Origin of the sequence: Streptantibioticus cattleyicolor NRRL 8057 = DSM 46488 (genome assembly GCF_000240165.1) — a bacterium.
Lineage (GTDB): Bacteria > Actinomycetota > Actinomycetes > Streptomycetales > Streptomycetaceae > Streptantibioticus > Streptantibioticus cattleyicolor.
In genome coordinates, this window is the sequence record NC_017585.1 from 899,185 (window position 1) to 953,792 (window position 54,608).

The window sequence follows — 54,608 nt, forward strand, 5'->3', positions numbered from 1 at the left end:
ACGGCTGCTACACCCGCTATCTGTCGATGTACCTGCGGCAACGCCACGACATCGGCTACACCGCCTTCTACGAACGGCTCCAGCAGTACTTCGGCGCCCGCCCCGACACCGTGCTCGGCTCGATCTACCTGCGGATGCGCAAGCTGTACCACGACTACATCGACATCCCCGAACTGCCGCTGGCCAACCTGGTCGCCAGCCAGCCCGACATGGCCGCCGACCTCGCCCGGTACGGCAAGCGGCGCGGCTGGACCATCGACAACTGGGGCTGGCTGCGGATCGCCAACGACTTCGAACGCACCTACACCGAACTGCGTGACTTCGTGGCCGCCCTCGGCGTGGACGACACCAGCGACCCCGACCTCGCCGAGGTCTTCCGGTTCCAGCAGGACGTGATGCTGCGCCCCGACTACGACCCGGCGGCCGGCCGCACCACCGAGTACACCGCCGACTGGCCCGGCTACTTCACCACCGGCGAGCTGCGCAGGCGCCCGGTCCGGATGCGCCTGGCCGACCAGCGCTTCGGCGCCAACGGCCGCTACACCCCGGTACCCGGCGACCTCAAGGCGTTCGCCCGCGCCGCCATCGGCCCCAGCTACCCGGTCTCCCGCATCGGCCACTACCGGCACCGGTTCGAAGCCGCCGAGGTCACCTCGCCGGCCGAGCCCGTCCTGACCGAGCAGCGGTGAGCGCACCGGCGCACGGCTCCCCGGCGCGCGGCGCGAGCACCGTGGCGCTGGCCGTACTGGCCAGCGCCTGCGGGCTGTTCGCGCTCATGCAACTGGCCGTGACGATGCTGCTCACCCAGTTGCGGCACGGCTTCGGCGTCGGCGCGGCGGACACCGGCTGGGTGGTCTCCGGCCACCTGCTGGTGGCGTGCGTGGCCACCCCGGTGGTGGGGCGCCTGGGCGACCTGTACGGCAGGCGCCGGGTACTGCTGGCGGTGCTCGCCGTCTTCGCGGCCGGCGGCGCGGTGGCCGCGAGCGCCGACACCTTCGGGCTGCTGCTGGCCGCTCGGCTGGTGATGGGCGTGGCCGGCGGCCTCTTCCCGCTCGCGGTCGGCCTGGTGCGGGAGGGGTTCCCGGCGGGTGCGCTGGCCGGCCCGTTCGGGGTGCTCTCCGCGTCGTTCGGGGTCGGCGGCGGCGCCGGCATCATGCTGGCCGGGGTGGTGGAGGGCGACCCGGACGGCTACCGCTGGGTGTTCGCCACCGGCGCGGCGCTGGCCGCGCTGCTGCTGCTCATCGGCGCGGCGGTGCTCCCGGAGACCCCGCGCCGGGCCGGCCAGCGCCTCGACGCCCCCGGGCTCACCCTGCTCGCCGTCAGCAGCGCCCTGGTGCTGCTGGCGCTGGGCAGATACGGGCGCGACGGGATCGGCTCGGTCACCGGCAGTACGCTGCTGGCCGGCGCCGTGGTGAGCGGGGCCGCGCTGCTCGCCTGGGAACGGCGCACCACCACGCCGATGATGGACCTGCGGCTGATGAGCCGCCGGCCGATCTGGACACTCAACGCGGTCAGCCTCCTCACCGGCCTGGTGATGTTCGTGACCGGGACGTTCCCGCCGGCCATCGCCGAGGCTCCGCGCTCGGCCGGCGGCCTCGGGGTGGCCGGGCTCGGTGTGATCGTGGTGATGATGCCGATGGAGATCGGCACGCTGGGCGGCGGGCTGCTGTCCGGACGGCTGGGCCGCGTGCTGCCGCCCCGGGCCGTGATGGTCACCGGCACCGTGCTCTTCGCCGCCTCCGCCGTGGTCTTCGCCTTCCTGCCGGTCAGCATGGCCTCCCTCGCCCTGGGCACGCTGCTCAACGGCGCGGCCACCGGTGTCCTCGGCGGCGCGATGACCGAGCTGATCACCCTGGCCTCGCCGGGCGGCACCACCGGGGTGGTGGTCGGCACCAACAGCCTGCTGCGCAGCCTCGGCGGCTCCTTCGGCGTCCAGGCCGGCTCCATGGTGCTCGCCGCCGGCACCACCGGCGACCATCCGAGCCCCGCCGCCTACACGCTCGTCTTCGCCGGCACCGCGGTGCTCGGCGCGCTCGGGATCTGCGCCGGTTCCGCCTTCCCCCGCGCCGCCCGCTCGAACGGGCACACCACCGGCACCAACCCCCCACCGCGGGCACGGTTGACCGGCTGACGTGACGGGAAGGTTACGGACCCGACAACTGTGCGAGCGCTTCCCCCCTCCTCGCCCACCGCCCGAAGCCGGCACCACAGCGCACAGGAGCAGCGAATGTTCGATCTGAGACGTTCGGATGTAGCACTGTTGCAAGCCGTAGCCGACCACGGAAGTCTGCACGCCGCACAACGCCAGGGCTGGGTCACCCAGTCGTCCGCCAGCCGCCGCCTCACCCGGCTGGAACGCCGGCTGCGTACCGTCCTGGTCTCCCGGGGCTCCACCGGCGCCCGGCTCACCGACGAGGGCCACGCCCTGCTGCACGCCGGCCAACGCCTGCTCGGCGCCATCGACTTCGCCATGGCCAACGCCGCCGACACCGACGAACCCGGCCCGCGACTGCGCGTCCTGCAGATGGCCGTCTCCACCGAATACACCTGCGAGGCCGGTGAGGAGCCGGCGGTCGGCTTCCCCGACGTCGTCTTCGACCTGGTGCCCGCCGCCCGCCAGGACGTGTGGTCGCGCTTCGACCGCTACGCCGTGGACGCCGCCTGCGGTTGGGCCCGCTCCACCCCGGCGCTGCGACGCTACGGCGCCGACGTGCGCCTGGTCGTCGAGGAGCCGCAATGGGTGGCGGTGCCCCGCGGCCATCCCCTCGCCGGCCGCGGCGCCCTCGGCCTGGAGGACCTCGCCGAGGCCGAATGGGTCGCCATCGTGGGCGAGTCCACCCACGAGGACCTGGCCCGTGCCTTCGCCCGGCACGGGCTCACCCCACGCGTCGGCTGCACCGTCCACTCCCGCAGCGCCGCCGCCGACCTGGTGGCACGCGGCTACGGCTTCGCCCTGGTCTCCCCGCTGTGCGCGGCCCCGGTCGAGGACGCCGGGTACGCGCTGCGCCCGCTGCGCCAGCAGGTCGTGCGCCGCCTCTTCCTCGCCACCGATCCGCTGCTGCTGCCCGAGGCGCTCGCCCGTGACCTGTGTACCGGGCTGCAGCGGCGCTACGTCCAGCACGCTGCCGAACGCAACCCCGGCTATCTGCGCTCCACCACCTTCCCGTTACCCGCCGCTGACCTGTCGGCGCCGCCGCCTGGCCGGTCCGCCGCCACCGAGCCCGACGGCCCCCGCGACCCGCTGCCGTTCCTGGTCTGCGAACGCCACTGGACGGCCGAGGGCCCCTCCTCGCTGGTCGAGGCGGAACACCTCTACCTGCTGCGGGTCATCGAACGCACCGGCAGCCTCAACCGCGCCGCGTCCGACCTGCTGATCACCCAACCCGCCCTCACCCGGCGCATCCACCGCCTGGAACAGGTCTGCGGACGCACCCTGGTGCACAGCGCACCCCGCGGCACCTGCCTTTCCCCCATGGCCCGCCGGCTGCTGCACTGCACCGAGGCCGCCGAGGACCGGCTCGACACCCTCGTCGCCGCGCTGCGCCGGGCCGCGGCGAGCACCACGCCACCCCTGCCCCGTCAACGCCCGGCCGGCAGCGGCGAGACGTCGAAGAACCGGGCCAGCTCCCTGCTGCTCTCCTCCACCGAGGTGTGCTGAACGGCGGTCATCCCCACCGCCGCCGCGGCCCGCACGTTGCGTCCCAGATCGTCCAGGAAGACACACCGCCGCGGCGCCACCCCGAGCCGCCGCGCGGTGTACCGGTAGATCTCCGGCTCCGGCTTGCGCATCCCCACCTCGCAGGAGATGACCACCTCGTCGAAGAGGCCGTCCCAGCCGGTGCGGTCGTAGGTGTGGCCCCAGGAGTTGGAGAGCAACGCCACCGCCGCCCCCGAGGCGCGCACCCGGCGCACCAGCTCCACCATGGCGCCGGCCATGGTGAACGGCTGGAACATGCGCTGGATCAGCCCCTCGGCGGGCGGCCCGGTGCCGTCCGGGCGGCGCAGCGACTCCGCCAGCGTCACCTCCAGCTCGGCCACCGGCACCTCACCGCGCTCCACCCGGTGGAAGACGGAGGCCGCCGCGCCACCGGGCGCACCCGGACCGAGGTGCCGGGCCAGCAACGCGTGGAAGGCGTCGGCGTCCACCCCGTCCCGCGCGGCCCACTCGGCGATCCCGGCGTAGAACGGCTGGGTCAGCACACCGCCCCAGTCGACCAGCAGGGCGCCCGCCGGACTGGACGCTGCACACACCATCGGCACACCCCGGTTGTCGCCGCCCGGTTCCCGGGTCGGTCCTTGTCCCCACATGACGGGTCATCAGCGTAAGTGAGACCGGCCCGGACGGCAGCGCCGCGCGCTATGCCTTTTTGGCCGACCCCCGACTCATCTGCGGGCGGCGCGTTGCCTCCCCCTCGGCCGCCACCGGATAGTTGTGGCGATCAGGGATCTACCAAGGCAGCACGGCTGGCCTTGTGTTCTCCGGAAGAGGTGGAACCCATGCCGGTGACCCAGTCGATCCAGGCCCTGTCCGACGAACTGCGGCGCGACGGTGTCGTGGCGCTGGACGACCTGGTGCCCGAATCCGTACTCGAGGTGATGCGCCGCGGCTGCGCCGAACTGATCGGCCGCACCGAGCGGATGCGCATCAGCACCGAGGAATGGCAGCTGGAGGCCGAGGGGGAGGGCGGCGGATGGGCCGCCCGGGCGGCCGGCAAGGAGTGCATACCCGGCAAGGTGCGCATCATCGGCCGCGCCCACGAACACTCCGCCGACCTCGCCGCCGTCCCCGACCTCGTCGGCCTCAACGAGAAGCTGATCGAACCGCTGCACGGCCTGCCCGGTGACTTCTACGACTGCTTCCTGTGGGCCAAGCCCTCCCGGGTCGGCTCCCAGAAACCCTGGCACCAGGACGCCATCTTCCTGGCCGACGAGTGGCACGAGAAGTACGTGGACGTCTACACCATCTGGATCGCGGTGGACGACGCCCGCGAGGACAACGGCTGCCTGCGCTTCCTGCCCGGCTCCCACCGGGAACGCAAACTCTACGAACCGGACGGCATCGACCCCGGCGACATCTTCGCCTCACCGCGCGAACCGTCCCTGGACATCGCACGCATCTGGCCCGGCCTCACCCCGGTCACCCTGCCCCGCAAGGCCGGCTCGGCGCTGCTGTTCAACGGCTACGTCGCCCACACCTCGGCGCCCAACACCACCGAGGACGACCGGCGTGCCGTCTCCTACTGCTATTCGCTGCCCCGCCACCCCGCCGGGCCGGAGAGCGGACGGTGAGCCCACGGCGGCTGGTCCCGATACGCCCCGCAGACCATCTGCCCGCCCTGGTCCGGCTGGCCGCCGACCGCGACCGCGCCGCGCTCGGCCGGGTGGAGGTCGGTGCCACCTGGATCGCCGGCCGGCTGGCCGCCCCGGGGCTCGACCCGGAACACGACACCGCGCTGCTCACCGGCTCCGACGGACAGGTGGCCGGCGCGGTGTGGCTCAGCCGCTCCTCGGGGCGCTCCGCCTGGGACGCCGAACTCCTGCTCGCCCCGCACGCCACCCCCGACGACGCCGCCTCACTGCTCGACTTCGCCCACCGCCGCTGCCGGACCATCGCGGCCGGGCGGCCCGAAGGCGAGGTGTGTCTGTCGTGTTTCGTGTCGGAACGGGAGACCGCGCTGCGGATCGCGCTCAGCGCCTACGGGTTCGCCGCCCCGCGTCCGTACCTGCGGATGTCGGTGCCGCTGGGCGGGGCGACGGCGGGGGAGCCCCCGGTGCCCGGGGCGGTGGTGCGGGTGCCGGAGGGTGAGGCGGGGCTGCGGGCCTTCCACGCGGTGAAGAACCGTGCCTTCTCCGCCGAGGAGGCCGGCATGGAGCCGGACGGCTTCGAGGAGTGGCTGCGCTGGACCGGCGCCGACCCGGGGGCCGATCCGTCCCAGCGCGCGCTGCTCGAACTCGACGGCGAGCCGGTGGGGTTCGCCAACGTCACCGACCGCATGGCGCAGACCCGGGGCGCCGCCTACCTGCGGCAGATCGGCGTGCTGCCGCGGATGCGCGGTCGGCGCCTCGGTGCCTTCCTGCTGCGGTCGGTGATGGCCGCGGCCCGGGCCCGCGGCCGTGGCGAGATGGTGCTCACCGTGGACACCGGCAACCGGGCCGGGCTCGCCCTGTACCGGGCGACCGGGTGGCGCGAGGAGTCGCGGTTCTACGACTACGCGTACCGGGTGACCGCGACCCCCGCGCCCGCCGGGGAGGTCAGCTCCGCCCGATGACGCGGCGCATCCGCACCTGGGCCTCGCCGGCCGCGAAGGCTCTGCGGTGCGACTCCTTCGCCTCGCGGCGGATCCGCTCCAGCCCGGCCACGAAAGGCGCGTTGACCCGCGGACGGGTGGACTGCACGGCCTCGGCGGTGTAGCCGGAGATGGTCCGGGCCAGCTCCAGGGCCCGGTCCAGCAGCCGGGGCGAGGCCACCGTCTCGTGCAGCAGCCCGTCCGCCAGCGCCCGTTCGGCCGGCCACTCGTCGCAGGTCAGCAGCATGCGCTGCATCACGGTGCGGCCGGCCGCGGCCTCCAGCATGAAACCGCCGAAGTTGCAGGCGATGCCCACCCGGAACTCCGGCATCACCAGCCGTGCCTGCTCACTGCCGAGCCGGTAGTCACAACACAACGAGATCTGCAACCCGACACCGATGGCATAACCGTCGATGGCGGCGATCACCGGCTTGGAGATTGCCGCCACCGTGGTGTACAGGTCGGTGATGTCGTCGATCCACGCGTTGACCTCGTCCCCGCCGGTGAACTCCGACACCTCGTGGAAGTCGCCCCCCACCCCGAACGACCGCCCGGCGCCGCCGTACAGCACCACGCACCTGACCTTCTCGTCCGCGTCCAACTCCCGCATCAACGCGGTGAGTTCGCGCATCCGCGCGCGGCTGAACGGGTTCTGCTCGTGCGCCCCCGAGAACTCCGCCAGGGCGATCCCGTCGCCGAGCCGCGAGCACTCGATGGACTCCTGCGCCGCGAACCGGTCCTCGTCCTGATCCTCGAACCGGTCCTGCCGCGACTCCTGCTTCACTGGGACATCCACGGTCGTGCCTCTTTTCCGTGAGAGGGTTCTCCGCTCGCCGGCGGCCGCGCCCATCGCGCCGATTCGCCGTTCCGTCCGCTCCGCCGGGGACCAACTGCCGTGCGCCCGGCGCCAGTCGTGTCGTGTCGTCGAAGGGCCGCTGTCCGCGCCGGTGCCCGGGTGCTGTGTTCTGAGCAGAGCCTAGGTAGCGTGCACAGGGCAGTCAACGCTGATCACGCGCATATTCCCGGCCGACGCCCGAGGTCCCGCCCGGAATCCGGCGGGCCGGTACGCCGCCCGGGGCGGCCGGCGGCGGGTCGCGTCGGTCACCAGCCGGGTTTGAGCACCACGCGGCCGACAGCCGTGGTGTTGTGTTCCAGGAACTCGTGGGCGGCGCCGGCCCGGGACAGCGGGAAGCGGGCGGCGATCGGGGTGGCCGGCAGGCTGCCGTCGCCCAGCAGGGCGAGCACCCGCAGCGCGTCCCGGTGGCGGGCGCCGCGGATGCCGTACACGGTGATCTCCAGCCGGGTGAGGTCACCGGTGGTCACCGGGAGCGGGCCGGGCGGACGCTGGGTGGCGGCCGGGCACAGCCGGCCGCCGAGGCGCAGCGAGTCGACGGCCAGCCGCAGCAGCGCGGCGCTGCCGGTGAAGTCCACCGCGTGGTCCACGCCTTCCCCGCCGGTGAGCGCGCGCACCGCCTCGCACGCCTGCCGCGGATCACCGGCGACCACCACCTCGTCCGCGCCGGCCGTCCGCAACGCCCGCTCCTTGGCCCGGTAGCGGGTCATCGCGATCACCCGCACCCCGGTCAGCCGGGCCAGTCGCAGCGCCGCCAGCCCCATCGCCCCGGTGGCGCCGCACACCAGCAGCGTCTCGCCGAGCGCCACCCGCAACCGGTCGCGCAGTACGCGGTGGCAGGTCGCGTACGGCCACAGCGTCACGGCGGCCTGTTCGAGGTCGACGCCGGACGGCAAGGGCAGCCACATGTCCTGATGGCAGATCAGGTAGCGTGCGTAGCCGCCCGGCGCCTGGTGGCCGGGGAGGGCGATGCCGGTGGAGAGGTTTCCCAGGCCGCGTACGGTCTCCGGGGCGCGCGGGTTCTCCGGGTGGACGACGGCGACCACCCGGTCTCCGGGGCGGAAGCGGCCGGCCGCCTCCGGCCCGGTGGCGAGCACCGTCCCCGCCGCCTCGCGGCCGAGTTGCAGCGGCAGCCGGTACCGTTCCCGGCCGGGCAGCCGCGCACCCGGCGGCAGTCCGCGCCGGTACTTCACGTCCCAGCCGGAGACCGAGGCGGTGTCGACGGCGACCAGGACGTCGGCCGGGCCGAGCGGCGGCAACGGCAGCCGTTCGTGGACGAGCACCTCCGGCCCGCCGTGCCGGTGGATCCGCACCGCCCAGGTCTCGGTGGGAAGCGTCACGCCGTCACCCGCCTCGGTAGCCCTCGTCCCCCGTCCCGGTATGCCCGCCGCCGGTACCCGGTCAGCGGTACGGGTCCGGTGGTGTGGTGGTGTTCGGGGCGGCGGCGGGGGCGAACGCCGGGCCGGGCGGCGCCGCACGGATCCGTGACGCGCCGCACGCGCCGGGCCTACCGGGTAGCTGACGCTACGTCAGCTCTCGACCGCCATCCGGATGCCCAGCAGCACCAGCACGCCCCCCGACACCTGCTCCAGCCGGCGCCGCACGCCCGCCCGGGAGATCACCCTCTTCATCCGGCCGACGAACCACACGTACATCCCGTAGTACCCGACCTCGAAGAGCGCCTGGAACGCGGCGAGCGCGGTGATCACCGGCAGCTTGGGCGCACCGGCCGGGACGAACTGCGGCAGGAAGGACATGGCGAAGACGGCCGCCTTGGGGTTGGCGAGGTTGAGCAGCAGCCCGGACCGGTAGATCTTCCAGCCGGAACGGGGCACCACCGCCGCCTCGTCGTCGGCGGCGGAGGGCCGTGCCTCGCCGCGCCGCGCGGCCCGCAGCGTCTGCACGCCGTACCACACCAGCACCACCGCCCCGCCGATCCGCATCACGTCGTACGCCGTGCGGGAGGCGGCCAGCAGCGCGGTCAGCCCGAGCGCCGCCACCACGCCCCAGGTGAGCACCCCGGTCTCGTTGCCCAGAACGGTCAGGAAACCGGCCCGTCTGCTGTGCAGCGACTGGCGGATGATGAGCATCGTGCTGGGACCGGGCGCGGCGGCGATCAGCACGCAGGCGCCGAGGAACGCGAGTGCGGTGGTGAGCATGGGCTCCATCGTGGGGCGCGCGAGCGCACGGTGTCCACGGGATTGCCGCCACCCGCGCCCCCGGCCGCCCCGCGTGCGCGGGGAACGCGGCGATATGGTGACCAGGGGCGCGTGGCAAGCGCTTTCCCGGCGCCGGCCGTCACCGGCGAACCGGCCGTGGCCGACCGTGCCCGGCCCCGTGGCGAGGAGGACGATGGCCCGGCTGACCAGGGCGGAGACCCAGGAACGCAACCGCGACAAGGTGTTGGACGCCGCCCGCGAGGAGTTCGCCGAACGCGGCTACCGGGACGCCAGGATCGACGCCATCGCCGAGCGCGCCGGGCTCACCCGTGGTGCGGTCTACTCCAACTTCCCCGGCAAGCGGGCGCTCTACTTCGCCGTGCTGGCCGCGCTTGCCGAACGCGTGCCGGAGGGACCACCGCCGCGACCGGTGCGCTCCGGCGGCGACGCCCTGGCCGCGTTCGCCCGGGCCTGGGTCTCGCGGCTGCCGCCCGCCGGGGACGACGGCCCCGGCCCGGCCCGGCTCGCCATGGACCTGATGCCCGAGGTGATCACCGACGCCGCCACCCGCCGGCCCTTCGCCCAGCTGCTGAAGCTCGACGCGATCCTGCTCGGCCTCGCGCTGGAACGGCTGGAGCCCGCCGGACGCCCCGCCCGCCGCATGGTCCGCGTCGCCGAGGCCGTCCTCACCGCACTGCACGGCACCGCCCAACTGGCCGCCGCCGCGCCCGGTTTCCTCGACCCGCTCGACGCCGTACGGGTCTGCGAGCGCCTGGCCGGCCTGCCACTGGACGACGACCCGCCGCCCGCGCCCGGCCTGCCGCCCGTCCACCACGTCGACGAACCGTGGTCCCCGCCGCCCGCGACCGACGCGGTCACCGGCGACCCCCTCCCGGCGGACGGCGAACCGGACCAGGTGGTCACCGTCCTCGGACTGCACCGGCTGGAGGCCGCCGAGGATGCGGTACGCGCCGCGCCGCCGGACACCCCGGTCACCGCCGTACTCGTCACCGCCGACCCCGGCGAACTCGGCGCCCTCGCCCGGCTGTCCGTCGCCGAACTCTGCGGCTGCCTGCGCCAGGCCTTCCCGGCGTCGGCCCGGCCCCCGCTCCGCGTGGTCCACGACCCCTCCGGCGCCTTCGCCGCCGCGGCCGGCGTCCCCGCCGTCGACGACCGCACCGAAACCGCGATCCGCCTGGCCTCCGCCCGCGTCACCGCCCGGGCCCAAGGCCCCGGCGCCGCCCGGGCGGTGGCCGCCACGCCCCGGCGCGGCTGAGGCACGTCGCGTCCGGGCGGCATCATGAAACCCCCTTGCATGAACGGCGGTTACCGGCCACCGCGCGCCGACCGGGACGCGGCCCGGGTGCGTATAGCGTGGCGGGAGCAGTTGCTACCGAGAGGACACGATGGACCTGCGGATGTCGGGGAAGACCGCTGTGGTGACCGGTGCGAGCCGGGGGATCGGGCTGGCGGTGGTACGGACGCTGACCGGCGAGGGGGTCCGGGTGGTGGGCGCCGCGCGGACCGTCACCGCGGAGTTGAAGGACGCCGGCGCGGTTCCGGTGGCGGTCGACCTCAGCACCCCCGAGGGCTGCGCGGAGCTGGTCCAGCGTGCCCTGGCCGAACTGGGCGGGATCGACCTGCTGGTCAACAACGCCGGTGGCGGCGACCACTTCACGGCGGCCGGGTTCCTCACCGCCGACGACGAGATCTGGGAACGCTCCTGGGCGCTCAACTTCTTCGCCCCGGTACGCCTGATCCGGGCCGCCCTGCCCTCCCTGATCGAGCGGCGCGGCGCGATCGTCAACGTCTCCTCGATCGGCGCCCGCAACGCCACCGGGCCGATCGACTACGCCACCGCCAAGGCCGCGCTCAACACCCTGGGCAAGGCGCTCGCCGCCGAGTTCGGGCCGCGCGGGGTCCGGGTCAACACCGTCTCGCCGGGGCCCACCCGCACCCCGGTGTGGGAGGACCCGGACGGCTACGGCGCCCAGCAGGCCGCCCTCGGCGGCCAGGAGCTGGCCGACTACGTGGCCCGAGTGCCCGCCCGCTCCGGCCAGTTGACCGGCCGGCTGGTCGAACCGGGCGAGGTGGCCGACCTGATCGCCTTCCTCGGGTCCGACCTGGCGGCCAGCGTCCACGGCGCCGACTACGTGATCGACGGCGGCGCGCTCAAGACCGTCTGAGGGATGTGCCCGGTGTCAGGCGCCGGGGTGCCAGTTGAGCAGCATCAGGGTGTCGTCGCTGCCGCGCGGGGTGAGGACGTTGATCCGCACCATGCCGCGTTCCCCGGTGCTGCCGTGGACGAACGGACGCAGGTCGCCGTCGGTGTGCGGGTAGGGCGGCAGACGGCCCTGGTAGATGGGGCCGATCTCGGGGTCGGCCGCCAGGTCGGCGTGGAGCCGGGCGAGGGTGGCGTTGTCCGGCCGGGCGACGTACGCGGCCCGTACCACCGGCAGCGCGCGCGGCGCCCACACCTGCCAGAAGTCCGGCAGCCAGGCGTGGCGCCGGCCGCCCTCGGGGGGCCGGCGCACCGACCGTTCCAGCAGCACCCAGCGGATGAAGTTGAAGTCGTCGGGGATGCCGTTGAAGAGCGCTTCGGCCGCCGCGTTGTACATCTTCGGCCTGAGCAGGTTCCACCCGGCGTCCTGGAAGTACGCCGGCCCCTGGTACAGGTCGAGCACCTCCCGGTAGCCGCCGGGGAGCCCGGCCGCCGGGTAACCGGGCTTGGGCCGGCAGGCGTACACGCACAGGAACTCGTACTGACGAGGCGTCAGGTCCAGTAGCTCGGCGACCTTGAACAGCCGGTCCACCGGGGCGTTGTCCACCTGGCCGCGCTCCAGGTCCGCGTACCACGAGCCGTCCCGCAGGCCGAGCAGGCGGCCCATCTCGACCAGGGTGAGCCCGGGGGCGTGGCGGCCCCGGCCGGGGAGCCGCCGTGGCACCTCGACGGGGTAGCGGGCCTCGAAGGAGGACCGGTCGACGCTGTCGCGCTTCTCGCGCAGGAAGGACAGCTTCTGGCGCCGCTCCTCGGCGGTGAGGTCTCCGCGTCCGTGCTCCACGACGGGGCCGGAAGGTTGCGCGTCGGTCATGTCTCCATCCAGAACAGAAACCGGCGGGCCGGTTGGTGAAAGGTGAATAATAGGGATCGGACGTCCGTGGAAATCGCTTCTCTCCCCAACCCCCGCCACAACGGCCACAATCGGTGCCCGTACCAGGTCGAGCCGGGGGAGTCCGGCCTGGTCACCGACGGCGGCGACAGCACGGCGCCACGTCCGTGACGGGGGCCGGCGCCAGGTCGCGCCCCGGCCACCTCCTCCGTGACCGTCCGTGACCCGTCACCGTCCGATCGGCTTCGACAAGGCGTACCGCACATGATTCCACGTTCGTTCCCCGCCCTCGGCGACCGCGGCGGCGGAGCGCGGCACCGGCCGGCCGACCGCCGCCCCGACCGCGCCGCCCCGCCCGGCGGGCCGTCGGCCGGCCACCCGCTCCCGGCGTTCCTGCGCGCCCGCCGACTGCGCTCAGGACTCAGCCAGGAAGGGCTGGCCTGGCGGCTGGACGTCAGCACACGCACGGTCAGCAACTGGGAACGCGGACAGCACGGCGTGGACCCGCGCCGCGTCGCCGACCTCGCCGCCGCCCTCGCCCTCACCCGCGAGGAGGAGCGGGAACTGGCCGGGCTGGCCGGTTCCCGTACCCCCGCCGCCCGCCCGGCCCCCGCCCCCGAGACCCCGCACCCCGGCGACCCGGCCGGCTTCGCCCGCGAATGGCACCGCGGCTTCCGGGACGTCGGGATGCCCGCCTACCTGCGCGACCCCGCCTGGCGGCTGCTGGCCTGCAACGCCGCCTACACCCGGCTCTTCTCCGGCGTCGCCCGGGTGCCCGAGGCCATACCCCGGGAGAACCTGGCCCGATTCATCTGCCTCCACCCCGACGCCCCGCGGCTGCTGGCCGACTGGTACGAGGGGTGGCTGGTGCCGCTGCTGTGCGAGATCTCCGACGACCTGCGCGCCGCCCCGCCGCGCTCACCGCTGTACGCCCTGCTCAAGGCGGTGCTCGCGCGGCCGGAGATCGCCCGTGCCTGGCGCACCGAGGTGCCCGCCCGGGCCGCCGCGCGGATCCGTTCCGCCGCCGCGCCCGAACCCGCCGCACCCCGGCACATCGTCCACCCCGACCCCGCCGTCGGACGGGCCGCGGTACACGTCAGCTCGATGGTCCCGCAGGGACTCGACGGCCACCGCAGCGTCTTCTGGCGGCTGCAAAGCCTGGAGGCACCGTGACGGCGCCGGTCACCTGGGCCGGGCCTCGGGGGAGGTGTCGAGATGCGGCAGCAGTCCGGCCACCGCGATCGCCGGCAGCAGGTTCTTCCACAGCGCCGAGACCCGTTCCAGCAGGTCGAGGCGGTTGTTGTGGGCCTGGGAGAGCACCTGGATACCGGTGAATGCCCCGACGATCAGCGGCGTCAGCTCCTCCGGGTCGGCGGTGGGCAGCAACTCCCCGTTGGCCTCCGCCTCCCGCAGCAGCCGACAGACCACCTCGTGCGAGCTGACGTACGGCGTCGCGTCCGGCTTGCGGTACGACGCCTGCTCCACGGCGAGCCGCACCGCGCCGCGCAGCAGCGAGTCGTGCTGGAGCCGGCGCGCGTACGACATCGTCAGGTCGATGGTGGCCTGGAGGCGGACGCGGTGGTCGGGCGGCACCAGGAACTGGTCCTGCGAGGCGATCACGGCGTCCGCGATCGCCTCCTTGGACGGGAAGTGGAAGTAGAGCGCGCCCCGGGTCACCCCGCTGCGCGCGATGATCTCGGTCGTCGTCGCCGCGTCGTACCCCAGCTCGTCGAAGACCGCGCCGGCCGCCTCCACGATCAGAAGGCGGGTCTTCAACGCCCGCTCCTGCTGCGCCATCTCGACTCCCGCCGTTGTTTCCGGCCTGCCGCTGTCCACCACTTCCCACCCCCGCCCCCCCCCACGGATCGCTCCGGAGTCAGCTCCCCACCACGCCTCCCCCGGGAGTTCGGTCGTGCTCCGAGGTGGATCACCGCAGGTGGCGGGGCCTGATTCAGAAGATAGTACAACTTAGGCAATACCCATCGCCCTGGACCAGGACGCCCTTCCAGCCATCCCCCTCAGCGGCACTCGTCGGCGATCCTCTCCACCACCCGGGTGTTCCACCCCGGCGCGCGGTAACGCCCGAACGCCGGCACGCACACGTAGTCGTCGCCCACCCCCACGTAATGCCCCACCCGGATCCGCACCGCGTGCGCCGCGCAATTGTCGTAGCCCACACCCCGCCGCGGACCCGACAACCCCCCGCACCGCGCACCGGACGCCGCCGGTGCCCCCGGCGCCGTCCAGGCGGGAACCACCACCACGGTCACACACGCGGCCAGCGCGGTCCCAGCGAGCAACCGGGCGAGCAGATGCATGACGTCCTCCTCCGGGACACGGCACAGATATGGCGTGATACCACGCCGAACATACGCATCCCGGCGTCCCGGGCACACGGGTCCCACGGCCCTTCCGTGTCCCAGGCCCCGGCCGCGTCCGTAGCCGGGCAAGTGCCTCCGCCGGCCGCCGGCCCCGCGCCGCTACGCTGACGACACCATCACCGTTGCGGATCGCCTCGTTCCGTCGCCGGTCAACTGGCACCGTTGGCCCCGCGCCCCGCGCCGCTACGCTGACCACCACCGACCCACGACGGCGGAGGAACGATGACGGACCACACCTACCTCAGCGACCTGCCGCTCGCCGGTGACCTCGTCGCCACCGGCTACGAGGGGTGGTCGCCCGAACTCCGTGCCGAGTTCGAGGCCCACGCCCACGACGGACACGTCGGCTCCCGCCTGCTCAGCGAAAACGCCCGCGTACGCGTATGGGAGATCCGCCTCGCCCCCGGCGACCGCTGGCACGCCCACCGCCACGTCCTCGACTACTTCTGGACCGCCATCACCCCCGGCCGCAGCCGCCAACACACCCACGACGGCACCACCCGCGACGTCTCCTACCACGCCGGCGAAACCCGCCACTTCACCTTCGGCCCCGGCGAATTCCTCCTCCACGACATCGAGAACACGGGTGAGACGGAGCTGATCTTCACCACGGTTGAACACTTGGACAGTGCGAACGCCCCGTTGCGGCTTGAGCTTCGCTGAGCGGTTTCGTGCCGTCACGCGGTCGCGCACCAGGTACGCGACGCCGCGGTGGCACGCCCGGTGGCGGTGCGGGCCTTCCCCGCGAGGTGCGGGGCCGGTTCGAGTGGCGGGGGTTCGGTTGGGCCTTCGCCGACTTGCGCGGTTGGTGCGCTGTGTTCGCGGGGACGACCCACCCGCCGTAGACCTTGCCGAACCCCACACCCGGAACACCCCCGCGCTCGCGGGACGACAGCGCGGCGACGCCGATCGCCCCGGCCGTCCACGGAACACCCCGCGCTCGCAGGGACGACGCCTGCCGGTAGTCGTCCGTAGCCCCGTGTACCGGAACACCCCCGCGCTCGCGGGGACGATAGGCGGAGGACCACCTGCGCTCCGCCGCGGAGAGGAACACCCCCGCGCTCGCGGGGACGATGCCAAAACCCGCAGTCTGCGGACCTGGCGCAAAGGAACACCCCCGCGCTCGCGGGGACGATACTTGCTGACCTGCGACTCTACTCCAGGCACCGCCCAATCTCATTCAGTTGGAAAAACGGACCGATCTCGGCGCGCAGGGCCTCTGCTGCCTGCATGACCGTTCACCGGGCGCGAACGGCTCCGCCGGTTAGCGTAGTTCAGGGGGCAATGGCCAGACGTTAGCCAGGACACCAGGCCTTCGAGGCGACTATGGGCGCCTTCGTGGCAGCCTGCCTGAGTTCCACCGGAAAGCAACCCCGACGAGGGGGCCTGCTGTCCTCCGCCCGACACCCCGTCCGCCGCCTCACAACGAGCCGCGCTGGTGCCGTCCACGGGAGAAGTGGAAGCCCCATGCCGATGCACCTGAGCACCCCCCGGCTCGCGCCCAGCCGTTCAGCCGCGAAGGGAGCGGCGGCGGAGCCTCGCGGCGCGCGGGGCTGCCGCGGTGGTGGACGGTCATGCTGATCACTCCTGGCTCGCTGGACGGATCGTTGTGGGATTGGCGAGGTGTCCGCTCGGCGGCAATGGCAGGTTCCCGTGCGGCTGCTCGCTCGCGTCGGCGGTGAGCAGGCACCAGGTCGTGGAACCGGATCGTCCCCAGGCGTCCGCCAGCGCGGCCACGATGGCCAGGCCACGCCCGTCTTCGTCGAGCAGACCGGCGGAACGCGGACAGGCAGGAGGCGAAGGCGCGCCATCGTCAACGTCGATTCGCACGGCGCCCGGCCAGCAGGACAGGCTGACACGGATCCGGGCGCCGTAGCTGTGCTTGAGCGCGTTGGTGACCAGTTCGGTCGAGGCAAGGAGAACGTCGTTGGTCAGGTCGTCGCACGTTCCCCAGTGCCTCAGTTTTGCCCTGCAGATCCTGCGGATCACGCCAGGACGCCGCCGGTCGTGCTGGTCCAGTTCCGCGTTGGAAGAGTGCCTCTCGATTGTCAGATCGAAGCAACGGTCCGGCGGTGCGATGGCAAGGAACGGCTCCATTTGAACGGCGTTGTGTTGCGCGACGGTCATGGCCCAGTCCTTCGGGGTGGCATGTCCGGCTCTTCGGCCTGGAAGCGTTGGAGCCGGCTCTCTGTGACGGAGCTGCAATGCGCCCAGAGACGGGCTTGCTCCGACAGGTTACCAGTCAATGACGATCGGTGATCGGGTAACAGGAAAAGACCGGTGCCGCGTGCTGAGCGACAACCGGAAAACTTTACGCGTTCATTGCCATCGGCCTGGTGCGGTGCGTGGCAGGACCGCTACGTTCGGCTCATGGAGGGCAACGCCATCCTTCGGCGACGAATGAAGAAACTTGGCCTCACCCAGGACGAGTTGGCCGATCAAATGAACAGCGCCCTGGCGGACATAGCAGGGAGGCCGGGCGACTTCACGGCCCGCACCATCCACAACCTGATGAGCGGCAGAACGAAGCGCCCCATCGGACGCACTCGCGTTGCGCTGGAGAAGGTTTTCGGTTGCCCTGTCGAGGACTTGGGGTTCAGGCCACATCGCAACGAGGAGGACTCCATGCGGCGTCGTAACTTCATAGCAAGGGCAGCCGGTACCGCTGTGACCGCAGCTGGTGTCGCCGCGCCGAAGCGGATCGGTCATGCCGACGTTGCCCGGTTGGAGGCGAAGTTCGCCGCCATCGTCGCGGACGACCACCAGTACGGCGGCCGAGTCAGCATCGAGACTCGGGCCTCAGCGCTGGCCGGCGAAGCGCTTTCACTCCTCCAACGAGGCTCCGCGTCGCAAAAGGTACGCGAACGCCTCTACGCGTGTGCCGCTTCCTTCACGTCGAGCGCGCTGTGGGCCGCGATCGACGGCCGCCGTTTCAACGACGCACAACGCTACCTGGACCGCGTCGCCAACCTCGCTTCCATGTCCGGTGACTCGGCCATCCAGTTCCGCATCTGGTCCCACGCCGGCACCCTTTACCGGCACCTTGGACGACCCGTGGATGCGCTCACCGCCAACGATGTCGCCCGCAGACTGGCCATCACCCGCCGCGACCCTCTGTTCGCCTCCTTGGGACTCGCCCGGCAGGCTGCCATCCACGGCTTGGCCGGAGATGCCATCGCTGTCCAACGGTCGATCGACAAAGCTCGGCAAGCCTTCTCACGAGCCCAACCGGACGCGGACCGACCGGCATGGATGACAGCCTTCTTCGACCAAGCAGAGATCGAAAGCCTGGCGTTGACCGCCCATCTGTCGCTGGGCAACTTCGCGCAGGCCGAGGCCCACGCCCACCGGGGTATCGCGCTGCTCAGGCCACACATGCGGCGCAGCCGGGCCATCGCCACCGCGCGGCTCGCCCACGCCCAACTCGGGCAGGGCGACCTTGGCCCCGCCTTGGCGACGGCCATGACCGTCGCCAACGGGGAAACCAGCTCCCACCCCCGCATCGCGTCGATGCTCGACGAGTTCGGGGCCAAGATGCGCCTTGCCGCACCACACAGCAAGACCGCGAGCTGTGGGAGCAGTACGTGCGCGACACTCGAAAGGACAACGCCTGATGAAGACGGCGGGTATCGAGATCCGGCACTTCCCCGACGTGGAGCCGGTCTGGGACACGCTCATCGGCATCTACGCCGAGGTCCGGGCCGATCGACTGCACGACCCGCACTACTCCGTCGAGCGTTTCGGGGAGCGTCTCGCCCGTCACGCCTCCGAGCCCGGATGGGAAGCCGCCGTCGGCTATGACGGGGACGAGCCGATCGGCTACGCCTACGCCAACACGATCGAGCAGGGGGACCGTTGGTGGAAGCGTGTCCAGTGCCCTGTCCCGGACGCGGTCCTGTGCGCCCCGACGCTGGCGTTGAAGGAGATCATGGTCCGGGTCGGGTGGCGCAAAACCGGTGCCTCCCGACGTATCCACGACGACCTGCTCGCCCAGCGCACGGAGCCGCAGGTGTCGCTCATGGTCAACCCCCAGGCCGGGGACGGGAAGGTGCACGCGCTCTATGAGACGTGGGGGTACACGGACGTGGGGCCGAGCCGGCCGTCGCTGGATTCCCCCGTCTTGATGGTGATGGTCCGAGAACGGGCGATGTGAACAACTCGCCCCGCTGACAACCACGTTCCGCGCTTGCGGGGCCACCGCCGTGATGCCCGACGGAACAGCGGCACGCCCGTGCGACCTCATCCCACCCCCGGCACCCTGACGAAACGGCCACCGCCCGGGCCGGACAGCCGGCCGGGCGGGAGCTTGCGGCCGAAGGCCGCCAACAGCAGGTCCTGGGCGTTGCCGGTGACGGGGGTGCCGGTGCCGAAGGTCCAGTCGAGGTCGTCGGCCTGGAGGCGGATGCCGTGGAGGGGGGCGCCGAAGAAGCGAGCGCTGGTGCGGGTGACACCGGCGAGCAGGACGCGCAGCCGTTCTTCGGGGATGCGGCGGTCCAGGCCGAGGGCGGTGGTGATGTCGAGGCCGTGGACGACGTCGTGGCCGAGGGCGTTCTCGTAGCCGCCGACCGGGGGTTTCCAGGGGTGGTGGGCGTTGTCCGCCATGGCGTCGGCCAGTTCGCCGGGGGTGAGGGCGGTGGCGTCCGCGCGGGCCAGCCGGTCGGCCATGGCGTTGACGCGGCCGGCGCTCTTGACCAGTTCCCACAGCACCTTGCGGGTGGGGTGGCGGAACCCCGTGCTCATGTGGGCCGCCACCTCCCGTACCCGCCAGCCCGTGCACAGGGACGGGGCTTCCCACTGCTCGGGGCGCAGTGCGTGCAACACCGCTGCCAGTTCCCGGCGTTCGGCGGCGATCAGTGCCTTGACGTGATCGGTGGTGTGGGCCATGGTTCCAGCTTCCCCACCGGTCGCACCGTACGTCCAAGAACGGCGTTGTCTCGCTGTCAGAAGGAGTCGTTGTCGCGCGGGCTCACAGCGCGGACAGGTCCATCGCGCGGGCCATCGCCCGGTAGCCGGCGTCGTTGGGGTGTAGGTGGTCGCCGCTGTCGTAGCGGGGGTCGAGGCGTTCGGGGTGGTGGGGGTCGGCGAGGGCCTTGGCGAAGTCGACGTAGGCGTCGTACTCGCCGGAGGTGCGGACCCACTGGTCGAAGGCGAGGCTCACCGCGGCGGCGCGGGTGCCGTAGTGGTCGGAGCCGCCGAAGGGCAGCAGGGTGGCGCCGACCACGCGGATGCCGCGGGCCCGGGCCTGGCGGATCAACTCGCGGTGGCCGTCAATGAGTTGGGCGGCGGTGACGACGGGGGCGGGTTTGTAGGTGGGCTTGTCGGTCTCGCTGTAGCCGATGTCGTCGACGCCTTCGAGGATCACCACGGTACGCACGCCGGGCAGGTCGAGGGCGTCGCGGGTGAAGCGGGCGGAGCTGCGCTGGCCGTACCAGGCCGAGTCGTTGAGGACGAGGTTGCCGCCGATGCCGGCGTTGAGCACCGGGCGGGGCCGGCCGGTGGTGGCGAGGCGTTCGGCGAGCGCGTCGGACCAGCGGTGGTCGCGGTCGGGGGTGGACTTGAAGCCGTCGGTGATGGAGTCCCCGAAGAGCACGATGCCGCCGGTGCGGCCCGGTCGCACCGGCCGGTCGCCGCCGGAGACGTCCACGCCGGACAGGTAGTACCACGACTGCGTGGTGCGGCGGAACGCGGTGTCGGCGACGTCCGCGGTGTGGTCGCCGTCGGCGGCGTAGCTGGTGGCCATGGACTGGGCGTGGAAGGTGGCCGGGCCGGTGGTGCCGTCGAGGTGGAGCGTGACGGTGACGGGTTCGAAGGCGCGCAGCGGGAGCCCGGCGGGGTCGCTGGTGAGCTGTCCGTACGCCGGCACGGTGGCGGCGCGGGAGCCGCCGAAGGTGAGTTGCCGTACCGTCCCGGCGCGCAGCCGGGCGCCGTGGTCGCGGCGGGCGACGGTGGCTCCGGCGATGTGCAGCGGTGAGGTGCCGTAGGCGTTGGACAGCCGGATGCGCAGCCGGCTGCCGCCGGTGGTGACCCGTACCACCTGGCGCAGCGTCTGGCCGGAGAAGCCGGCCTCGGACCAGTTGGGGGTGAAGCCGGTGCTGGGGCGCTGCGGGGCGGCGGACCAGGCGGCGTTCCAGACGGGGGCGGGGGGCGATTGCGCGGCCCGGGCCCCGGCGACCGCGAGCGCGGCGGTCAGGACGAGCGCCGCGGCGGCGCCGACGGACTTGGCAGGCATGGCGGATTCCCCTGGTGAGACGGGCGGGAACGGAAACGTGTTGGCGCGGTGCCATTCTGTCCCCGGTCCGCCGCGACGACCGGCGCCATACGGCGACAAGGTGCGACAATCCTTCGTAAGGGCGATATCACCGCACATGTTTTCGCGGGCCGCCCATCCTGGCTGTCTGTTTTGGGCAGTTTGGGTAGATATATGGGGGTTTACGGGTGACACGGCTTGTCGCGGGACCGTGCAGTATTACCTACATGATGAAAATCCGTACGCGCATTGGCGCCTGGCTCGGGCGCAGATATATGGCGAACCTTCGCAAAAAGGGCTTCGATCTGTCGAAGGCGCTGCCGGAGTCGACGCTGATGCCGTTGCGCCGTGACGGGCTCGACCCGGTGCCCGACCTCGGCGCGATGCGCCGCAAGGCGCCGGTGACCAAGCTCAAGGTGCCGCTGGGCGTGAACGTGTGGCTGGTGACCGGTTACGAGGAGGCCAAGGCGGTCCTCGGGGACGCCGGCAGCTTCAGCAACGACTTCACCAACCTCATCGGCACCGGCGTCACCTCCGGCACCAGCCCCGGGGGCCTGGGGTTCGCCGACCCGCCGGACCACACCCGGCTGCGGCGGCTGCTGACCCCGGAGTTCACCATGCGGCGGCTGAGCCGGCTCACCCCGCGCATCCACACCATCGTCGAGGAACGGCTCGCCGAGATGGCCGCCGCGACCGGCCCGGTCGACCTCGTCGAAGCCTTCGCCATGCCCATCCCCTCCCTGGTGATCTGCGAACTCCTCGGTGTGCCCTACGAGGACCGGGAGGAGTTCCAGCGCCTGGGCACCAGCCGCTTCGACGTCTTCTCCGGCGCCGACGCCTCCTTCGGCGCGATATCGGAGTCCCTCTCCTACCTGCGCGACATCGTCAAGAAGGAACGGGAGAACCCCGGCGACGGGCTGCTGGGGATGCTGGTGCGCGAGCACGGCGACGCCATCGACGACGAGGAGCTGGCCGGGCTCGCCGACGGCGTGCTCACCGGCGGCCTGGAGACCACCGCCAGCATGCTGGCGCTGGGCACCCTGCTGATGCTCCAGGACCGGCAGCACTTCACCGCGCTCCTCGCCGACGACGCCGCGATCGACCCGTTCGTCGACGAGCTGCTGCGTTACCTCACCGTCGTCCAGGTGGCCTTCCCGCGCTTCGCCCGCCGGGACCTGGAGATCGGCGGCCAGGCCATCGGCAGCGGTGACATCGTGCTGTGCTCGCTGTCCGGCGCCGACCGCGACGAACACCTCGGGCCGCACATGGAGGAGTTCGACCCCACCCGCCCGGCGGCCGGCTCCCACCTGGCCTTCGGGCACGGCATCCACCGCTGCATCGGCGCGGAACTGGCGAAGATGGAACTGCGTGCCGCCTACCCGGCGTTGGTACGCCGCTTCCCGGAGATGACGCTGGCGGTGCCGGCCGAGGAACTCCGCTTCCGCAAGTACTCCGTCGTCTTCGGCATGGAGTCCCTCCCGGTCAACCTCGGATGACCGACCGGCGCCGCCCGCACGTCGTCGCGGGGGCGACGTGACCGGCAGGCCGGACGGCGGTCAGCGCAGACCCGCCGCGTCCAGCAGATGACCGGCCACCGCCCGCGCGCCGGCGTCGCCGCCGAGCACGGTGTAGTGGTTGGTGTCCGGGATCCGATGGGTCGCCACCCGGTCCGGCTCGAGCGCGGCGGTGGCCAGCCGTTCCTCGTCGTACAGGCCCTGCGGTTCGTCCAGCAGCCCGCGCTCGGCCCACAGCAGCCGGGCCGGGTGCGGCAGCTCGCGGATCGCGGAACGGACCCGCGGGTCGCCGAATACCCCGGCGCCGTCCTCGCGCACCGCGTCCAGCACGCACGACGAGGTCAACTCGGGCTCGGCGCCGGTCAGATCGCGCTGGAGGTAGGCGTCCGTCCACGGTGACCACCGGCCGCCGAACGCGGGGTGGACCCGCCAGTAGTCGCGGTAGGCGTCCCGGTCCGGGAAGGTCATGCGCAGCCTGCGCATCGCCGGGCCGATGACCGCCTCCAGCAGTTCGTCGGTGCCGAGCCCGGCCGGTGCGGGGAAGGCGAGCCCGCCGTCGACCAGCACCACGGAGGCGAAGCGCCCGGGGTGGCGGACGGCGGTGAGGGCGGCGACGAAGGCGCCCATCGAGTGGCCGGCGAGCACCGCCGACTCCAGGCCCAGCGCCTCGGCGACCGCCGCCACGTCCTCGGCGTGCGCCCCGATCCCGTACGGCCCCGGCAGCGCCCGGCTGCCCGCCCGGCCGCGCAGATCCGGCGCCACCACGGTGACCCGCCCGGCCAGATGGTCGGCGACCCGCGACCACGCCAGCGCGTTCGCCGTGATTCCGTGCAGCGCCAGCACCACCGGCGCCCCCGGCTCCCTCGCGGCCCGCCGCAGCACCGTCAACTCCCCTCCGCGCACGGGGACGTTCAACTCCGCGTAGTCCCGCGCGGACGACCACGGCACGGACGGCGGGACATTGGTGTCACTGCGGCTCATGGCCGGTGGTCTCCTCGGCTGGGGTACGGGTGCGTGCCGGTACCGTACAAGCCCGTCCGCCGCCGGGGCAGGCCCCGTACGGCAACGGCGGACGGGGGACAGCCCCACCTTCCACCGGCCGGGAGGCCCCATCGATCGCGGGGGCCGGGGTGCGACACGCTCGGGGGTGTCGTCACCACAGCCCCGGCCGAGCCGGCCGTACCGCCGCGAGGAGTCGCCGTGTCCGATCGTCGGAGTCCGTCCGCCCGTACCGGTTCCCCGTCCGCGCCGAAGCGGCGGCGGGCCGGGGTGACGATCGCCGCGGTGGTGGTGCTCGGCACGGTCGTCGGGACCGGTCTGCCGGGCCGTGTCGACGCGGGGCTGAGCGCCCCGGCGCACGCGGCCGCTCCCCGGGACGCCGTGCGGCGCGGCGTGACGGCCCTGGTCCCCGCCGTGCTCGCCGCCGTCCGGGGCGGCCATTCGTCCTGACGTGGCGTCAGCTCAGTTCGGCGTCCCGGCGTATCCGGCGCGACGGGGAGAACGCGTACAGGTCCAGGATGCCCGCCGGGTCGGCGAGGCCGGGGCCGCCCGCCTCGACCCAGGCGGTGATGTCGCCCACCGCGTCCGGGTCGTTGACCAGGCCGAGCCAGACCGGGCGTCCGCCGGCCGCGCGTCCGGCCGCCGAGGGCTGCACCACGATGACGTTGGCGTGTTCGCAGGCGTCCAGGCAGGTGACCGGGCGCACCGTGGCGGTGCCGGACAACGCCCGCCGCAGCTCGGCGAGTTGGGCCGCGTGGTCGACGCCGGGGACCTTGCCGGTGCCGCAGCAGCAGCCGCGGCAGACGGTCACGGTGCAGCGGGCCGGCCCGGCGGCGCGGGCTTCCCCGCGATCCCGGCGGCTCATGACGCCCGCCCCGTCGCGGCGCGGCGCCACGCGGAATCGGCCAGCAGCCGCAGTCCGTTGAGGCCGACGATCACCGTGGAGCCCTCGTGCCCGGCGACACCGAGCGGCAGCGGCAGGGTGCCGACCAGGTCCCAGACGACCAGGCCGGTGATGAAGACCGCGGCCACCACCAGGTTCTGCGTCACCAGCGAGCGGGCCCGGCGGGAGAGGGCCACCACCGCGGGCACGGTGGCCAGTTCGTCGCGGACCACGACGGCGTCCGCGGTCTGGAGCGCCAGGTCCGAGCCGGCCCGGCCCATCGCCACGCCGGTGTGGGCGGCGGCCAGCGCGGGGGCGTCGTTGACACCGTCGCCCACCACCAGCACCCTGCGCCCGGCCCGTTCCAACTCCCGTACCACCGCCACCTTCTGCTCCGGCAGCAGTCCGGCGCGGATGTCGGTGATGCCGGTGCGGCGGCCGAGCGGCACCGCGGCACCCGCGTGGTCCCCGGTGACCAGCACCGGCGGGTGGCCGGTCAGGGCGGTGAGCGCGGCGACCGCCTCGGGGGCCTGGTCGCGCAGCCGGTCGGCGATGCCGAGCACCCCGGACGGCACCCCGTCCACCTCGACCACGACCACGGTGCGCCCCTTCCCGGCCAGCTCCTCGGCCACCACGGTAGCCGGGCCGTCCGCCGCGGCCGGCAGGCGGGTCGGGCTGCCCACGGCGACCCGGCGGCCGTCGACGGTGGCGGTGACGCCGGTGCCGGGGGCCGAGGCGAAGTCGGTGACGGGCGGCGGGCGCAGGCCCCGGGCAGCGGCGGCGGCCACCACGGCGCGGGCCAGCGGATGCTCGCTGGGGTGCTCGGCGGCGGCGGCCACGGTGAGCAACTCGTCCTCGGTCAGGCCCGCGCCGGGCACCGGGCGGACGTCGGTGACCTGGGGTGTCCCCTCGGTCAGCGTGCCGGTCTTGTCCAGCGCCACCTGGTCCACCTGGCCGAGGCGTTCCATCACCACCGCCGACTTCACCAGCACCCCGTGGCGTCCGGCGTTGGCGATCGCGGAGAGCAGCGGCGGCATGGTGGCCAGCACCACGGCGCACGGCGAGGCGACGATCATGAACGTCATCGCCCGCAGCAGCGTGGGCTGCAACGCCGCGCCGAAGCACAGCGGCACCGCGAAGAGCGCCAGCGTGGCCGCCACCATGCCGATCGAGTAGCGCTGCTCGACCTTCTCGATGAACAGCTGGGTCGGCGCCAGGGTGCCGGAGGCCTCCTCCACCATGGCCACGATCCGGGCGATCACCGAGTCGGCCGGGTCGCGTTCGACTTTGACGCGCAGCGCGCCGGTGCCGTTGAGGGTGCCCGCGAAGACCTCGTCCCCGGCGGACTTGGCCACCGGCAGCGGTTCGCCGGTGATGGTGGCCTGGTCGACCTCGCTCGCCCCGTCCAGTACCCGGCCGTCGGCGCCGATCCGCTCGCCGGGGCGGACCAGGACGACGTCGCCGACGGCGAGTTCGGCCGAGGGGACGGTCTCCTCGGCGCCGTCGTCGGTGATCCGGGTGGCGGTGGCCGGCGCGAGGTCGAGCAGTCCGCGTACCGAGTCCGCCGTGCGGGCGGTGGCCAGCGCCTCCAGGGCGCCGGAGGTGGCGAAGATGACGATCAGCAGCGCCCCGTCCAGCACCTGCCCGATCGCCGCCGCGCCGAGGGCGGCGACCACCATCAGCAGGTCCACGTCGAGGGTCTTCTGCCGCAGCGCGGTCAGCCCCGCCCACCCCGGCTCCCACCCGCCGGCCGCGTACACCAGCGCGTACAGCGTTCCGCACGCCCACGCCGGGGCACCCAGCGCCTGCGCCGCCAGCGCGATCAGGAAGAACGCCAGCGCCAGCGCCGCCCACCGGGCCTCGGGCAGCGCCAGGATCCGGGTACGCCGCGCGGGCGGCGGGGCGGCAGGGTCGCCACCGGCGCGCGGCGCCGGGCGGGTGAGGGTGGAGGACATCGCGGCGGGTTCCTTCGCAACGCGGGGGCTCGGTGGGTACCGGACCACCATACAGGAACGCATGAACACTCATTCATGTGTTCATCTCCGGTCGGTACCATGGTGGCCATGGGTCATGGAGCCGCCGCCACCGCAAGCAACGCCGTGCCACGCGCGCGCCTGGACGCCGCCGACGCGGCCAAGGTGGCCACCACCCTCCAGGCCCTGGCCACCCCGTCCCGGCTGCTGATCCTGGCCCGGCTGCGGGAGGGCCCGCTGCCCGCCACCGAACTCGCCGCCGAGGTCGGCATGGAGCAGTCCGCCTGCTCACACCAACTCCGCCTGCTGCGCAACCTCGGCCTGGTCACCGGCACCCGGCAGGGCCGCTCGGTGGTCTACGCGCTCTACGACAACCACGTCGCGGAACTCCTCGACCAGGCGCTCTACCACGTCGAACACCTGCGGCTCGGGCTCACCGACGGCCCGGTGGACGAGGACGCCGCCGCGGGGTGAACACCTCCCGGCGCCGGGCGTAACTCCGCGCGCCGCACGGCCAGTTGACGCCATGTCCTGCCCGGCCCCGCCCGACGGGGTTACCCTCGGTCTGAGTCGAGGGAGCGGAAGGGGGCGGGGCGAGTGCTGGACGAGGCGTTCACCGCGCTTGCCGCGGCCGGTGGCACGGCGGTGGTGACGGCCGTGGGAACGGACACCTGGGGCGGGATGCGGCAGGCCGTCGCGCGCTGGTTCGGGCGCGGCGACACGGTACGGGAACGGGCGGAGGCGGAGCGGCTGGAGCAGACCGCCGCGCTGCTGCGGGCCACCGAGGGGACGGCCGGCGCCGAGCAGGAGCGCACCCGCCAGTCCGCCTGGTGGCAGTCGCGCATCGAGAGCGCGCTGGAGGAACTGGACGAGGCGGAACGCGCCTGGGCCGCTGTACGGCTGCGCGCGGTCCTCACCGAGCACGCCCGCCCGGACGGCACCGCCACCCGGCCGCGGTCGGCCTGACCGCTCGGGCGAACCCCCGGACCACCCGCGTGAACTGCGGCTTTGCGGTCCCCGCGACACCGGGGGCGGCCTCGCGGTCGGCTACCCTGTGGGCATGGCTGGATCCGGTGACGTACCCGCGGCGGGGCTGCGGGAGCGCAAGAAGGCCGAGACCCGGCAGGCGCTGCGGAAGGCCGCGGCGCGGTTGTTCCGCGAACAGGGCTTCGCGCGGACGACGGTCGCCGACATCGTCGAGGCGGCCGGGGTCTCCCCGCGCACGTTCTTCCGCTACTTCGCCAGCAAGGAAGACCTGCTGCTCCCCGATCTGGCGGAGTTCTTCGACCGGCTCGAAGCCGAACTGGCCGGCCGGCCGCGCGCCGAACCGCCGCTGCCCGCGTTGCGCGAGGCGATGCTCGCGGTGCTCCAGGACGGGCCGCGGTCCACGCTCGTGGCCCTCGTCCATCCGCTGGAGGGCACCGAGGAGGCGGTCACCGACCGGCTGGTGCACGCCTTCATGCGGCGTGAGGAGCGCTTCGCCGAACTCCTCGCCGACCGGGTGCCGCCCGGCCCCGACGCCGATCTGCGGGCCTCGGTGGCCGCGATGGCGGCGCTGTCGGCGACCCGGGCGGTGATCCGCACGGTGCGGCAGCGCCGTCGTACCGCCGAGGTGCCGGTGGGCGCGGTGGCCAGGCTGCTGCCGACGGCGTTCGCGGTGCTCGCCGAACCCGGCGCCCAGGCGTGACGCGCCGGCGCCCACCGGCGGCGGTCACCAGGTGACCGGCAGCGCGTGCAGCCCGTAGATGATCATGTCGTCCCGGAACGGGAGTTCCGCGGTGGGCACGGCGGTACGCAACGTGGGGAAGCGGGCGAAGAGCGAGCCGAGGGTGATCTGGAGCTCGGCGCGGGCGAGTTGCTGACCCAGGCACTGGTGGGGACCGAACCCGAAGGCCAGATGTGGGGCGGGGGAGCGGGTGATGTCGAGCCGGTCCGGATCCGCCAGGCCCATCAGCGGATCGCGGTTGGCGGACGGCAGCGCGGCCACCACCATCTCCCCGGCCCGGATCGTCCGGCCGCCCAGCGTCACCTCCTCGGTCGCCACCCTCGCCAGCCCGAACTGAATGATCGTCAGGTAACGCAGCAGCTCCTCCACCGCCCGGTCGGCCAGCTCCGGCCGGGCCCGCCAGGCGGCCAGCTGGTCGGGGTGGTCGAGCAGGGTCAGCGCGCCCAGCGAGATCATGTTGGCGGTGGTCTCGTGGCCGGCGATGAGCAGCAACGCGCCGAGGATGGTGAGCGCGTGATCGGTCAGCGGCGAGTCCGGGTCGGCGTCGGCCTCCGCGATGAGGGCGCTGATCAGGTCGTCCCCCGGGTCGCGGCGCTTGGCGGCCACCAGGTCGGTCATGAAGGCGGCGAGCGCCGCCCGGTCCTGCGCGGACTGCTCCGGCGAGATGTCGACGGCCAGGAGCCGTCCGGCCAGCCCCTGGAAGGCGCCGCGGTCGGCGTAGGAGACTCCGAGCAGTTCGCAGATGACCAGTGAGGTCACCGGCAGCGCGAGCGCGGCCACCAGGTCCACCGGCCCGCCGTCGCGTTCCATGGCGTCCAGGTGGTCGTCGGTGATCCGCTGGATGCGCGGACGCAGCCGGGTGACCTGCTTGACGGTGAACGCGCGCATCACCGGCCGCCGGTACGTGCGGTGCTCCGGCTCGTCCAGCCGCAGTAGCGCGCCCGGCGGCGGCTCGGGCAGGGCGGCCGGGACCGGACGCACCTGCGGCGCCGTGGTGCCCTGCCGCGAGCTGAACCTCGGGTCGGCCAGCATCGCCCGCACGTCCTGGTAGCGGGTGACCAGCCAGCCCGTTCCGCCGCCGGGGAACGAGATCCGGCTGACCGGGGCCTCCTCGCGCAGCCGCGCGTACTCGGGGGCGGGGTCGTACGGGCACCGGCGCACGCGCGGCATCCCGGGCGGGGCGGCGGGGTCGGTCCGGTCAACCATGGCTTCCTCCAAGGGCGTTGGCGGCGACGGCCCCGGAACGCGGGGCGCCGGACCGCCGGTGGACGGACGCGAAAAGTGGCACGACTGCCACGATAGTGAAGGCGGCGGGGGTGTCAAAGGGGGTGGGGCGCGGAGCCGCGTGGGCGGGTTGGCGCCATGGTGGCGCATGGTGGAGCCGTGTTTGCCCGTGGCCTGTCGGGTGGTTGACGTGCGCGGACGCCGCCTTGGTGCCGCGGGCCGAAAAAACGCTCCGCGTGTGGCGCCATACATGTGCCATGATGGTGCCATGGATCTCACCCCGTACGTCGACAACCTCCGGCACGAGATCGCGGTCGCCGCGGACTCGGGCGGCGAGGAAGCCCGCGCCCTGGCCGAACGCCTCGCCGCGCCGCTGGAGTCGTCCGCCCGGCTCACCCTGCTGAGCGCGCTGTCGGCGGCCATGGCGGAGGTCACCCGGGACCTGGCGCCCGGCTCCGTCGAGGTGCGGCTGCGCGGCCTCGACCCGGAGTTCGTGGTGGTCCCGCCGCCGCCCCCGGAGGCGTACGAGGCGGACTGGGGGTACGACAGCGCGTCCGCGCACACCGCGCCCCCGCCCCCTCCGGCCGACGGTGACGAGGGCGGCACGGCCCGGATCAACTTCCGTCTCCCCGCCCACCTCAAGGCCCGGGTCGAGGACGCCGCCGGACGCGAGGGCCTGTCGGTCAACGCCTGGCTGGTACGCGCCGCCTCCGCCGCCCTGGAACCCGGCGGCGGACGCCCCGCCGGCCGCGCCCGCCGCCACGGCGGCCAGGGCTACACCGGCTGGGTGCGCTGATGCCGCCGACCTCCCCCCGCAGCCCCTCACCCGACAGGACAGCCATGCCCGAGTTCGCCACCCCCGAACGGCGAGCCACGTCCATGACCGTTCCGCCCGCCATCACCCGGACCACCGGGTTACCACCCGCCGACACACCTCCGGAGACCGCCATGACGTCCTGCCCCGTCGACCACGCCGCACAGTCCGAGCCCGTCACCCTGCCGCTGGAGCGGCCGGCCGGCTGCCCGTTCGACCCGCCCGCCGAGCTGGGACGGTTGCGCGAACAGCACCCGCTGACCCCGATGACCTACCCGGACGGCCACGTCGGATGGCTCGCCACCGGACACGCCGTCATCCGCGCGATCCTGGCCGACCCGCGCTTCAGCTCCCGCTACGAGATACTGCACTACCCGTTCCCCGGCGGGCCCACCAGTGAGCTGCCACCGGCACCGGTCGGCGACCTCACCGGCCTCGACGCCCCCGAACACACCCGCTACCGGCGGCTGCTCACCGGCAAGTTCACCGTCCGCCGCATGCGCCTGCTCACCGAACGCGTCGAGGAGATCGTCACCGAGCACCTGGACGCGATGGAACGCTCCGGCGGACCGCTCGACCTGGTGGCCGCCTACGCCCAGCCGGTGCCCGCGCTGATGATCTGCGAGCTGCTCGGCGTGCCCTACTCCGACCGCGACCTCTTCCAGCGGCACGTGGCGACCGTCAACGACCAGAACGCCACCATGGCGGACCAGGGCGCCGCCATCACCGCGATCCACGAGTACGTCCACACCCTGGTCGTCGCCAAGCGGGCCCGGCCCACCGACGACCTGCTCGGCGACCTCACCCGGGAGACCGAGCTGAGCGACGGCGAACTCGCCGGCATCGGCACCTTCCTGCTCGGCGCCGGCCTCGACACCACCGCCAACATGCTCTCCCTGGGCGCCTTCGCGCTGCTGAGCGACCCCGCACAACTCGCGGCGCTGCGGGCCGAACCCGAACTGGCCGACCCGGCCGTCGAGGAACTGATGCGTTACCTCAGCATCGCCCACACCGGCGCCCGCACCGCGCTGGAGGACGTCGAACTGGCCGGACGCCTCATCAAGGCCGGCGACACCGTCACCCTCTCCGTGCAGGCCGCCAACCGAGACCCGGAACGCTTCCCCGACCCCGACACCCTCGACCTGCGCCGCAAGGCCACCGGCCACCTCGGCTTCGGCCACGGCATCCACCAGTGCCTGGGCCAGCAACTCGCCCGCGTCGAGATGCGGGTGGCCATACCCGCCCTCTTCCGCCGCTTCCCCACGCTGCGGCTCGCCGTGCCGGCCGAGGAGGTTCCGCTGCGCACCGACTCCTCCATCTACGGGGTGCACCGGCTTCCGGTCACCTGGGAGCGGGGGTGAGACCGTTGGAACTCGCCGTCGACCGTGAACGCTGCTGCGGCGCGGGCATGTGCGCGCTGACCGCGCCGGAGATCTTCGACCAGGACCCGGAGGACGGCCTGGTGGTGCTGGTGACGCCCCGCCCGCCGGCCCGGCTGCGCGGTGCCGCCCGGGAGGCCGCCGCGCTCTGCCCGGCCGGCGCCGTCACCGTCCGCGAGCCCGGCTGACCCTCCCGGTGCGCTCAGGACAGCGCGGCCCGCAGCGCGCCGACCCGCTGGACGGCGGCGTCGAAGGCGACGGGGTCGAGCCGCCCGCCGGTGTACGCGGCGGCGAGCGCGGTCACGGCCGCGTCGCACTGGCCGGTGTCGCGGGCGGAACACAGCAGCAGATCCATCCCCGCGTCGGCCGCGAGCACGGCACGCCGCCCGGTGTCGTACCCGCCGGGGAGGGCGCCGGCTTCCAGGGCGTCGGTGACGGTGACCCCGGTGAAGCCGAGCCGGCCGCGCAACTCCCCCTGGACCACGGTGGAGGAGAGCCCGGCCGGCCACCGCGGATCGAGCGCCGGGTAGACCGCCCAGGAGACCATGACCAGCCGGACCTGGGCGCCGATGGCGGCGGCGTACGGCGCCTCGTCCACCGTACGCAGCTCGGACCGGCTCAGGGTGAGCGTGACCGGTCCGGTGTCGGTGTCCTGGGCGCGGGTGGCGGCGCCGAGGCCGGGGAAGTGCTTGGCGGTGGCGGCCACCCCGGTGGCCTGCTGCGCCGTGACGAAGGCGGCGGCGCACTCGGCCACCACGGCGGGGTCGTCGCTGTACGAACGCTGGTACTCGTCGATGAAGTCACCGGGCTCGCGGAAGACGTCGAGCACGGGCGCGAGGTTGACGTTCATGCCGACGCCGGCGAGGTTGCGCCCGGCACCGGTTCCGGCGTTCGCGGCCTGCCCCGCCGGGTCGGCGGACTGCCCGATCCGCTTCTCGGAGGGCACCGGTGCGCCCGGCAGCCGCCGGACCTCGCCGCCCTCCTGGTCGGTCATGAGCAACAGCGGTGCTCCGACCGGTCCGGCGGCGTTGGCCTGCCGCAACTGACCGATGACGGAGGCTATTTGGGCCTCGTCGGAGATGTTCTCGCCGAAGAAGACGACCCCGGCGCACTCGCCCGCCGAGATCGCCCGCAGCAGTGAGGCGGGCGGGGTGGGGCCGGGGTAGGAGTAGACGACCCGTTGGCCGGCCCGCTGGCGTGGCGACAACACGGCGGTCCCGGTCAATCCCCGTACCGCCGCCCGCGCCCGCCCTCCGCCGGTCACCGCTCCGGCCGCCAGCGCCCCCGCCGCCGTGAGCACCCCGCGCCGGGGCCACATTCCGTTCCGCGTCGCGTCCACGTCCCACCGCCCCATCGCGTCGGCAATCGTGTGCATGACAATAACGCGCCGACCGTACGCCTCCGTCCCCCGTACCGGAAGGCCGCGTTCCCACCGCCGTTGGTCCACACCGCCGCCCGGCCGGTCCGACCGGCGGCGACGCCCGACGCCGACGGCGACTTTCACCGCGGAAAATCCGGGGCGACGGCGCCGGGGACCGGGCTACCGTGCCGTGATGACACACGTCCGCGAGATGACCGAGGCCGACGTCGACGCGGTATCGGCGATCCGTGTTGGCGGTTGGCGCCACGCCTACGCCGGGATCGTCCCCGCGTCCTACCTCGCCGCCATGTCCGTCGAGGAGGACGCGCTACGCCGCCGCGCGCTGCTCCGCCGCCCCGACCGCCCCGGGACCGACCTCGTCGCGGTAGGCGCCGACGGGACGGTGACCGGCTGGGCCTGCGTCGGCTCCTACCGCGGCGGTCCCCCCGGCCCCGACGCCGGCGAGCTCTACGCGCTCTACGTCCGCCCCGACCTCATGGGCACCGGCATCGGCCGCACCCTTCTCGCCACGGCCGAGTCCCGCGCGGCCGACCAGGGCCACGGCACCCTGCTGCTCTGGGTACTCGCCGACAACACCCGGGCCCGCCACTTCTACGAAACCGCCGGCTACACGGCGGACGGAGCCGTCCAGCACGACGACTACGGCCCGACAGAACTCCCCGAACTCCGCTACCACCGCCCCCTCCACCCCGCGCCCGCCGCGCCGGCCACGGGGGCGGTGAACCCCGGAAACGGGTGAGGCCGAGCGCGGGCGTGGTCGACGCGTGGGACCGCCCTCGCGGCCCGACCCTGGGCGCGGCAGCGGATGTGGTGGGGGAGGGGGGATGGTCAGGGCTGCCGGTGGGAGTGCGGGAGTGTGCGTGTTCGGTGGGGCGGGGGTGGTTGGGGGTGCCTGGGGCGTGCGGCGGGGCCGGGTTGCCGGGGTCGGCGCCGGGGCGGTTGGGGGTGCCCCGGGCTTCGGAGGGCCGCGCTGTGAGGGGCGGGCGCGCGGGAGGTTGGGGCGTTGGGGGTGCCCCGGGTGTGCGGCAGGCCTCGGGGCGTGAGGTGGAGGTGGAGCGCCGAGGTGCTTGGTCGCCGGGGGCGAGTGGAGGTCGACGGGTTGCGTTGCCGGGGGCGGATGCGTGGGTGGTCGGGGCGCCTCCGGATGGGTAGTGGCGGGAGGTTGGGGGCGCCCCTCAATGTCGAGCGGGTCTCGGCAGGCGGCCGGGTGGAGGTGGACGGGGCCGCGCGGTCGGGGTCGGCGCGTCGGGCCGATCCCGCGGTCCGGGCGAACTGCCGTCGGCTCGAAGCGCGGTAGAGCGAGCGGTTCGGCCGTCGGCGCGGCAGTGCACGTGGTGGGGAGGCGGACGGCCCGGGCTGCGGGTGAGAGCGCCGAGCGATGGTGCACGTCTGGTGGGAGCGCGGGTGGTCGGGGGCGTTCCCGGATGCGTGGCGGGCCGCGCTGTCAGGGGCAGCGGCCGGGCGTCGGGGGCTCTCACATGTCCGGTGGGCCACGCAACACGGCGTGGGCTCCGGCTGCGCGCCCGGGCCGGGCGGCTGGGTTTCCGGGCGCGGCCGCGTCGTTGGCGACGACGCTTCGTCTCCGACACGGGCCGTTGCGGTGGCCTCCGTGACCGGGCGCTGGGTGGCTCAGGGGGTGTGTGGGGGGTGCGTCGGCTTGGAGGGAGGGTGGAGGGCGGTGATGCCGGCGAGGACGAGGTCGAGGCCGGCGAGGAATTGTTCGCGGTCGTCGTGGTCGCGTAGTTGGCCGGCGACGGCCCGGGCGAAGGGGTAGTCGTCGGGGTCGAGTTCTTCCCAGGCCGTCGCGACGTCGTCGAGGAACTCGGCGCGGTCTTTCGGGGGGCCGTCGGCGCGGGAGTTGGCGGCGTTCTGACCGGCCGCGCCGAGGACGTAGTGGACCAGCGCCGAGGTCGCCGTGAACCAGCCGTCCTCAGGCACGCCGAGCGCGCGGACGCGTCGGCCGATGCTGTCGAAGATCCGCGGGGTCACCGAGCCCCAGGGGCTGCGGGAGAGTTGCGTGGCGAGTTGGGTGGCGAGCCACGGGTGGTCGTCGATCGCCTCGAACAGGCCGAGGGCGACGGCGCGGATCTCGTCAGGCGGGGAGTCCGCGGGCGCGGCGGGCGTCGTAGGCGCGACCGGTTCGACGGCCAGCGCGGCGCCGACCACGGCTTCGGTGGCGGCGCCGAGCAGCTCGTCCTTGTTGGCCACATGCCAGTAGATCGCCCCGGTCCCGGTGGCGAGCCGCTCGGTCAGTGCCCGGAACGTCAGCCCGCTCTCACCGACCGTGTCGAGCAGTTCGACGGCGGCCTCGACGATGCGCTCGCGGGAGAGCGCCTCTGTGCGCCGCTGTGATCGGCGCGTCCGCGTTGCCATGCCGACATCTTGACATAACTGGAGCGTCGTTCCAGCATGGAGCGACGTTCCAGAATGGAGCGCCGTTCCAACATGGAACGGCATGCCAGGCAGGCGTGCCGAAGCTCACCGGGCCGCCTCGATCCCCAAGGAGCCGCAGCGATGCGCACCCCTGTCACGATCATCGGCGCCGGACTCGGCGGCCTCACGCTCGCCCGCGTCCTGCACGTCAACGGCATAGCGGCCACCGTCTATGAGGCGGAACCCTCGCCGACGGCGCGTTCGCAGGGCGGGATGCTCGACATCCACGACTACAACGGGCAGATCGCCCTCCAGGCGGCCGGCCTGAGGGACGAGTTCCGCGACATCATCCTGGAGGGCCGCCAGGCGATGCGGATCCTCGACCCGGCCGGGAACGTCCTGTTCGACAAGGCCGACGACGGCACGGGGGGACGCCCCGAGGTGCAGCGCGGCGAGCTGCGGGAGATCCTGCTCGGCTCGCTGCCGGCCGGCACCGTCCGGTGGGGGCGCAAGGTCACCGGTGTCCGCCCGCTCGGCGGGGGCCGCCACGAGGTGGCGTTCGCCGACGGCGCCACCGTCACCACGGCCCTGCTGGTCGGCGCGGACGGCGCCTGGTCACGGGTGCGCCCGCTGCTTTCCGAGGCCACGCCCGAGTACACCGGCACGTCGTTCGTCGAGACCTACCTGTTCGACGCCGACGCCCAGCACCCGGCCACCGCCAAGGCGATCGGCGGCGGGTCGATGCTCGCGCTCGCCCCGGGCAAGGGGATCCAGGCCCACCGGGAGAGCGGCGGGACCCTCCACACCTACGTGGCGCTGCGCAGGTCGCAGGGGTGGTTCGCGGACGTCGACTTCACCGCGCCCGCCGAGGCCGCCGCACGGATCGCGCGGGAATTCGACGGCTGGACGCCGGAGTTGACCGCGCTGATCACCGACGGCGACACCGCGCCGATCCTGCGCCCGCTGTACGCCCTGCCGACCGGGCACCGCTGGGACCGCGTGCCGGGCGTCACCCTGCTCGGCGACGCCGCCCACCTCGCGGCCCCCAACGGCGAGGGCGCCAACCTCGCCATGCTCGACGGGGCCGAACTCGCCACGGCCCTCGCCGCGCACCCCGGCGACGCCGAGGCCGCGCTCACCGCGTACGAGCAGGCCATGTTCACCCGCGGCACCGAGGCCGCCGACGCCGACCGCATCCAAGAGCTGATGTTCGGCGACGACGCACCGCACGGCCTGGTCGCCGAGTTCGCCGGCGACCGGTAGGCGCCGGGGGCCCGTCCCGGCCACCGGCCCGTGGTGCCGATAGAATACGGACCGTTGGTCCGGTTGAGTGGAACGGATCGGCACCCGTTTCCGACCGGAGGGATGCGAAGGGCGATGGCTGAACGCAAGGCGCGCTCCGACGCCGAACGCAACCGGCAGGCCGTGATCGCCGCCGCCGACGAGCTGTTCGCGCGCGGTGGCGGTCCGCGAGGTGTCTCCATGGACGACGTGGCCGCGGCGGCCGGGGTCGGCAAGGGCACGCTCTTCCGTGGCTTCGGCGACCGCACCGGACTGATCCTCGCGGTGGTCGAGGCGCGGATCGAGCCGCTGCGGCAAGCCGTGGAGAACGGCCCGCCGCCACTGGGCCCGGACACCCCGCCCCGGGAACGGGTGCCCGCCGTGCTCGACGCCATCCTCCGCTTCAAGTTCGACAACCGTCAGCTGTCGCTCGCGCTGGAGGAGGCCGGCCGCGGCAGCCCCTACCAGGCCGGCCACTACGCCTGGTGGCACCGCACGCTCCGGGACGCCCTGCGCCGCCTCCCGGACGCCACCGACGCCGACAGCGACTTCACCGCCCACGCGCTGCTCGCCGCCGTCCGCGCCGACCTCGTGGAACACCTCGCCGCCAAGCTGACGCTGAATCAGGTGGCAGCGCGACTCGCAGAGTTCACCGCCCGCCTGCTGGACGCCCCCCGGCGCTAGGTGTGCCGTCCGGCTGCGCCGGGCATCCTGCCGGGCGCGGCTCGACGTGTGGGAGAGTCGGATGCCGTTGCCCACGTCGGCCGTACGCGGCCGGGCCCTGGTGGTCGAGAGGATCAGGAGTCGTGCCGTGCCCGAGGAGATCACGTTGCGTCCGGTGACCGCCGGGGACCTCGACCTGTTCGAGCGCGAGTTCAGCGGGCCGGAGGGGACCGGCGAGTACCAGTGGTTCGGCTTCGGTTCACCGGCCGGGCTGCGTCGGCAGTTCGCGGAGAACGGCCTGCTCGGCCCCGACGGCGGCGTGCTCGCCGTCGCGGAGGCGGGCCGGACGGTCGGCAGGGTCGAGTGGTTCGCCGGCACCTGGGGGCGCCCTGCCACCTCGACCTGCTGGACCCTGGGGATCGGCCTGGTGCCGGCCGTGCGTGGCCGTGGCATAGGCACCCTGGCCCAACGCCTGCTGGCGGGGTACCTCTTCGACCACACCCGGGCCGAACGGCTCCAAGCCTGGACGGACTTCGCCAACCTCGCCGAGCAGCGCGCGCTGGAGAAGGCGGGCTTCGTCAGGGAGGGCGTGCTGCGCTCCGCGCAATGGCGTGGCGGACGGTGGCACGATCAGGTGATCTTCTCCATGCTCCGCGCGGAGCGGCCCGGCGGCCGACCGGCCCGAGCGCGGGACGGTACGGGCCCGGCACCGCCGATCCGCCGCCCCCGGCATGGGAGTTGAGCCGGCGCCCCGCGACCTGCCCCGCCGGACTCCGCCCGGCCCGGCCCAACAGCCGCATCGGCCAAGGCCTGCCCCGTCACAACGCCCGGCACGGCGCCTTGCGCTGCACCCACACCGGACGGCGCTCCTCACCGGGCAAGCCCTGGCTGACGCGGCACTAGGATCGGCGCATCGCCGTCCGGCCCTACCGGTGGCCGGGCCGAGCCGGGGAGCACGCCATGCTTGAGGCATTCGCCGACGTGACCACGCCGCTGCTGGCCGACGCCTGCGTACGGCTGGGGGTGCCACTGCGCGCCGCGCCGCCCGGGATCGCGGCGGTGGTACGCGGACGCCGCGTCGCCGGACGGGCGCTGCCGGTACGCCACTACGGCAGCGTGGACGTCTTCCTGGAGGCGTTCGGGGCGGCCCGGCCGGGCGACGTCCTGGTGATCGACAACCGTGGCCGGACGGACGAGGCGTGCATCGGCGACCTGGCGGTGCTGGAGGCCCGCGCTGCCGGGGTGGCCGGGGTCGTGGTCTGGGGGCTGTACCGCGACACCCCGGAGCTGGTGGAGATCGGGCTGCCGGTGTTCGGGTACGGAAGCTACCCGCCCGGTCCGGCGCGGGTGCTGCCGCGTGAGCCGGAGGCGCTGGTCTCGGCGCGTTTCGGGGAACACACCGTGACCGGTGACGACGTCGTCTTCGGGGACGACGACGGCGTGCTCTTCGTCCCCGGGGACCGGGCCGGGGAGGTGCTGGCGACGGCGGAACGCATCGCCCGTACCGAACGCGACCAGGCCGCCAGGATCCGGGCCGGCGAAACCCTGCGCCGGCAGACCGCCTTCGACGACTACCTCGCCCGCCGGGCCGCCGACCCGTCCTACACCTTCCGGCAGCACCTGCGGCGGGTCGGCGGCGCCATCGAGGAGTGACCGGCCCCACCCGCCGTCGACCCGCCGCGGCAGTACGCCACGCGGCCCCGTGGCGACCGTCGTCAACACCGGGTCGCCGTCGGAACGGTGTTCGGCGCACCATCGGCTCGTCGTGCGACGACTTACAGCCGCTGGGACGTGGTTCCCGCGCGGGTGGCGTCCTCGCCCCAGCTCGCCAGCAGCCGCAGCGACTCGGCGGAGGGCGAACCCGGCTCGGCGTGGTAGAGGATCAGGGCCTGGTCGGGGTCGTCCGGGAGCCGGAAGGTCTCGAAGGACAGGGTGAGGTCGCCCACCAGGGGGTGGCGCAGCCGTTTGACGCCGTGGCCCTTCTCCTTCACGTCGTGCGTGGCCCACAGCCGCCGGAAGTCCTCGCTCTTCACCGACAGTTCCCCGACGAGCGCGGACAGTTGCGGGTCGTCGGGGTGGCACCCGGCGTCCATCCGCAGGAAGCTGACGACGTCGTACGCCTTGGTCTCCCACTCCAGGAAGATGTCGCGGAAGCCGGGGCGCAGGAAGACCAGCCGCGCCCAGTTGCGGTCCCGGGGCGGCAGCGCGCCCCAGTCGCCGAAGACGGCCGAGGCCATCCGGTTCCAGGCGAGCACGTCCGCGCGGCGGCCCATCACGTAGGCGGGCACGCCCTCCAGCGAGTCGAGGAGCTGCCGCAGCGCGGGGCGGACCTGCTGCGGCCGGGCCGGTGTCTTCTTGCGGTGCTGAGCGGGGTTGGTCAGGTGGAACAGATGGGCGCGCTCGGCGCCGCTGAGCCGCAGCGCGCGGGCGATGGCGTCGAGCACCTCGGCGGAGACGTTGCGTCCGTTGCCCTGTTCCAGCCGGGTGTAGTACGCCACCGAGATCCCGGCCAGTTGTGCCAGCTCCTCGCGGCGCAGCCCCGGCACCCGCCGGTGCCGGGAGGAACCGGGCAGCCCGACGTCCTCGGGCTTGAGCCGGGCCCGGCGGGTGCGCAGGAACTCGCTCAGCTCGGCCCGCCGGTCCAGCGGCGCACCGGCCTGGCCGAAGGGTTCGGGCGTGACGTCGGGCTCCACGTTCATACTCTCCAGTATCCCTGGGCGCCGCTGGACGTACGCGGGCCGAGGGTAAGCCTGCCAGTGGTAGGCACACTGGTCGTAGGCAAAGCAGTGATCTTGTCGTGCCCGGGGAGTGGAGGCAGGCTGGCACGGTGCCCGGCACAGCAGGAAGCCGGCACGACAGTCCCCTCCGAGGAGAACCCACCGCATGACCACCGCCGCCGCCTACGCCGCGCCGTCCGCCAAGGCACCGCTGGAGCGCACCACCGTCGAGCGCCGCCCGGTCGGCGAGTACGACGTCCGGATCGACATCAAGTACGCGGGCATCTGCCACTCCGACATCCACCAGGCCCACGACGGCTGGGGCGGGAGCCAGTTCCCGATGGTCCCCGGCCACGAGATCGCCGGCGTGGTCGCCGAGGTCGGCGCCAAGGTCACCAAGTACGCGGTGGGCGACCGGGTCGGCGTCGGCTGCTTCGTCGACTCGTGCCGCGAGTGCGAGTACTGCCTCCAGGGCCTGGAGCAGTACTGCGTCGAGGGCAACACCCAGACCTACAACGACCGTGACCGCAACGGCGAGCCCACCTACGGCGGCTACTCCAGCCACATCGTGGTGGACGAGAACTACGTGCTGCGCATCCCGGACGGCCTCTCGCTGGACGTGGCCGCACCGCTGCTGTGCGCCGGCATCACCACCTACTCGCCGCTGAAGCACTGGAACGCCGGCCCCGGCAAGAAGGTCGCCGTGATCGGCCTCGGCGGCCTGGGCCACATGGCCGTCAAGATCGCGCACGCGCTCGGTGCCGAGGTCACCGTGCTCAGCCAGTCGCTGCGCAAGAAGGACGACGGGCTGCGGCTCGGCGCCGACCACTACTACGCCACCAGCGACCCGAAGACCTTCGAGGAACTGGCCGGCACCTTCGACCTGATCCTCTCCACGGTCTCCGCTCCGCTGGACTTCGGCGGCTACCTCGCGCTGCTGAAGACGGACGGCGCGCTGGTCAACGTGGGCGCCCCGGAGGAGCCGGTGTCGCTCAACCTCTTCTCCCTCATCGGCGGCCGCAAGACGCTCGCCGGTTCGCTCATCGGCGGCATCGCCGAGACCCAGGAGATGCTGGACTTCTGCGCCGAGCACGGCCTCGGCGCCGAGATAGAGCTGATCTCCGCCGACCGGATCAACGAGGCGTACGAGCGGGTGCTCGCCAGCGACGTCCGCTACCGGTTCGTGATCGACACCTCCACCATCTGACCGGCTCCGGCCAGGACACCGCACCGCCCGGTCCGGGACGCCTTCGCGCGCCCCGGGCCGGGCGGTGCCGCGTTCAGCGGCCCAGGGCGTGCAGCACCGCGTCGGCCATGGCGCGTTCCCCGGTGGCGTCCGGGTGCAGCGGCAGGGCGGGGGAGGCGGGCAGCAGCCCCTCGATCCACGGATCGGCCGAGCAGGTGTCGTGCCCGGTGGTCGCCGCCATGGTGTCGGCGTAGACGGCTCCGCCGGCACCGGCGGTCTGCGCGACCATGGTGTCGAGCCGGTCCAGGACGGACCGCAGATATCTCAAGTCGCCCCCGGTGACCGGGAGTTTGCCCAGACACGACGAGGGCTCCGCGGGGAGCACCGCGGGGTAGCCGGCGACCACCACGGTGGCCCGGGGCGCCTGGAGGTGGATGAGCCGCAGGGCATCGGCGAGTCGCGGGGCCGCCGCGTCGACACGTCGCGTGAGCGTGTCGCCGTAGGCGTCCTGGCAGGGGGTGCCCAGCGGGTCGGTGACGGCGAGCGCGGAGCAGGCGGCCACCACGTCGGCGAAGCCCAAGTCGGAGGTGCCGAGGTCGTTGCCGCCGACGGTGAGGGAGACCAAGGTGGCGTCCGGGGCGACGGCGGCCAGTTGCGGCCCGTTGACCACCGCGCCGCCGTCGGTCTGCGCCGAGGTCAGCGCGGCCACCTTGGCACCCGCACAGGTCACGTCGGTGTACGCGGGCGACCGCAGGCCGCCCGCCACCAGCGTGCCGTAGTCGTGGTCGGAACGCAGGCACATCCCGGCGGTAAGCGCCGGGATGCCGGCGCCGGCCGCGTAGGAGTCACCCAGCGCGACGTACCTGCCGGTGACGAAGGCGGTCCCGGACGCCTCGGCGGCCTGGGCGGGGGCCGGGACCCCGGTCAGCGCGCCGGCCAGCAGGGCGGCGCCGACGAGTGCGGCGGCGGCCTTGCGGCGGCGGCCGGTCCGGCCGGTCCGCGCGGTCCTCGTGCTGTCGGCTGCGGCTGTGGGCACGGTTCCTCCCGAGGGGGATCGAGGGGGAGTGGACGTCGAAACCGGCCGGTAACGTTCCCGGTATCCTCCCGGGCCCCCGGCGGGCGGACCATGTGCCGGCGCACAGCGGTGGCCGGGTGCGCGTTGTCCTCCGGCACAACACCGCCACGGGCCGCCAACCCGTCGGTAACCTGCCGGACATGACCCGTGCCCCCGCCCCTCCGGCCGAGATCGCCCCGGTGGCCGCCGCGCTGCTGGACCGCGCGGCCGAGCTGGGCTGCCGGATGGCCCGCCGGATCCGCGCCGAGGTGGCCCACTACCGCGGCGAGGAGCGGGTGCCGTTCGGGGAGCTGACCGCCTCGTGCCGACGCAACACCGAGCTGGTCCTCGGCCGCCTCGCCGACGGCGACGCCCTCGGCGGACTCGGGCAGGCCGAGGAGACCGGACGCCGACGGGCCCGGCAGGGCGCGCCGCTGGCCGAACTGCTGCACGCCTACCGGATCGGCTCCGAGTTCCTGTGGTCCGAACTGGCCGCCGCCGCCCGCACCGCCGAGGGCGTCACCGCCGACACCATCGTCGCGCTGGGTGCCTGGTGGGTGAACGAGGGACTGGCGGCGGCGGCCGGCGACGCATACCGCCAGGCCGCCGTCGAGCGGCTGCTGCGTCGGGAGACCGAACGCTCGGTGCTGGTCGAGGCGTTGTTCACCGGCATGCTCACCGACCCCACCACGCTGTGGGAGACGGCCGGGGTGCTCGGGCTGCCCGCCACTGGGCCGTTCGTGGTGGTCGCCGCCGAGGTTCCGGCGCCCGGCCGGGAGGCGCTGCCCGGGGTGGAGTCGCGGCTGCGCGCCGAAGGGCTGCGGTCCGCCTGGCGGTTGCTGCCCGGCCTGCACGCCGGGGTGGTCGCGCTGGCCGAACCCGACGGCGACCAGGCCGTGTTGGCGGCGCTCGGCCGGTTCCCCCAGGCGCGCTCCGGGGTCAGCCCGGCCTACCGTTCGCTCACCGGAACGCCCCGGGCGCTGCGGCTGGCCCGGCTGGCGCTGGCCGGGCTCACCCCGGACCGGGCGCCGGGGGTGGCGCGGTTCGACGACAGCCCGGTGGCGCTGCTGGTGGCGGCGGCGCCGGACGAGGCGCGGCGGATCGCGCGGACCGTACTGGAACGGGTGACGCGACTGCCGGCCGCCGAACGCGACCGGCTGCTGGAGACGTTGGAGCACTGGTACGCGGCGGCCGGTTCGGTGGCCGAGGCGGCCCGCTCGCTGTACTGCCACCGCAACACCGTGCGCTACCGGCTGCGCAGGCCGGAGGAGTTGACCGGGCGCTCGCTGCGCGATCCTCGGGCGGTGGCCGACCTCGCGGTGGCGCTGCGCGCGCTGCGCCTGCCGTCCGCCGCCCCCGACCGGTGAGGACGCCGCGCGCCGGCTACCGCGGCAGGAACAACGCCTCGGCGCCCACCGGACGGTAGCCGGCGGCCTGGAACGACCGGACGCTGCGGGCGTTGCCGGTGGCCTGCTGGGCCCAGACCACGTCGCCCGCGGGTATCAGATGGCGGGCGGCGGTGGCCAGCGCCCGGCCCAGGCCCCGGTGGCGTTCCGGCTCGTCCACCTCGACGGAGGTCTCCCAGCGGCCGGCCACCCCCCGGCCGAGAACCACCACACCGCCGTCGGCCGTCCACACCCGCACCTCGTCACGGCGGGTGAGGGCCCGGGCCACCCGGGGGTGCCCGGGGTCCTCGATCTCCCGCAGCGCCAGCGGCGGTTCGCCGGGGAGCGCGGAGGCGACGGTGAGCAGATCGACGGTGTCGTTGGCGCGCCCGGTGCGGTCCAGCAGGGCGGTGAGGAAACGCGGGTTCATGGTGGCCGCCAGCGGATCGCAGTCCAGCGCCGCCACGGTGGCCCGCACCCAGTGCGGATCCTCGTCGGTGAAGACCACGGAGTGCGCGGTGAACGCGATCACCCCGGCGTCCCGGGGAGCGGGCTGCGGGACCACGGTGACACCACCGTCCGGCGGCGGGAACTCCCCCCGCGCCGCCGCGTCGAGTATCCGCGCCAGAGCCCCGTCCACATCCGCCTCCCCAACTCGCCGTCCGTCGGCCCCACCCTGTCACGGCCCGGCCGACGTCACGGTACCGGGGCCGGAGGGTCGGGCTCCGCCTTGCTTCGACTGCGGCCGGGCCCGGCCCTCATCCCTCGGACCGCTGTGCCCGCAGCAACGGCCGCCAGGCGTCGGCGTCACCCCGGTGCAGATCGCGCACCCAGGCCGGCGGCGCCGGGCGGCCGGCGTGGACGCGTTCCAGCTCGGCGCGGACCAGCTCCGGACGGGCCGACCGCACCTCGTCCAGCGCCTCCGGCAGCGAGTCCGCGAACACGTCGAGGAACGCCGGGGCGCGGACACGGCGGACCACCTCCCCCAGCGCCCCGGCGGTCGGCGGCAACGCCCCCAGCACCCGGCGCCGCCAGCGTGCCAGCAGCACCGCGCCGTCCGGCCGGAAGAGCGTCAGGAACGCCGTGTTGAGTTCCTGCAACGGCGCCGGACGCGGCGCGAACCGCACCGACGCGAAGTCGGCCGCCGTGAGCCGGATCCGGAGCACTACCCTCCCCGTGGCGTGTCGTCCATCGTTTCGGGCACCGCCTCAACCATCGCCGCCGCCGACGCCCGCGGGCCACCATCGGGCCACGCCCTCCCATTGTCGCCCGGACGCCACCGCTGTTCGCCCCGGGAGGGCCCGACCACCCCGAGGAGCACACCATGGCCCAGGACACCGAACCGCGCGGGTACCCGGTGGGCAGGCGCACCCTGCTCAAGGGCGCCGCGCTCGCCGCCGCGCCCCCGGCCCTCGCCGCCGCGCCCGCCCGCGCCCAGTCACCGGCGACCGGACTCGTCCCGCCGCTGCCTGTTCCCACCGGACCCCACCCGGTCGGTGTGACCGCGCTCCACCTGGTCGACCACTCCCGGCCCGACCCGTGGGAGGCGATCCCGGTCCGCGAGGTGATGGTCACCGTCCACTACCCGGCCCGCGCGGTGGACGGCCGGCCGCTCGCCCGGGTGTTCTCGCCGGGCGCGGCACGGGTGTTCGGCGAGATCGACGCCTACGTCCACCACCTGCCGGCCTCGGGCGTCGACTGGGCGGCCGTCACCGGCCACGCACACCTCGGCGCCCCCGCGCTCGGCCACCGCCGGCCGGTGCTGCTCCACAGCCCCGGCGGCCTCGACCCGCGCACCATCGGCACCTCGTTCGCCGAGGAACTCGCCTCCCACGGCTACGTCGTGGTCACCGTCGACCACCCCGGCGACGCCGGCGAGGTGGAGTTCCCGTACCCGACGGCCTACCGCGGCACGGTCCGCACCACCGTGTTCCGCGGCGACCCCAGGGCCGACCCGGCGCTCTTCCGCACCGCCATCGACACCCGCCTCGCCGATCTGCGGTTCGTGCTGGGCCGGTTGCGCGCCCTGGCCGCCGGAGCCGACCCGGACGCGGAACGGCGTCCGCTGCCGGAAGGCCTCGGGCACACGATCGACCCGGCGCGGATCGGGGTCTACGGCCACTCGGCGGGCGGCACGGTGGCCGCCGAGACGCTCCACCACAACCGGGACGTCCGCGCCGCGGTCAACCTGGAGGGCTACCTGGACCAGCCGGGGTCCGCGCCCGGCCGGCCCGGTCCGCTCTACCCGGTCGCCGAGCACGGCGTCGACCGGCCGCTGCTGCTCGTCGCCACCGAAGGCTTCGGCCACCGCGCGGAGTTGGAACGCTCCTGGTCGGCGCTGCTCGCCCGGTCACCCCGCCACGTCACCCGACGGCGCCTGGACCACACCGCGCACTGGATCTTCACCGACTACGCCGCGTACGCCCCGTGGTTGCGGGCCGCCGGGGTGATGGCCCCCGCCGACCGGGCGGCGCTGGTCGGCACCGCGGACCCGGCGGTGTCGGTGCCGCTGGTGCGCGGTGTGCTGCGCGCGTTCTTCGCCCGTCACCTGCCGGTGTGTTGAGCGCGCGTCACAGCCGGCCGCCCGCCGGGTCCGCGGAGAGCCGCTGGGCGGCGTACACCGGGAGCACGGAGAGCACCACCAGGACGGCGGCGACCACGTTGACCACCGGTGCCTGGTTGGGGCGGGCCAGGTTGCCGTAGATCCAGATGGGCAGCGTCTGGGTGCCGGGGCCGGCGGTGAACGTGGTGACCACGATCTCGTCGAAGGAGAGCGCGAACGCCAGCAGCCCGCCGGCCACCAGCGCCGACGCCAGCGACGGCAGCGTCACGTACCGGAACGTCCGCCACGGCCGGGCACCGAGGTCCGCCGACGCCTCCGCCAGCGAACCGGGGATCCGGCGCAGCCGCGCGGCCACGTTGTTGAAGACCACCACCACGCAGAACGTGGCGTGCCCCACCACCACCGTCAGCAGCCCGAACCCCACCCCGAGCGGCCCCAGCACGGTACGGAACGCGGCGTTGAGGGCGATGCCGGTGACGATCCCGGGCAGCGCGATCGGCAGCACCAGCAGGAACGAGACCGTCCGCCGGCCGAAGAACCGGTACCGGTGCACCGCGAACGCGGCCAGCGAACCGAGCACCAGCGCCACCCCCGTGGCACCGAGCCCCGCCCGCACCGAGGTCAGCAGCGCCTCCCGGGCCCCCTCGCTGTGCAGCGCCCGCACCCACCACCGGCCGGTGAGACCGCTCGGCGGCCAGCCGAACGAACGGTCCGCGTCGAACGAGTCGACCAGCACCAGCAGCAACGGCAGGTAGACGAAGGCCAGCCCCACCGCCATGACGCAACCGAGGACGATCCGCGCGGTGCGCGACAACTTCACGGCCGTTCCCCTCCCCACGACACCACGGCGTCACAACTCGTCGAGCGCGCCGGCCCGGCGCACCGCGGCGAGATAGCAGACGACGAGCACCACCGGCACCGCCGACAACGCGGCGGCCATCGGCAGGTCCAAGGTCACCTCGGCGGCGATGGCGTTGCCGAGCATCTGCGTCCGGCCGCCGACGATCTGCACGGCGATGTAGTCACCCAGGCTCAGCGAGAAGGTGAAGACCGAACCGGCGAGCACCGCCGGGCGCACCGCCGGCACCACCACCGACCACAACGTCCGCCACGCCCCCGCCCCCAGATCGGCGGACGCCTCCAACTGCGCCCCGGGCAGCCGCTCCAGCGCCGCGTACACCGGCAGGATCATGTACGGCAGCCACAGGTACGCCAGCACGACCACCACCGCGGTCACCCCGAACCCCGGCCCGCTCAGCCCCAGCGGCGCCAGCACCGCGTCCACCACACCGTGCCGGCTCAGCATCAACCGCCACGCGTACGCCTTCACCAGGTAGCTCGCCCACAACGGGGTGAGCACGGCGACCACCAGCGCCCGGCGCCGGCCGGGCCGGACCACCTGGGCCATGAAGAACGCCATCGGCAGCGCCAGCAGCGCGTCCACCACCGTCACGGCCAGCGCGATCACCACCGTACGCACCACGACGGCCCGGTAGACGCCGGTGGTGAGCAGCCGTACGAAGTTGCCGGTGTTCCACTCGCGCACCACGTCGGAGGTAAAGCTGTCGGTGGTCCAGAACGCGGAGAGCAGCAGCACCGCCAGCGAACCGAGGTAGGCGACCCCCAGCCACAACAGCGGTGCGGCCAGCAGCGCGGCGAGCCGGCCCCGGTGCGCCCGGGGCCTGCGGGGCCTCACCCCTTGATCTGCGTCCACGCCCGCGACCACTGCGCGTAGTCGGTGCACACGGTGTCCTTGCGGCCGTCGAGGCACTGCTTGACCGGGGTGGTCCAGAAGTGGACACGGCGGTAGTAGGTCTCGTCGGCCGCGTGGTAGGTGGCGCAGAAGTGCGGGTCGGTGGTGAGGGCGCAGGACTTCGCGTTGGCCGGGGCCTCCCCGAAGAACTCGGCGACCTCGGCGTTGACCTCGGGGGAGACGATCCAGTCGAGCCAGCGGTAGGCGCAGTTGGGGTGCTTCGCCTTCGCCGAGACCATCCAGGTGTCGGACCAGCCGGTGGCGCCCTCCTTGGGCAGCACGGCCTTCACCGGTGCCTTCTCCCCGGCCGCGAGGTTGGCGATCACCTGCCAGGTGGTGCCGATGACGCTGTCACCGCTCTTGAAAGCGGTGACCTCCTTCTGGTAGTCGCTCCAGTATTCGCCGATCGCCTGGTGCTGTTTCCTCAACAGCTCGACGACGACGGCCAGTTGGTGCTCGTCGAGGGCGTAGGGGTTGGTGATGTGCAGCGAGGGCCTGGCCGACATCAGGTACAGCGCGGCGTCGGCGATGGAGATGGGCGAGTCGTAGGCGGTGACGTGGCCGCGGTAGCGCGAGGCGCCGTCGAAGACCGCGCTCCAGGAGTCGGGGGCCGGGCGCACCGTGTCGGTGCGGTACATCAGCAGGTTGGCGCCGCGCCCGTGCGGGATGCCGTACATCTGGCCGCGTACCGAGTTGAACGACTGTTCCTTCAGCCCGGGGAAGACGTCCCGGTAGTTGGGGACCAGCGCGGTGTTGACCGGGGCGGCGTCCCCGGCGGCGATCAGCCGCAAGGTGGCGTCGCCGGATGCGGAGACGGTGTCGTACTGGCCGGTCTTCATCAGCGACACCATCTCGTCGGAGGTTCCGGCGATCTTGGTGTGCACGGTGCAGCCGGTGCGCTTCTCGAACGGGTGGACCCAGTCGGCCTTGGGGTCGTCGGAGCCGTCCTCGGCGTAGCCGGCCCAGGCGATGACGTCCACCTGCCCCTCGCCGGGGCCCAGGGTGCGCTGCATCGGCAGTTTCGGCACGGTGAACCCCTGGGGTGCCCGGGTGGTGTCGCCGCCGGAGCCGCAGGCGGCGGCGAGCACCAGGGTGCAGGCGGTGGCGGCGATCCGCAGTGCCCTCGTCGTACGCTTCGGCATCGTCCGTTCCCCCTGTGGCGAGAGGTTGGTGACGCGGCGTCAGCAGTATGCCGGTGGTTGAGCGGCTGCCGCCAGGGTGCGATCACGGGATGCGGAAGACGTGGTCCCGGTTCCATAGGACGACGGTGCGCCCGCCGGCCGCCACCGGTGCCGTGCGGCCGTCGTCGGGGCGGAGCACGGTGAGCCGGCCGCCGTCGTCGAGGGCCACCGTGATCCGGGTGTGCGGCCCGAGCGGGGTGACGGTGTCGATCCGTCCGGCCGCCGCCCGCTCGTCCGGTCCGGGCGCGGTGCCGGGTGGCGCCAGCCGCAGCCGCTCGGGGCGGATGCCGGTGGTGCCGTCCAGCAGGTTGGCGGTGCCGATGAAGGAGGCCACGAACGCGGTGGCCGGGCGCCGGTAGACCTCGGCGGGCGGGCCGGTCTGCTCGATGCGGCCGTCACGGACCACCGCGATGCGGTCGCTCATCGTCATCGCCTCCTCCTGGTCGTGGGTGACCAGCAGGAAGGTGATGCCGGTGGTGCGCTGCAACGCCTTCAGCTCGGTCTGCATCTCCTGACGGAGTTTCAGGTCGAGGGCGCCCAGCGGCTCGTCCAGCAGCAGCACCCGGGGGCGGTCCACCAGCGCCCGGGCGAGCGCCACCCGTTGCCGCTGCCCGCCGGACAACTGGCCGGGCCGCCGCCCCTCGTGCCCGGCGAGGCGCACCATGGCCAGCGCCTCACGCGCCCGGGCCCGCCGTTCCGCGCGCGGCACCCGGCGCACGGTCAGCGCGTAGGCCACGTTCTCGGCCACCGTCATCTGCGGGAAGAGCGCGTAGTCCTGGAAGACGGTGTGCACGTCACGGCGGTACGGCGGCAGCGCGGTCACCTCGGCGCCGCCCAGCTCCACCCGCCCCGCCGTGGGGGTCTCGAACCCGGCGATCAGCCGCAGCAGCGTGGTCTTGCCCGACCCGGAGGGGCCGAGCAGCGCGAAGAACTCCCCTTCCGGGACCTCCAGATCGACCCCGTCCACGGCGCGCACCCGGCCGTACTCCATGCGGACCCCGGTCAGCCGAACCGCCGGTGTGGCCACCTCGCCCATGAGCCGCCGCCCCCTCACGACCGTCGATCGCGGGCGGTCACTGTACCGGCCGCGCCGCCCGCGCGTCCCCGGTTCCGCGGAACGCCGGGGCGCGGGACGGTGCCGGAGGCGTCTCGACCGTCTCGACCGCCTCAGGCGTCGAAGTCGGTGCTCCGGGCCACGCTCTCCCAGGTGCTCAACTCCTCCTGTGCCGAGCCCAGTTGGGCGGCCACCGCGTCGACGGCGTCGTTGCCGAGCGGCAGGCGCAGCGGCGTCCGCTCGGCGGCGAGCGCGGTGAGGATGGCCGCTGCGGCCTTGTCGGGGTCGCCGGGCTGCTTGCCGTCGCTGTCCGGCAGGGCCTCGCGGACCGGGCCGACCGTCTCCCGGTACGCGTCGAGGGCCGCCGACCGCACCAGCGCGTCCCCGCCGGCGAACCCGGTGCGGAACGCCCCCGGCTCCACCACCAGCACCTTGATCCCGAACGGGGCGACCTCCTGGGCCAGCGCCTCGGAGAGCCCCTCCAACGCGAACTTGGTGGCCGAGTAGGCGCCCACCCCGGGGAAGCTGAACCGGCCGCCCATGCTGCTCATCTGCACCACGGCACCGGAACCGCGCCGACGCATGTGCGGCAGCACCGCCCGGGTCAGCGCGGCAGGGCCGAAGAAGTGCAGCTCCATCAGGTCGCGCAGCTCCCGGTCGGTGGTCTCCTCCACCGCCCCGATCAGGCCCCGGCCGGCGTTGTTGACCAGCACGTCGATACGCCCGTACCACAGCAACACCTCGGCCACCACGGCGGTGATCCGGGCGTGGTCGGTGACGTCCAGGGCGATCGGCACCACCTGGCCGGGGTGGGCGGCCACCAGGTCGTCCAGGACCTCGGGGCGGCGGACCGCGGCCACCACGGTGTCGCCGGCGGCGACCGCGGCCCGGGTCAGCGACCGCCCGAAGCCGGAGGAGGCCCCGGTGATCAGCCAGACCCGGCCGGTCGCGGTGCGGGTGGGGGTGGAGTCGGTGGTGGTCATCTGCCTCTCCCGTCAGCGTGGTTGACGCCTTCTGTTATGTCAGCCCGCGCCCGGACGCGTCCAAGACAGATCATCTACCGAGCCATAAAGAGCGTTTATGATCACCGGATGGAGCTGCGTTCCCTGCGCTACCTGGTGACCATCGCCGACGAGGGCAACCTCGGCCGGGCCGCGGCCAAGCTGTACGTCAGCCAGCCCGCGCTGTCGTACGCCCTCAAGGGGCTGGAGGGCGAACTCGGGGTGCGCCGCTTCGAACGCCACTCCGGCGGGGTCACCCCGACCGCCGCCGGGCGGGACGTGGTCACCGAGGCACGGCGCACCCTGCTCGCCGCCGACCGGGTCACGGCCGCCGCCGAACGCCACCGGCACGGCCGCACCGGGGTGCTGCGGGTCGGCTTCGAGGCCAGCGGCGCCGGTGAGCTGACCACCCGGGCCCGCGCCGAGTTCGCCCGCCGCCACCCCGGGGTGCGGGTGGAGCCCAAGCGGTTCGACTGGGGGCAGGAGGTGGCCGCGCTCCACGACGGCCGCTGCGACGTCGCCTTCGTCTGGCTCCCCGCCGACCTCACCGGGCTCCACGCCGAGGTGGTGCACACCGAACCCCGGGTCGTCGGACTCCCGGCCGGCCACCGCCTCGCCGGCCGCCCGGGCGTCTCGGTGCTCGACGTGGCCGACGAACCGCTGATGTGGACCGAACGCGCCCCGCGCGCCTGGGTCGACTGGTGGGCCGTCAACCCCCGGCCGGACGGCTCCGCCCCGCGCTGGGGGCCCACCAACGACAACGTCGAGGAGATGCTGGAACAGGTCGCCGAAGGCACCGCCGTCTGCTTCGCCCCGGCCGCCATGTCCCACTACTACGCCCGCCCCGACCTGGTGTGGGTGCCGCTGACCGACGTCGAACCGCTGCGGGTCGCCCTCGCCTGGCCCAAGGGCGGCACCGACCCGCTGGTCGACGGGTTCGCCGAGGTGGTACGCGAACTCGCCGCACCGCCCGGCCCCGGCTGACCTCCCGTACCGCGGCCCCGGCCCGCCCGGCGATGTCTTCGACAAGGCCGCCGGGGCGGGCGATCATGAAGAGCGGCAGGCCGGGAAGGGGCTTAAGCGTGCGTGAACTACGTCAGACACCGAGCCGAGCCGTGGCACAGCTGAACCGGCTGCGCAAGGACCCGATCGTCGCGCAGACCGTGCGGGCGACCGTGGCGGCCACCATCTCCTACGCCGTCGCCGTCCGCCTCAGCAGCGAACCCGCCCCGCTGACCGCCCCCCTCACCGCCCTCCTCGTCGTCCAGGTCACCCTCTACTCCACGCTCACCACCGGCATCCGACGGGTCAACTCCGTGGTGGTCGGGGTGCTCATCGCCATCGGCTTCAGCTCCTGGGTCGGGCTGACCTGGTGGAGCCTGGGGCTGATCATCCTGGCCGCGCTGACGGTGGGCCAGTTCGTCAGGGTCGACGAGTTCGTCAACGAGGTGGCGATCAGCGCCATGCTGGTGCTCGGCGTCACCCGGCTGGCCCACCAGGCATGGGACAGGGTGCTGGAGACACTGATCGGCGCCACCGTGGGCCTGCTGTTCAACTTCCTGTTCGCCCCGCCGGTGTGGGTCAGCACGGCCGGCGAGTCCATCGAGGACCTCGCCCGCCGCATGCGCCACCTGCTGCTCCGCGTCGCGGAGGAACTGGGCCGCCCCACCACCGTCGAACGCGCCGCGGCCCGGCTGCACGAGGCACGCCGCCTCGACCACGACGTGGCCGTGGTCGACAGCGCCCTGCGGCAGGCGGAGGACAGCCTGCGGCTCAACCCCCGGGTCCGCGAAGGGCTGCTCTCCCGGCTGGTGCTGCGCACCGGACTGGACACGCTGGAGATCTGCGTGGTGGTGCTGCGGGTGCTGGCGCGTTCGCTCACCGACCTCGCCAAGCGCCGCGCGTCCGGCGAACCCCTCTTCCCGCACGAGGTGGCGGTCGCCATGGAGGAGCTGTTCGCGCACGTCGGCGGCGCGCTGGTGAGCTTCTCGGTGCTGGTGACCACCCAGGTCAGCAGCAACGCCGAGGAGGCCGAGGAACGCCTGACCGCCGAACTGGCCGCGGCTGCCGCCAGCCGCGACAAGGTGGCCCACATGCTGCTGGAACAGGTACGCGAACACCCGGTGGCCTGGCAGCTGCACGGCTCGATCCTGGCCGAGGTGGACCGCATCATCGACGAACTGGCGCTGGAACACCGCTCGCAGCGGCTGATGGAGGAGCTGGACCGGGCCGCTCGTGCCCAGCACGAGAAGTTCGCCTTCCTCGCCCGGCTGCGGCGGTTCGCCCGGGGCGAGACGGTACGCCGCCGCCGGGCGTGACGCGCGACGGGCGCCACGCCAGGCGGCGGTCAGCCGGTCACCGCTTCGCCGCGGTGGCGGACGTCGTACGGTAGGGCGCGGCGGCGTGCTGGGCCGCGTACAGCAGCGCGGGCTCGATCTTGGGCCAGAAGTAGCTGTCCTGGCAGGAGAACGGCGGGGTGAAGCCGTCGCAGCCGCGGTTGTCCACGTCACCGATCTCGATGGTGAAGCTGGCCAGCCCGAGCTTGTCGTAGGTCCAGTCGTCGGTGCCGCCGGCCGCGTTGTACAGGATCTGACCGGCCTGGCCGTACTGGTAGCCGGTGATGGAGGCCATCTTGGCGGCCAGCGCCCGCAGCGCGGTGTCGTTGCCGGTGTGCACCCGGGCGCTGTACTCCCACGGGAAGAGCACCATGGAGGCGTCGCTGTGCAAGGTGATCATCATGCCGTTGGCGGTGACCGGAGCCGGGGCGCTGGTGGAGGTGCCGGTGCGCACCGCCGGGTAGAGCTCGCGGAAGAGCCCTTCCAACGCGGTGTTCTCCACCTCGGAGTCGGCCGCGGGGCCGCCGTAGACCTCGCTGCACGGCTGGGTGGAGGTGCCGGAGGCGCCCCAGTGGGTGCCCGCGTTGCGGTTGAGGTCGACGCCGATCTGCTCGCTGCCGTCACCGGTGCCGCACGAGGGGTCGGCGGAGTCGTCGGCGTTCTTGCGTTGCAGGATCGGGTTGTCGCCACCCTGCGCGACGATGTCGACGCCGTCCGGGTTGGCGTCCGGCACCACCCACATCTCGGTGGTGTCCATCAGCTGGGTGATGGCCGGATCCGTGCCGTAGCCGCTGGTGAGGGCGTCGATCCAGCGGTAGGACATCTCACCGGTGGTCAGTTCCCGGGCGTGGATCTGGCTCATCAGGAAGAACCGGGGTTTGGCCGACGAGGGGTTGAGCCTGCAGTCGCCGGACCGGAGTTTGGTGATGCAGATCGCCTTGAGGTCGTGGCCGCCCTGGCCCTGCTGCTTGAGCCACGACTGGCCGTAGGTGACCACGGTGGCCAGGTCGGGGTGGGCGGCGGCGACCTGGTCGAGGTGGGCGTACTGGCCGTCGACGGTGTGGTAGCCGCCGTAGAAGGTGCCGTCGTCGGCGGCGGTGCGGGACCGCTGCGGGGCGGTGGGGTGGGTGA

General features: G+C 73.6%; 55 protein-coding genes (2 of these 55 only partly in view). 29 read left to right on the top strand and 26 right to left on the bottom strand.

Annotation, left to right across the window (positions count from 1 at the left end):
• From SCATT_RS31655 to SCATT_RS31665, 3 genes are all read left to right on the top strand, one after another.
• On the top strand, positions 1–689 hold the 3' portion of the coding sequence (locus tag SCATT_RS31655) for a B12-binding domain-containing radical SAM protein (RefSeq protein WP_014151283.1). The gene continues 1,357 nt to the left of window position 1, outside the view; only the last 689 of its 2,046 coding nucleotides appear in the window; its start codon lies beyond the left edge, outside the window; its stop codon occupies positions 687–689.
• The gene (locus tag SCATT_RS31660) at positions 686–2,131 is read left to right on the top strand and encodes an MFS transporter (protein ID WP_014626916.1); all 1,446 of its coding nucleotides are present in this window, start codon (positions 686–688) and stop codon (positions 2,129–2,131) included. The genes SCATT_RS31655 and SCATT_RS31660 overlap by 4 nt, the downstream gene beginning before the upstream one ends.
• 129 nt (positions 2,132–2,260) lie before the next feature.
• Entirely contained in the window at positions 2,261–3,658 is a 1,398-nt protein-coding gene (locus tag SCATT_RS31665; RefSeq protein ID WP_231904908.1) for a LysR family transcriptional regulator, read from the top strand.
• Here SCATT_RS31665 and SCATT_RS31670 read toward each other — a convergent pair.
• Positions 3,580–4,254: an HAD family hydrolase gene (locus SCATT_RS31670; protein ID WP_014151280.1), complete on the bottom strand. Its 675-nt coding sequence runs from the start codon at positions 4,252–4,254 to the stop codon at positions 3,580–3,582. The two genes, SCATT_RS31665 and SCATT_RS31670, sit on opposite strands and share 79 nt — an antisense overlap.
• Before the next feature lie 243 nt (positions 4,255–4,497).
• Here SCATT_RS31670 and SCATT_RS31675 point away from each other — a divergent pair, with 243 nt between their 5' ends.
• On the top strand, positions 4,498–5,289 hold the full coding sequence (locus SCATT_RS31675; protein WP_014151279.1) for a phytanoyl-CoA dioxygenase family protein: 792 nt from the start codon (positions 4,498–4,500) through the stop codon (positions 5,287–5,289).
• On the top strand, positions 5,286–6,269 hold the full coding sequence (locus SCATT_RS31680) for a GNAT family N-acetyltransferase (RefSeq protein ID WP_014151278.1): 984 nt from the start codon (positions 5,286–5,288) through the stop codon (positions 6,267–6,269). Before SCATT_RS31675 ends, SCATT_RS31680 begins: the two co-directional genes overlap by 4 nt.
• Here the strand turns inward: SCATT_RS31680 and SCATT_RS31685 are convergent.
• The 3 genes from SCATT_RS31685 to SCATT_RS31695 all read right to left on the bottom strand — a co-directional run bounded on the left by SCATT_RS31685 (position 6,253) and on the right by SCATT_RS31695 (position 9,299).
• Entirely contained in the window at positions 6,253–7,083 is an 831-nt protein-coding gene (locus SCATT_RS31685) for an enoyl-CoA hydratase/isomerase family protein (RefSeq protein ID WP_231904907.1), read from the bottom strand. The two genes, SCATT_RS31680 and SCATT_RS31685, sit on opposite strands and share 17 nt — an antisense overlap.
• Positions 7,084–7,388: 305 nt before the next feature.
• Positions 7,389–8,480: a quinone oxidoreductase family protein gene (locus tag SCATT_RS31690; RefSeq protein WP_014151276.1), complete on the bottom strand. Its 1,092-nt coding sequence runs from the start codon at positions 8,478–8,480 to the stop codon at positions 7,389–7,391.
• Between the two features lie 189 nt (positions 8,481–8,669).
• The gene (locus SCATT_RS31695; RefSeq protein WP_014151275.1) at positions 8,670–9,299 is read right to left on the bottom strand and encodes a LysE family translocator; all 630 of its coding nucleotides are present in this window, start codon (positions 9,297–9,299) and stop codon (positions 8,670–8,672) included.
• A gap of 193 nt (positions 9,300–9,492) precedes the next feature.
• Here SCATT_RS31695 and SCATT_RS31700 point away from each other — a divergent pair, with 193 nt between their 5' ends.
• Together SCATT_RS31700 and SCATT_RS31705 are read left to right on the top strand one after the other, a co-directional pair.
• Positions 9,493–10,575 carry a TetR/AcrR family transcriptional regulator gene (locus SCATT_RS31700; RefSeq protein WP_014151274.1) on the top strand — a complete coding sequence of 361 codons (1,083 nt, stop codon included), beginning with the start codon at positions 9,493–9,495 and terminating at the stop codon, positions 10,573–10,575.
• 130 nt (positions 10,576–10,705) lie between these two features.
• On the top strand, positions 10,706–11,485 hold the full coding sequence (locus SCATT_RS31705) for an SDR family oxidoreductase (RefSeq protein WP_014151273.1): 780 nt from the start codon (positions 10,706–10,708) through the stop codon (positions 11,483–11,485).
• A gap of 15 nt (positions 11,486–11,500) precedes the next feature.
• On the opposite strand, the gene SCATT_RS31710 is transcribed toward SCATT_RS31705, so the two are convergent.
• Positions 11,501–12,391, bottom strand: a complete 891-nt coding sequence (locus SCATT_RS31710) for an MmyB family transcriptional regulator (protein ID WP_014151272.1) — start codon at positions 12,389–12,391, stop codon at positions 11,501–11,503.
• A gap of 66 nt (positions 12,392–12,457) precedes the next feature.
• On the opposite strand from SCATT_RS31710, the gene SCATT_RS40490 reads away from it, so the two are divergent.
• The gene (locus tag SCATT_RS40490) at positions 12,458–12,580 is read left to right on the top strand and encodes a hypothetical protein (RefSeq protein WP_265736673.1); all 123 of its coding nucleotides are present in this window, start codon (positions 12,458–12,460) and stop codon (positions 12,578–12,580) included.
• Between the two features lie 93 nt (positions 12,581–12,673).
• Positions 12,674–13,582 carry a helix-turn-helix domain-containing protein gene (locus SCATT_RS31715; RefSeq protein WP_014151271.1) on the top strand — a complete coding sequence of 303 codons (909 nt, stop codon included), beginning with the start codon at positions 12,674–12,676 and terminating at the stop codon, positions 13,580–13,582.
• A gap of 9 nt (positions 13,583–13,591) precedes the next feature.
• Here SCATT_RS31715 and SCATT_RS31720 read toward each other — a convergent pair whose 3' ends face one another.
• Together SCATT_RS31720 and SCATT_RS31725 are read right to left on the bottom strand one after the other, a co-directional pair.
• Positions 13,592–14,206, bottom strand: a complete 615-nt coding sequence (locus SCATT_RS31720; protein ID WP_014151270.1) for a ScbR family autoregulator-binding transcription factor — start codon at positions 14,204–14,206, stop codon at positions 13,592–13,594.
• Positions 14,207–14,427: 221 nt separating this feature from the next.
• Positions 14,428–14,727 carry a hypothetical protein gene (locus SCATT_RS31725; protein ID WP_014151269.1) on the bottom strand — a complete coding sequence of 100 codons (300 nt, stop codon included), beginning with the start codon at positions 14,725–14,727 and terminating at the stop codon, positions 14,428–14,430.
• 285 nt (positions 14,728–15,012) lie between these two features.
• On the opposite strand from SCATT_RS31725, the gene SCATT_RS31730 reads away from it, so the two are divergent.
• The gene (locus SCATT_RS31730) at positions 15,013–15,453 is read left to right on the top strand and encodes a cupin domain-containing protein (protein WP_014151268.1); all 441 of its coding nucleotides are present in this window, start codon (positions 15,013–15,015) and stop codon (positions 15,451–15,453) included.
• A gap of 918 nt (positions 15,454–16,371) precedes the next feature.
• Here SCATT_RS31730 and SCATT_RS31735 read toward each other — a convergent pair.
• Positions 16,372–16,917: an ATP-binding protein gene (locus tag SCATT_RS31735; protein WP_014626924.1), complete on the bottom strand. Its 546-nt coding sequence runs from the start codon at positions 16,915–16,917 to the stop codon at positions 16,372–16,374.
• A gap of 1,486 nt (positions 16,918–18,403) precedes the next feature.
• On the opposite strand from SCATT_RS31735, the gene SCATT_RS31740 reads away from it, so the two are divergent.
• Complete coding sequence (locus tag SCATT_RS31740; protein WP_014151264.1) at positions 18,404–18,943, top strand: hypothetical protein; 540 nt, start codon at positions 18,404–18,406, stop codon at positions 18,941–18,943.
• Between the two features lie 86 nt (positions 18,944–19,029).
• On the opposite strand, the gene SCATT_RS31745 is transcribed toward SCATT_RS31740, so the two are convergent.
• Together SCATT_RS31745 and SCATT_RS31750 are read right to left on the bottom strand one after the other, a co-directional pair.
• The gene (locus SCATT_RS31745) at positions 19,030–19,674 is read right to left on the bottom strand and encodes a maleylpyruvate isomerase family mycothiol-dependent enzyme (RefSeq protein ID WP_014151263.1); all 645 of its coding nucleotides are present in this window, start codon (positions 19,672–19,674) and stop codon (positions 19,030–19,032) included.
• Between the two features lie 82 nt (positions 19,675–19,756).
• On the bottom strand, positions 19,757–21,019 hold the full coding sequence (locus SCATT_RS31750; protein ID WP_014151262.1) for an SGNH/GDSL hydrolase family protein: 1,263 nt from the start codon (positions 21,017–21,019) through the stop codon (positions 19,757–19,759).
• 293 nt (positions 21,020–21,312) lie between these two features.
• On the opposite strand from SCATT_RS31750, the gene SCATT_RS31755 reads away from it, so the two are divergent.
• Complete coding sequence (locus SCATT_RS31755; protein ID WP_014151261.1) at positions 21,313–22,533, top strand: cytochrome P450; 1,221 nt, start codon at positions 21,313–21,315, stop codon at positions 22,531–22,533.
• A gap of 60 nt (positions 22,534–22,593) precedes the next feature.
• Here SCATT_RS31755 and SCATT_RS31760 read toward each other — a convergent pair whose 3' ends face one another.
• Positions 22,594–23,532, bottom strand: a complete 939-nt coding sequence (locus SCATT_RS31760; RefSeq protein ID WP_014151260.1) for an alpha/beta hydrolase — start codon at positions 23,530–23,532, stop codon at positions 22,594–22,596.
• Positions 23,533–23,751: 219 nt separating this feature from the next.
• Between SCATT_RS31760 and SCATT_RS31765 the strand changes: the two genes are divergently transcribed.
• A complete protein-coding gene (locus tag SCATT_RS31765) occupies positions 23,752–24,000 on the top strand; it encodes a hypothetical protein (protein WP_014151259.1) in 249 nt (82 codons plus the stop codon).
• 7 nt (positions 24,001–24,007) lie between these two features.
• On the opposite strand, the gene SCATT_RS31770 is transcribed toward SCATT_RS31765, so the two are convergent.
• Positions 24,008–24,415 (bottom strand): hypothetical protein, encoded by a 408-nt coding sequence (locus SCATT_RS31770; RefSeq protein ID WP_014151258.1) that lies wholly within the window; start codon positions 24,413–24,415, stop codon positions 24,008–24,010.
• Positions 24,412–26,388 carry a heavy metal translocating P-type ATPase gene (locus SCATT_RS31775; protein ID WP_014151257.1) on the bottom strand — a complete coding sequence of 659 codons (1,977 nt, stop codon included), beginning with the start codon at positions 26,386–26,388 and terminating at the stop codon, positions 24,412–24,414. Before SCATT_RS31775 ends, SCATT_RS31770 begins: the two co-directional genes overlap by 4 nt.
• 108 nt (positions 26,389–26,496) lie before the next feature.
• On the opposite strand from SCATT_RS31775, the gene SCATT_RS31780 reads away from it, so the two are divergent.
• The 3 genes from SCATT_RS31780 to SCATT_RS40000 all read left to right on the top strand — a co-directional run bounded on the left by SCATT_RS31780 (position 26,497) and on the right by SCATT_RS40000 (position 28,093).
• On the top strand, positions 26,497–26,880 hold the full coding sequence (locus tag SCATT_RS31780; RefSeq protein ID WP_014151256.1) for an ArsR/SmtB family transcription factor: 384 nt from the start codon (positions 26,497–26,499) through the stop codon (positions 26,878–26,880).
• A gap of 123 nt (positions 26,881–27,003) precedes the next feature.
• Complete coding sequence (locus tag SCATT_RS31785) at positions 27,004–27,372, top strand: hypothetical protein (protein ID WP_014151255.1); 369 nt, start codon at positions 27,004–27,006, stop codon at positions 27,370–27,372.
• Positions 27,373–27,466: 94 nt separating this feature from the next.
• Positions 27,467–28,093: a TetR/AcrR family transcriptional regulator gene (locus tag SCATT_RS40000; RefSeq protein WP_014151254.1), complete on the top strand. Its 627-nt coding sequence runs from the start codon at positions 27,467–27,469 to the stop codon at positions 28,091–28,093.
• A gap of 24 nt (positions 28,094–28,117) precedes the next feature.
• Here SCATT_RS40000 and SCATT_RS31795 read toward each other — a convergent pair whose 3' ends face one another.
• Positions 28,118–29,338 (bottom strand): cytochrome P450, encoded by a 1,221-nt coding sequence (locus tag SCATT_RS31795; RefSeq protein ID WP_014151253.1) that lies wholly within the window; start codon positions 29,336–29,338, stop codon positions 28,118–28,120.
• 286 nt (positions 29,339–29,624) lie between these two features.
• Between SCATT_RS31795 and SCATT_RS31800 the strand changes: the two genes are divergently transcribed.
• From SCATT_RS31800 to SCATT_RS31810, 3 genes are all read left to right on the top strand, one after another.
• A complete protein-coding gene (locus SCATT_RS31800; protein WP_014151252.1) occupies positions 29,625–30,152 on the top strand; it encodes a hypothetical protein in 528 nt (175 codons plus the stop codon).
• 152 nt (positions 30,153–30,304) lie between these two features.
• The gene (locus SCATT_RS31805; RefSeq protein WP_014151251.1) at positions 30,305–31,531 is read left to right on the top strand and encodes a cytochrome P450; all 1,227 of its coding nucleotides are present in this window, start codon (positions 30,305–30,307) and stop codon (positions 31,529–31,531) included.
• Positions 31,528–31,737, top strand: coding sequence for a ferredoxin (locus tag SCATT_RS31810; protein WP_014151250.1), 210 nt, complete (start codon positions 31,528–31,530; stop codon positions 31,735–31,737). Before SCATT_RS31805 ends, SCATT_RS31810 begins: the two co-directional genes overlap by 4 nt.
• 14 nt (positions 31,738–31,751) lie before the next feature.
• Here the strand turns inward: SCATT_RS31810 and SCATT_RS31815 are convergent, their stop codons facing one another.
• Positions 31,752–32,867, bottom strand: coding sequence for a glycoside hydrolase family 3 N-terminal domain-containing protein (locus tag SCATT_RS31815; RefSeq protein ID WP_014626931.1), 1,116 nt, complete (start codon positions 32,865–32,867; stop codon positions 31,752–31,754).
• A 235-nt stretch (positions 32,868–33,102) separates the two neighbouring features.
• Here SCATT_RS31815 and SCATT_RS31820 point away from each other — a divergent pair, with 235 nt between their 5' ends.
• On the top strand, positions 33,103–33,669 hold the full coding sequence (locus SCATT_RS31820; protein WP_014151248.1) for a GNAT family N-acetyltransferase: 567 nt from the start codon (positions 33,103–33,105) through the stop codon (positions 33,667–33,669).
• 890 nt (positions 33,670–34,559) lie between these two features.
• Here SCATT_RS31820 and SCATT_RS31825 read toward each other — a convergent pair.
• On the bottom strand, positions 34,560–35,303 hold the full coding sequence (locus tag SCATT_RS31825) for a TetR/AcrR family transcriptional regulator (protein WP_014151247.1): 744 nt from the start codon (positions 35,301–35,303) through the stop codon (positions 34,560–34,562).
• 141 nt (positions 35,304–35,444) lie between these two features.
• Between SCATT_RS31825 and SCATT_RS31830 the strand changes: the two genes are divergently transcribed.
• From SCATT_RS31830 to SCATT_RS31845, 4 genes are all read left to right on the top strand, one after another.
• Positions 35,445–36,566: an FAD-dependent oxidoreductase gene (locus tag SCATT_RS31830; protein ID WP_014151246.1), complete on the top strand. Its 1,122-nt coding sequence runs from the start codon at positions 35,445–35,447 to the stop codon at positions 36,564–36,566.
• Between the two features lie 114 nt (positions 36,567–36,680).
• The gene (locus SCATT_RS31835) at positions 36,681–37,268 is read left to right on the top strand and encodes a TetR/AcrR family transcriptional regulator (RefSeq protein ID WP_014151245.1); all 588 of its coding nucleotides are present in this window, start codon (positions 36,681–36,683) and stop codon (positions 37,266–37,268) included.
• Positions 37,269–37,329: 61 nt separating this feature from the next.
• Positions 37,330–37,989, top strand: a complete 660-nt coding sequence (locus SCATT_RS31840) for a GNAT family N-acetyltransferase (RefSeq protein ID WP_014151244.1) — start codon at positions 37,330–37,332, stop codon at positions 37,987–37,989.
• Between the two features lie 218 nt (positions 37,990–38,207).
• Positions 38,208–38,900 (top strand): RraA family protein, encoded by a 693-nt coding sequence (locus SCATT_RS31845; RefSeq protein WP_014151242.1) that lies wholly within the window; start codon positions 38,208–38,210, stop codon positions 38,898–38,900.
• Positions 38,901–39,022: 122 nt separating this feature from the next.
• Here the strand turns inward: SCATT_RS31845 and SCATT_RS31850 are convergent, their stop codons facing one another.
• Entirely contained in the window at positions 39,023–39,946 is a 924-nt protein-coding gene (locus tag SCATT_RS31850) for a helix-turn-helix domain-containing protein (protein WP_014151241.1), read from the bottom strand.
• A 184-nt stretch (positions 39,947–40,130) separates the two neighbouring features.
• Between SCATT_RS31850 and SCATT_RS31855 the strand changes: the two genes are divergently transcribed.
• Positions 40,131–41,171 (top strand): NAD(P)-dependent alcohol dehydrogenase, encoded by a 1,041-nt coding sequence (locus SCATT_RS31855; RefSeq protein WP_014151240.1) that lies wholly within the window; start codon positions 40,131–40,133, stop codon positions 41,169–41,171.
• 73 nt (positions 41,172–41,244) lie between these two features.
• On the opposite strand, the gene SCATT_RS31860 is transcribed toward SCATT_RS31855, so the two are convergent.
• Complete coding sequence (locus SCATT_RS31860) at positions 41,245–42,186, bottom strand: SGNH/GDSL hydrolase family protein (RefSeq protein ID WP_014151239.1); 942 nt, start codon at positions 42,184–42,186, stop codon at positions 41,245–41,247.
• 179 nt (positions 42,187–42,365) lie between these two features.
• Between SCATT_RS31860 and SCATT_RS31865 the strand changes: the two genes are divergently transcribed.
• Positions 42,366–43,571: a PucR family transcriptional regulator gene (locus SCATT_RS31865; protein ID WP_014151238.1), complete on the top strand. Its 1,206-nt coding sequence runs from the start codon at positions 42,366–42,368 to the stop codon at positions 43,569–43,571.
• A gap of 16 nt (positions 43,572–43,587) precedes the next feature.
• Here the strand turns inward: SCATT_RS31865 and SCATT_RS31870 are convergent, their stop codons facing one another.
• Complete coding sequence (locus tag SCATT_RS31870) at positions 43,588–44,229, bottom strand: GNAT family protein (protein ID WP_014151237.1); 642 nt, start codon at positions 44,227–44,229, stop codon at positions 43,588–43,590.
• A 118-nt stretch (positions 44,230–44,347) separates the two neighbouring features.
• A complete protein-coding gene (locus SCATT_RS31875) occupies positions 44,348–44,755 on the bottom strand; it encodes a hypothetical protein (RefSeq protein ID WP_014151236.1) in 408 nt (135 codons plus the stop codon).
• Between the two features lie 158 nt (positions 44,756–44,913).
• Between SCATT_RS31875 and SCATT_RS31880 the strand changes: the two genes are divergently transcribed.
• Positions 44,914–46,152, top strand: a complete 1,239-nt coding sequence (locus tag SCATT_RS31880) for an alpha/beta hydrolase (RefSeq protein WP_014151235.1) — start codon at positions 44,914–44,916, stop codon at positions 46,150–46,152.
• A gap of 7 nt (positions 46,153–46,159) precedes the next feature.
• On the opposite strand, the gene SCATT_RS31885 is transcribed toward SCATT_RS31880, so the two are convergent.
• The 5 genes from SCATT_RS31885 to SCATT_RS31905 form a co-directional block, all read right to left on the bottom strand.
• Entirely contained in the window at positions 46,160–46,972 is an 813-nt protein-coding gene (locus SCATT_RS31885; protein WP_014151234.1) for an ABC transporter permease, read from the bottom strand.
• Positions 46,973–47,002: 30 nt separating this feature from the next.
• Positions 47,003–47,848, bottom strand: coding sequence for an ABC transporter permease (locus SCATT_RS31890; protein ID WP_014151233.1), 846 nt, complete (start codon positions 47,846–47,848; stop codon positions 47,003–47,005).
• Positions 47,845–49,047, bottom strand: a complete 1,203-nt coding sequence (locus SCATT_RS31895; RefSeq protein ID WP_014151232.1) for an ABC transporter substrate-binding protein — start codon at positions 49,045–49,047, stop codon at positions 47,845–47,847. Before SCATT_RS31895 ends, SCATT_RS31890 begins: the two co-directional genes overlap by 4 nt.
• Before the next feature lie 82 nt (positions 49,048–49,129).
• Positions 49,130–50,122, bottom strand: a complete 993-nt coding sequence (locus SCATT_RS31900; protein ID WP_014151231.1) for an ABC transporter ATP-binding protein — start codon at positions 50,120–50,122, stop codon at positions 49,130–49,132.
• Positions 50,123–50,253: 131 nt separating this feature from the next.
• Positions 50,254–51,123 carry an oxidoreductase gene (locus SCATT_RS31905; RefSeq protein WP_014151230.1) on the bottom strand — a complete coding sequence of 290 codons (870 nt, stop codon included), beginning with the start codon at positions 51,121–51,123 and terminating at the stop codon, positions 50,254–50,256.
• Between the two features lie 108 nt (positions 51,124–51,231).
• Here SCATT_RS31905 and SCATT_RS31910 point away from each other — a divergent pair, with 108 nt between their 5' ends.
• Positions 51,232–52,125, top strand: coding sequence for a LysR family transcriptional regulator (locus SCATT_RS31910; protein WP_014151229.1), 894 nt, complete (start codon positions 51,232–51,234; stop codon positions 52,123–52,125).
• A gap of 131 nt (positions 52,126–52,256) precedes the next feature.
• The gene (locus tag SCATT_RS31915) at positions 52,257–53,459 is read left to right on the top strand and encodes an FUSC family protein (RefSeq protein ID WP_014151228.1); all 1,203 of its coding nucleotides are present in this window, start codon (positions 52,257–52,259) and stop codon (positions 53,457–53,459) included.
• A 37-nt stretch (positions 53,460–53,496) separates the two neighbouring features.
• Here the strand turns inward: SCATT_RS31915 and SCATT_RS31920 are convergent, their stop codons facing one another.
• Positions 53,497–54,608, bottom strand: the 3' portion of a protein-coding gene (locus SCATT_RS31920; RefSeq protein WP_014151227.1) for a M14 family zinc carboxypeptidase. The gene runs 295 nt beyond the window's last position; 1,112 of the gene's 1,407 nt are visible here — the last part of the coding sequence; its start codon lies beyond the right edge, outside the window; its stop codon occupies positions 53,497–53,499.

Bases quoted from the DNA above. Each gene is read 5' to 3' on its own strand.
- SCATT_RS31670 (WP_014151280.1), bottom strand. From the start codon at position 4,254: ATGGTGTGTGCAGCGTCCAGTCCGGCGGGCGCCCTGCTGGTCGACTGG.
- SCATT_RS31675 (WP_014151279.1), top strand. From the start codon at position 4,498: ATGCCGGTGACCCAGTCGATCCAGGCCCTGTCCGACGAACTGCGGCGC.
- SCATT_RS31695 (WP_014151275.1), bottom strand. From the start codon at position 9,299: ATGCTCACCACCGCACTCGCGTTCCTCGGCGCCTGCGTGCTGATCGCC.
- SCATT_RS31700 (WP_014151274.1), top strand. From the start codon at position 9,493: ATGGCCCGGCTGACCAGGGCGGAGACCCAGGAACGCAACCGCGACAAG.
- SCATT_RS31705 (WP_014151273.1), top strand. From the start codon at position 10,706: ATGGACCTGCGGATGTCGGGGAAGACCGCTGTGGTGACCGGTGCGAGC.
- SCATT_RS31710 (WP_014151272.1), bottom strand. From the start codon at position 12,391: ATGACCGACGCGCAACCTTCCGGCCCCGTCGTGGAGCACGGACGCGGA.
- SCATT_RS31715 (WP_014151271.1), top strand. From the start codon at position 12,674: ATGATTCCACGTTCGTTCCCCGCCCTCGGCGACCGCGGCGGCGGAGCG.
- SCATT_RS31720 (WP_014151270.1), bottom strand. From the start codon at position 14,206: ATGGCGCAGCAGGAGCGGGCGTTGAAGACCCGCCTTCTGATCGTGGAG.
- SCATT_RS31725 (WP_014151269.1), bottom strand. From the start codon at position 14,727: ATGCATCTGCTCGCCCGGTTGCTCGCTGGGACCGCGCTGGCCGCGTGT.
- SCATT_RS31730 (WP_014151268.1), top strand. From the start codon at position 15,013: ATGACGGACCACACCTACCTCAGCGACCTGCCGCTCGCCGGTGACCTC.
- SCATT_RS31735 (WP_014626924.1), bottom strand. From the start codon at position 16,917: ATGACCGTCGCGCAACACAACGCCGTTCAAATGGAGCCGTTCCTTGCC.
- SCATT_RS31740 (WP_014151264.1), top strand. From the start codon at position 18,404: ATGAAGACGGCGGGTATCGAGATCCGGCACTTCCCCGACGTGGAGCCG.
- SCATT_RS31745 (WP_014151263.1), bottom strand. From the start codon at position 19,674: ATGGCCCACACCACCGATCACGTCAAGGCACTGATCGCCGCCGAACGC.
- SCATT_RS31750 (WP_014151262.1), bottom strand. From the start codon at position 21,019: ATGCCTGCCAAGTCCGTCGGCGCCGCCGCGGCGCTCGTCCTGACCGCC.
- SCATT_RS31755 (WP_014151261.1), top strand. From the start codon at position 21,313: ATGGCGAACCTTCGCAAAAAGGGCTTCGATCTGTCGAAGGCGCTGCCG.
- SCATT_RS31760 (WP_014151260.1), bottom strand. From the start codon at position 23,532: ATGAGCCGCAGTGACACCAATGTCCCGCCGTCCGTGCCGTGGTCGTCC.
- SCATT_RS31770 (WP_014151258.1), bottom strand. From the start codon at position 24,415: ATGAGCCGCCGGGATCGCGGGGAAGCCCGCGCCGCCGGGCCGGCCCGC.
- SCATT_RS31775 (WP_014151257.1), bottom strand. From the start codon at position 26,388: ATGTCCTCCACCCTCACCCGCCCGGCGCCGCGCGCCGGTGGCGACCCT.
- SCATT_RS31780 (WP_014151256.1), top strand. From the start codon at position 26,497: ATGGGTCATGGAGCCGCCGCCACCGCAAGCAACGCCGTGCCACGCGCG.
- SCATT_RS40000 (WP_014151254.1), top strand. From the start codon at position 27,467: ATGGCTGGATCCGGTGACGTACCCGCGGCGGGGCTGCGGGAGCGCAAG.
- SCATT_RS31795 (WP_014151253.1), bottom strand. From the start codon at position 29,338: ATGGTTGACCGGACCGACCCCGCCGCCCCGCCCGGGATGCCGCGCGTG.
- SCATT_RS31800 (WP_014151252.1), top strand. From the start codon at position 29,625: ATGGATCTCACCCCGTACGTCGACAACCTCCGGCACGAGATCGCGGTC.
- SCATT_RS31805 (WP_014151251.1), top strand. From the start codon at position 30,305: ATGACGTCCTGCCCCGTCGACCACGCCGCACAGTCCGAGCCCGTCACC.
- SCATT_RS31815 (WP_014626931.1), bottom strand. From the start codon at position 32,867: ATGTGGCCCCGGCGCGGGGTGCTCACGGCGGCGGGGGCGCTGGCGGCC.
- SCATT_RS31820 (WP_014151248.1), top strand. From the start codon at position 33,103: ATGACACACGTCCGCGAGATGACCGAGGCCGACGTCGACGCGGTATCG.
- SCATT_RS31825 (WP_014151247.1), bottom strand. From the start codon at position 35,303: ATGGCAACGCGGACGCGCCGATCACAGCGGCGCACAGAGGCGCTCTCC.
- SCATT_RS31830 (WP_014151246.1), top strand. From the start codon at position 35,445: ATGCGCACCCCTGTCACGATCATCGGCGCCGGACTCGGCGGCCTCACG.
- SCATT_RS31835 (WP_014151245.1), top strand. From the start codon at position 36,681: ATGGCTGAACGCAAGGCGCGCTCCGACGCCGAACGCAACCGGCAGGCC.
- SCATT_RS31840 (WP_014151244.1), top strand. From the start codon at position 37,330: ATGCCGTTGCCCACGTCGGCCGTACGCGGCCGGGCCCTGGTGGTCGAG.
- SCATT_RS31845 (WP_014151242.1), top strand. From the start codon at position 38,208: ATGCTTGAGGCATTCGCCGACGTGACCACGCCGCTGCTGGCCGACGCC.
- SCATT_RS31850 (WP_014151241.1), bottom strand. From the start codon at position 39,946: ATGAACGTGGAGCCCGACGTCACGCCCGAACCCTTCGGCCAGGCCGGT.
- SCATT_RS31855 (WP_014151240.1), top strand. From the start codon at position 40,131: ATGACCACCGCCGCCGCCTACGCCGCGCCGTCCGCCAAGGCACCGCTG.
- SCATT_RS31865 (WP_014151238.1), top strand. From the start codon at position 42,366: ATGACCCGTGCCCCCGCCCCTCCGGCCGAGATCGCCCCGGTGGCCGCC.
- SCATT_RS31880 (WP_014151235.1), top strand. From the start codon at position 44,914: ATGGCCCAGGACACCGAACCGCGCGGGTACCCGGTGGGCAGGCGCACC.
- SCATT_RS31895 (WP_014151232.1), bottom strand. From the start codon at position 49,047: ATGCCGAAGCGTACGACGAGGGCACTGCGGATCGCCGCCACCGCCTGC.
- SCATT_RS31900 (WP_014151231.1), bottom strand. From the start codon at position 50,122: ATGGGCGAGGTGGCCACACCGGCGGTTCGGCTGACCGGGGTCCGCATG.
- SCATT_RS31905 (WP_014151230.1), bottom strand. From the start codon at position 51,123: ATGACCACCACCGACTCCACCCCCACCCGCACCGCGACCGGCCGGGTC.
- SCATT_RS31910 (WP_014151229.1), top strand. From the start codon at position 51,232: ATGGAGCTGCGTTCCCTGCGCTACCTGGTGACCATCGCCGACGAGGGC.